Raw genomic sequence first — 56,799 nt, 5'->3', positions numbered from 1 at the left:
CATGGGCACGGAGACCCACCGCCGCATGCAGACCGCCCCTTGCTGTTTGTTCATTTCACTTCATCTAGAGGCCAGGCGCCGGGGACTGCTCGGACACCGGACGTGCCATCCCGGGTGTCATGGCGCCTCCCGCCTCCCGCTGGCGCGCGGCCCGTTCGATCCGGCGGCGCAGGCCCTTCATCATCTTCTTCTGCATGAGCAGGTGGGGGAGGACGATGAGGCCGGATGCGAAGGGCCCCGCCTGCCGTGGGCTCACGCGAAAGCGCACGAGCAGACGGCTCCTTTCCTCATCGACCGGCTGCACCACGAGGGCCCAGACGAAGTCCTTGTCGCCGAACACGAAGGCACGGCCTGGATCCACCCGCAGCACGCGCCACGATCCATCCGGGTTGATCAGATCGCCGACCTTGGGCTGCTGGTACTCCGGGAGGATGCGATCGACGCTGTGCACCGGCGCCCCCGCCAGCCGCTCGAGCCAGTCATAGCTGTAGAAGCCTCCGCGCTCTCCCGACCCTATCTGCACCAGCCACGGCCAGATGTCCTCGGGGCGTGCGCGGAGGGTGAGGGCGTGGGTGAGCTCCGTCGCCCTCCGGTCGGGAATCAGCTCGTCCCCTGGCAGGGATTGCTGTTCCTCCTGTCGGGTAGCGCCCAATCTCATCATGCTCGAGCGCAGGAAGAGCCGGTAGACCCAGGGGGTCAACGCGCCCACCGCCGCCAGCTTCCAGAGGAGCCGTCCACTCCGGCGCCCCTGCTCCCAGGCCGCCGCCGATGCGGCCAGGACACTCGCGGCCAGCAGACCGTCCACCACCACCGCGGGGCCCAGCATGACGGCCGAGCCTCGTATCATCGCCAACTTCTCCTGCGTACTCGCTCCCTGCTCGGCTGCCATGGTGGTCTCCTCGCTCGAATCGCTGGCGGCAGGCTGTCCATGTGGCGGGACCGCGACAAGCTGCCCCTTCGTGCTGGAGGACCGTGCGCGCTTCGTCAGCGCCCCATGCGTTGTCCGGCGCGCACCCATGGTACTGGCTCAGGGGGCCGGCGGGAGGGTGCCCGAGCGCAGCGACTGCATCTCGACGGAAGCCCCTCGCGCGCTCTGGGTCCGCGAGCAGACGAAGGTATTGAATCCCTTCGTGTCGAGCACTCGGCTCAAGTGGCCGCTACCGGCTGCCAGCCGGAGCCCGGTCCCACCGAGCCCAACCCTCCACCCCCCCTCCGCGCCGGCTCCTGCTGCGGCCGGGATGTCCTCCCAAACCCTGACCGCGGCTCCCGAGGACCTGGAGGTTGCCGCCGGCCTGGCGCCGCAGGACCGAGCCTTCCGCGGCGTGCTCACCACGCACTCGCTGCAGGCGCCTCAGTACTTCCATTACGACGCCTTCGTGGTGACCGCGCGCGAGAGTGGCCCGGTGACCATCATGTCCGATGTCATCGAGGTGGGGCCGAACGGCTACGTCCACGGGTACGGCTATCCGCTCACCATCGCGCCCATCGAGGAGGGCGCGGTCCTGACCCAGATCGGTGGCGAATACGTCCAGAACGCGCTCGAGACCGGGACGGCGATGATCCGGTACCCGGTGCAGAAGGGGCGTCAGTACATCCTGGCCTACAAGACGTTCAGCGGTTTCATGCCGCTCTCGTACCGGCTCTGGTTGTCCCCCTACCTGCAGATGGAAGGCAGGATCGAGACCCTCCCCGCGCCAGTCCCCGTGACGGGGAACGACACGGGGCAGATCTCGCTGGAGAACCCGCGCCCGGCTACGTTGAGCCGCATCGTCGAGTGGCTGAGCCCGCGGATGGGCGGCTCCTGAGACAGCGGGTTGGCGGCGGCTCCTGTTCCGGTAGGGTGGGCGCCCATGAGGCTCGTGAAGTCGCACTACCTGGCGGACGAGCGCCTCGAGCCGCCCATTCCGGCCTCGGGGCATCTCATCTGGGCGCACACGGAGTGGTGGGAGCGGCAGTTCGCCCAGCACGGGCTGGAGCGCCTGACGGACGTGGAGCGGAGGCTCCATGCGGTGTTCGACCTGTTCTTCCCGCACTCGGTGCGCTCGTTCTACGTCTTCTGCCGGGACCCGCGGGCCGTCCAGCCGCGCACGTGCCACCTGCTGCCCGGACCGGCGCTGATGCACCGGGCGCGGTTGTTCCAGCGCATGGCGGAGGACATCCGTGCGCGGCGCATCACCCTCTCCGGAGAAGGGTGGGAGCTGCTCCGCAAGACGGCGAGCACCCTCGCGCCCGTGCCCGTCAAGCGCGCCTGGCGCACGCTGAAAGGGCTCGTCCAGCCGGGGTGAGCGCCTCGCCTACTCGTAGTGCTTCACGCGCGGCCAGAGGGTGGCCAGCGGCACCTTCAGCCCCGAGCACAGGTAGAGCGGCAGGTTGTTCTCGTAGGGCATGACGTAGGGGTTGGGCGGCACGCGCGCGGCGAGCTCGACGTGCGCGCACACGGGCTGGAGGTCCTCCTGTTTGCCCCCGACCACGAGGACATTCCCGTCCGCGTCTCCGGGCCCCCAGAGGAAGTAGTGGTTGTGGCCCGAGCGCGCGGGAGGAAGGCCGTGGGCCGCGCCGAGCCAGTCGAGTGCCCCGGCCTCCCCGTAGTTCTGCGTGAAGAGGGTGGTGCGCGCCCGCTGCTCCGGAGGCAGGCGTTGGTAGACCTCGGCCACCGAGGCGACGAGCTCCTCCCAGCCGTGCTGGTCCGCGTAGTGCTGGGGCAGGACGCCGTACTCGTGGCGCTCCTGCGGGGAGGACTCGATGCCCAGGGTGCGCTGCCAGGAGATGAAGGTGTCCACGGGCAGCACGGGCAGGGTGAGCGGCGCGAGGGCGGCGAAGCCCGCGAGGCCCGGGACGAGCACCGCGGCGCGTGCCACGGGGCGCTGGATGAGGCGCTCGGCGTGCACGGCGCCCGCGGCGAGCAACATGGGGTAGGCGGGGGCCAGGTAGTAGTCCTTGGCGCGCAGGAAGACGAGCAGGCCGAAGAGCAGGACGTAGGCGAAGCCGAGCGCGCGGTAGGGCCGGAGGGAGGGGGAGAACAACAGGACGCCGAGCCCCGTGAGCCACAGGGGGGCGGAGAGCGGGTGCAGCAGGAGGAACTGCCCGCCCACGAAGTCGCCGAGCTGGAAGGGGGTGTTCTTGTAGAGCTGGCCGTTGCGCAGCAGCTCGAGCATGGGCCAGCCGTGCCCGTGCTGCCAGAGGAGGTTGGGCAGCACGAGCGCGGTGGCGAGCAGCACGCCGAGGCCGAACCAGCGGCTGGCCAGCAGCCTCCGCGCGGGCGTGAGGAGGATGCCGAGCACGAGGCACACGGTGAAGAAGGCCATGGAGTACTTGTTGAGCATCCCCACGCCCGCGAGCGCGCCCAGGGCGAGCCACAGCCGGGTCTGCCCGGTGCGCACCAGGTGCACCAGCAGGGCGGCACAGCCCGTCCAGAGGAGGGGCTCGAAGGCATTCATGGTGAGGGTGTGGCCCTGGAAGAGGAAGATGGGGGCGAGCGCGGCGGGGAGGGCGGCGAGCGCCACGGCGAAGCCTCCACCCCCGAAGCGCCGCGCGAGGTGTCCGGTGAGGGCCACGAGCCCCGCGGCGGCGAGCGCGGGCAGCACGCGCAGGCCCGTGAGGGAATGGCCGAAGAGCGTGGTGGCGAGCCGGGCGGCCACGGCGATGAAGGGGGGCTGGTCCACGTAGCCCCAGTCGAGCCGCTGGCCACAGGCGATGAAGTAGAGCTCGTCCCGGAAGTAGCCGTAGCGGTGGGCGAAGAGCAGGTGCAGCGCCGCCGTGGCGAGCGCGAGCCCTGGTAGGAGCCAGCGGGGCGGGGAGTGGGGGGGCGCCGGGGTCATGGGGCGAGCCTGCCATAACGGCGCGGCGGGGCCTCAGTCCGGCCTCGGACGGGCGCTCGACCGGTTATCATCCGCCCCGGAGCGCAACGGAGGGGAACGACATGGGCATCAGCGAGGACAATCCCGGGTACGGCTATGGCGACAACGAGCTGGTCGTGCCGAGCAACTGGACGGTGACCTTCGTGGAGGGCCAGCTCGCGGTCTCCTGCACGGTGGCACCGAAGAACGCGTGGACGGATGCCATCACCAACCTGTACGTGGGCCTCACCAGCCCCACGGACACGTCGAAATTCTACTGCTCGGGTTCGGTCACCGCGGTGCATGGCTCCCCGCCCTCGGGCAACGCCATGACCGGCTTCTCCCAGACGTACCTGTACGAGCCCAAGGCGCACGGGAACACCGTGCGCTCCATCGTCTTCGGGTACGTCCAGACCAGCCTGGGCTCGAGCTCCTTCATGCTGCAGCGGCTCTTCACCGTGGGCACGGCCGGGGGGAAACCCAAGCCCGGCAAGGGCGCCTAGACGTCGCTCCAGAGCGAGAACCGGCACTCGAAGTAGGGATACACCTTCACCGAAACCGGCGCGTCCGGCCGGACCACCAGCTTGGCACCGACGGTCCGGCACAGGTTGCTCGGCCATCGGTGCCCCGTGAGGGGGACGCGCTCGCGCCCGGGCCACTGGAGGATGGCCTCGCGCTTCTCGGGCGTGCACAGCCCGAGGTCCACCATGCGCTGGAGGAACTCCTTCGCCCACGGCTCGTGCGGCTTCTCGGGGAAGGGGAGTGCCAGCCCGATGGTGGGGCCCACCGTCTCGCCCACGTCCAGGTTCACCTCCGCGAAGTGCAGGTAGTTGAGCCACGTCTTCGTGAGCTCCTCCACCTGCGCCCGGGAGCCCGGCCAGCCGATGCGCTCAAGGTACCCGCCCACCTCCTCGCGCGGCATGCCGATGATCATCCGCACCGCGTCCGAGCCGCGGCAGGCGAGCGAGGCCACGTGCTCCACTTCCGCGAAGTCGGGCAGCTGCTCGAAGCAGCGCTCCACGGTGCGCGCGATGGCCGGGCGCACCGGCCCCCCTTGGAAGGACTCCAGCGCACGCCAGGTGAGCTGGAGCGACTCGTCCACGGTGGCCCCGGTCTCCCGCCGCGAGCCGGGTGGCTTCTGCCCGAACTCGGGCTGCACGCAGGCGAAGGCGAAGGGCTTGGGGGTCGTGGTCGGGCCCTCCACGTCGTACTCGATCCACAGCACGGGCACGCGCGCCAGCGGCGACTGGGGGTCCACCCACTGCCGCGAGAATTCACGCACGCCGTCCCAGAGGGGCCCGGTCAGTGGCTCGCGCGTCTTCTCGAGCGCATCCGCGAGGGCCTGGTGGCCACCATCGGTCCGCATGCAGCAGACCATGTAGTCCACCCGGGGGGCGCCCGCCTCCATGCGGCACTCGAAGCAGAAGCCTCCCGAGACCTCCGGAAGCAGCCGGGCCACCGCGTTGACGTGGCCGAACTCCTCCTCTCCCACCAGGTCCTTGGAGAGGAACGGCTTCAGACGGCTCATCAACTCATCGATGGGGACGATCATCGGGAAGTCCTGGAGCCGCGCTCACTCGATGGTGAAGGCCTGCGGGAGGACGCCGTAGTGCCCGTCCGGGTTGACCACGGCCAGATCGTACACGCCGATGGGCGCGTTGGAGGGGAGGTTGAGCGTGCAGGTGAGCACGGAGCCGCGGCCGCCGGGGTTCTCCACGCTCTGCGTCACCGCGGGCAGATCCATACCGCTCAGCTTGAGGGCGGCGAACGTGCCCGTGGTGAAGAAGTCGCCCGCCACGCGCAGTTGCACCGCGTTGCCGCACGAGCCCGTGCTCGGAGTGGCCGAGCTCACCTGCACCACGGCCTTCACCCACACCACGGCGAACATCTCCAGCGAGGCGAGCTCCGTCTTGAGATGCTTCATCACCGAGTCGAGGTGGCCCTTGTGCAAGGCCTCCCGCTGCGCTTCGGACAGGTTGGCCTTGGCCATCGCGCCATCCGGATCCTTGCTGAACTGCCGCTGCAACTCCGGGTTGCGGATCAGATCGGAAATGAAGTGTAGAAGCACGGTCCCCTCCCTCGTGGGTGGTGCTGGGATACCTCGAACTACGCGCCGAAGCCAGGGGCCAGGACCGCGGCCCAGCGGCGAGGCTCGCGGATGTCCTCGCCCTTCAGCGTCTCGGTGGCGCGGGTGACGAGCTCCTTGCCCGCGTCGCCGCCCACCAGCTCGCCCTTCCACAGGCGCGCGCAGGCGGCCAGCGTGGGCATCCCGGCCGCGTCGTAGCCGTCGATGGCCGCGGACAGGTGGGTGAGCGCCTGCTCGGGCTGCTCTCCGAGCCGGGCCGCACCCGCCTGGAGCAGGTGCACCAGGGACGGTGCGTCGCGCCGGAGCTCCTGGGCGAGCAGGGCGATGTCCTTGTTCACGCGCCGCACGAGCTCCGCGCGCCGCTGGGGCTCCCGCTCCGCCAGGGCCAGGCAGATGCGGGCCCGCAGCCCGTACAGCTCGAAGCGGCCGAGCTGTCCGCGCAGCCACTGTCCGGCCACCAGCGAGGGCCAGGCCTTCTCCAGCCGCTCCAGGGCCTGCGCCAGCTTGTCCTCGTACAGCTCGGCCAGCGTCTCGCGCAGCACCTGGAAGCCGTGCTGGATGGCGCCGAGCCGGCTCCAGCCCGCCATCATCTCGGTCATGAGCGCGCGGGCCTCGTCCGTCTGGCCCTGGGAGATGAGGCACAGGGCCGTGGAGAAGGACGCGGTGACGCGCGAGAAGAGGTCCCCCACCTCGTTGGCCACGCGGAACCACTCGGAGGCGCGCTGCCCCAGCTCGCGCAGGCCGTGCGTGGCCTGCAACACCAGACACGCCTGGGTGCGCCCGACGTTGGTCTCCCAGATGACGTCCAGGCCGTGCTCCTGCAGCAGCTTCATTCCGTGGTCCGCCTGCGCCAGGGCGGTGCGCCACTCGCCGAGCACGTACGAGTGGGTGCTCTGGTACGTCTCCGCGAAGCCGATGAGGGCGGGCTCCTTCAGCTCGAGCGCGAGCGCCTTGCCCTGCTCCTGGTAGCGCGCGCCCCGCTTCACCGAGCCGGCGGTGCCCTGCCAGAGCCACAAGGCGCCGAAGGCCGTCAGCGCGCGGGACGCCCGGGCGGGATCTCCGGACTCGAGGGCCATGCGCAGGCTTTGGATCTGGAAGCCCATGGCGCGCAGCGACTCGATGCTCGCCAGGGACTTGCCCAGGGCCCACGTCACGTCCATGCGCGCGCGCAGCTCGGCGGGGATGGGGTCCGGCCGCTGGCGCAGCTTCGCGCCGCCCGCCATCAGGCGCATCATGTTCCACGCCACGCCGCCCATCGCCACGGCGTTGGAGTCCGAGTAGGACAGGCCCACGCGCGTCAGCACCGGCCGCACCAGCGTCAGTCCCTCGTCGATGCGGCCACTGAGCATCAGGCTCTCGATGGCGCGGCGCCGCAGGTCCAACCCGTGCTCCTCGGGGCCCTCCTCGGCCACCTGGAGGAAGAGGGGTCCCGCCTCGCCACCCCGGCCCGCGTTGGCGAGCGCCTCGGCGCGGCGCAGCTTCAGCACGCCCGGCTCGGGCAGGGCGGCGTTCGCGGCGCCCCCACTCCACTCGAGCGCCGAGCCGAAGAGATCCGCGGCACGGTGGAAGGCCAGGGCCTTCCAGGCCCGCTCCGCCGCGCGGAAGGCCTGCACGGCCGCCTCGCGCAGCTCACCCGCGCCATGCAGGTGCAGGGCGAGCAGCTCGGGGTCTGGCTCGGGCCGCTGGACCCACACCTCGGCGAGCCGGCGGTGGTGGGTGGCGAGCGTGGTGGACTCGAGCTGGGCCAGCACGCTCTCGCGGATGCGATCGTGGGCCACCTCGAGGCGCGAGGAGTCCCCGGTGCGGCCCTGGAGCAGGTGTTGGGCGCGCAGGAGGACGAGCGAGGAGAGCGCGGTGTCCCCGAGCCGGGCCGCCTCGAGCACCACCGCCTCCTCCGTGGGCCGTCCGGACACGGCCGCCACTTCCAGCAGGCGGCGGGCGCCCTCGGGGAGCTGGCGGAGCCGCCGCGCCAGGACGCCGCTCAGGGTGACGTGCGCTCCGGAGTCCGTGGCGGTGGGGCCGCTGCCCGGCTCGGGGCGGGCGAGCTCCTCGATGAAGAACGGGTTGCCCTCGGCCTCGCGGATGATGCGCTCGGCCTGGAGCCGGGCCTCGTGCGAGGAGGCACCCATCCGGTACAGCGCCAGCCGCGTGGCCTCCTCCGCCGGCAGCGGCCCGAGGACGACTTCCCGTGGCGCCTCCAGCACGAGCGAGTGCGCCAGGAGCCGCTCGAGCTCGCGCAGGAAGGGGCTGTTCCCGGCCTCCCCGCTGCGGTAGCTGGCCACCAGCAGGAGCGAGGGCATGTCGGGCGGCGAGAGCAGCTCCGCCATCAACTGCGCGCTGTCCACGTCACCCCACTGCAGGTCATCCAGGCAGAGCACGAGGGGCCCCCGGCCGGAGATGCGCCGCAGCAACTCCTTGAGGACGGTGGCCACGTGCCAGCGGGCCTGCTGGGGCTCCTGGGGCCCGGCCGGGGCTGGCGTGGGCTCGAGCCGCTCCGCCACCACCCGGAGCACGGGAAACACTGGCAGCAGCTCGTGGAACCGCTCCGGGAGGAGCGCCCGCGCCTCCTCGGGGGGGAGCCGCAGCAGGAAGCGCACGAGCGAGTCGAACAGGCTGTCCAGGGCCTTGTAGGGCACGGACTCGCGCTCGTGGCAGCGGCCCATGAGGGCCACGGCCCCGCGCTGGTGGACGGACTCCACGAAGCCGCGCAGGAGCGTGCTCTTGCCCATGCCGGGCGGGCCGTGCAGGTACACGATGCCGGGCTTTCCGGCCGTGCTGCGCTGGAAGGCCTCCTCGAGCACCGCCAGCTCCGCCTCGCGGCCCACCAGCGTGCGTCCCCGCTCCGGCAGCGCCATGGCGCCGCGCGAGCTGGTGCCTTCACCCCGTGGGGCGAAGCAGGCGAGGATCTCCTCGAATCCGGGCCGGCGGCTCGGCTCGGGCTCGAGCATGCGCATGCACAGCTCCGAGAGATCCTTCGGAATGTCCTGCGACACCTGCGAGAGGGGCACGGGCCCGTGGTTCTGCTGCTCGCGCCGCTCGGAGGAGTTTCCGTAGAAGGGGCGGATGCCGCTGAGGGCCTCGTAGAGCATCACCCCGACGCTGTACCAGTCGGTGGCCTCGGAGATGCCCTCGCCGGACCACTGCTCGGGCGCCATGTACGAGGGCGAGCCGGCGACGCCCTCGGGGGCCTGATCCTGCGGGGCGGGAGTCAGCTCCTTGGCGAGCCCGAAGTCGAGCAGCACGACGCGGCCGGTGGGGGTGACCAGGACATTGGACGGCTTGAGGTCGCGGTGGACGATGCCGGCGGAGTGGAGGGCCCGGACGCCCTGGGCCAGGTGGTAGAAGGCGGCGCGCAGGCGCTCGGGGTCGACGAGGAAGGGCGACGCCGTGGGCCGGGGGTCGCGCGCAAGGGGCACCTCGCCCGAGGGCTCCGCCGAGGAGAAGGTGGCCGTCGCGTCGTGGGGGCCGCTCGCGCCCGGGTCGGTCCGCCGCTGGCTCGGAATCACCGTTTCGGTCCTGTCCTGGGGCGAGTCACTCAGGGACAGGGAGGCGCTCATGGAGCGCACGTACGTGGTGAAGTGAGCGCCCTCCACGTACTCCATGGTGAAGAACCACTGGTTGCCCTCCGAGTGCAGCTCGTAGAGGGTCACCAGGTTGGGGTGGACCAGGTCCCCCAACAGGCGGAACTCCTGCTTGAAGCGGTAGAGCGCGATGGGCCGGGGCTCGTGGAGGAGCTTGAGGGCCACCACCGTGTTGTAGAGGGTGTCGAAGACCTCGTAGACATGGCCGAACGAGCCCTGGCCCAGGGGACGGCGGACCTGGAAGCGCTCATTGCCGATGAAGTCGGCTCTCGCGGGGACCCTCACGTTCCGTTCCTTTCACGAACGACCGGCACGGCACCTGCCAGGGCCGGGCGCCAGGGGCCCTCCGGGAGGAGGAGCCGCTGACGCCGCGTGTCACGTGAGGGATTATCGGCAAGAGTCCGGCGATTGTGAAGCGACGCTCACTCCCCCGCCGCGGCCTGGCCCTGCTTCGTCCGCTTCAGGAGATCCCGCAGGTCGAGGATGGCTTTGTCCCGGCGCTCGGCTGCGGGGTTGCTCTCGGGGGGCGGGGCGGCCGGTGGAGCCGAGGCCACCTGGGGCGTGCAGGGGGTCTGCGTCTGGGGCCAGGCGCCGAGCGGGAGGAACCAGACGGAGTCGTACTGGTGGCTGTTCGCCACACTGTGGCAGCCCATGCACGAGGTGGCGGTGGAGTCCTGGACCCAGGTCTCGGTGGCCACGTTGGCGGTATTCGTCTGGGGCAGGGGCTGTGTCGTGCTGGGGAAGGTGTCGGTGTCGCCGACGGGCCACTGGGTGAGCACGAGCTGGTAGTTCTCCCAGACGGTTCCCTTCACGTCCTTGGCCTGGTGGTAGTCCTGATTGGTCCGCTGCGTCGAGGCGGCGATGGGCCGCTTGCGCACCACCTGGGTGGGCACGGGGTCCTTGCCCGGCGGGTTGCACTGGCTGATGGGCGGGCCCATCTCCGAGGGCGGAGTCTTCGGATTGTTGTCGTTCAGCGAGTAGGGAGGGGCGCCCCGGGTCTTCTCCCCGGTGAGGGCGGGCACGTTGTCGACGTGCTCGAAGGTCGACCAGACCCACTGGGGGAAGGCGGCGGTCTTGTTCACGATGTGCAGCCCGATGAGGCCGACATCGGTCAGGGTGCACGTGCCGCTCACGGGATCGAGCACCCGGGCCCGGGTGACGTAATAGCGCTTGCGCTGTTTGTCGGGCACGCCCGTCATCACACGCCAGGAGGCCTTGACCTCCACCGAGCCGGCCGGGAACTTCAGCGCGGGATTGGACGAGCCATTTCCCGGGAGGTTCTTCAGCAGGTACAGGGGCCCGGGGTAGGAGTCGCCGGGTTTGATGATGTAGTTGTATTCGGTCTGATTGAGCCGGGTCTCATAGCGGACGTACTGGCGGTTCTGGCTCACGAGAGGACCGGCGGCGTCCGTCATGCTGGCCTGGTTGAAGCCGTGGTACTTGTTGAACGAGCCGAGCACCTTCTCGTAGGGCACGAGGGTGTCAGGGCCGCCGCAGGGGGAGGGAGTCGCGAAGCTCTTCCATTCCGTGGGGGCCGCGCCCTCGGGGAGGAACAGCTCGTAATCCGCCTTCCACGTCTCCCAGACGCCCGGCACCGAGACATCGCCGTACTTCTTCGAGACGTCCGGAACACCGCGAGAATACGGCGCGCCGGTGCTGACTTTGACCGGCCAGGTGAGCGCGATGAACTCCCGCCACGAGAAGTCGTCGAAGTACGGCAGGTTGTCTTCGGGCTTCTGGAACGGAGCGCTGACGTCGATGGGGATGTTGTAGCCGACGACAGGCTGCGGGCGGGACGGTGGCTTCCTGCCCTGCGCGTTCGCGGCGAGTGGCCAGGCTCCACTCAGGAGACCCAGGGAGAGCAGCGATGTGGCGAGCCTTCGGTTGCGCATGGAGATCAGCTAACTGGAGGGCGGTGAATCGATCAAATGAGCGACAGTGAAAACCCTGGCGGTGAGGCCACGGGTCTGTCCGGTGCGCACTGCTGGTGTGACCGGGACGAGCCGTTTCCTCCGTGTGTCATGAGGAATGGAGCCCATCGGTGAAGGGGCGGCTCAGTGCGGAGGGAACTGCCGTGCGGACGGTCTCCAGGGCCTTCCACTGGTAGGGAGTGAAGGCCCGTGTTGGCACTCGCAGTTCCCCTCGGCTGCGCAGCGCCAGGTCCAACGCCAGTGCATGGCGCCGGCGCATCGGAGCCGTCTGCAGCGACTCGAGGAGCGCCTCGGTTCCGAAGGGCCTTCCGTGCAGGTAGCGCCGGTCCGGCTCGAAGTTCTTGCGTGACTCCTTCCACCACGCGAGCACCTCCGATGCGACCGGCCGGGGAAGGTCGTCCTCCGGTCTGGGCGTGAGCTCGACCTCGAGCGCCTCCTCCTCCAGGGGAGGCAAGGGCTCCTCCTCGGTACGCGGTGAGACGAGACGGCCCTCCAGACTCAGGCCGGTGATGGCGCAGAAGGACTCGGCCGCCAGGTGGGACGTGGCTTCATCTTCCATCCATGGCAGGCAGAGCTCGGCGGCGGCGGGTTGGCCGCTGAAGCCCAGGGCCCAGAGCGCATCCGGACGGTGGTGGGGCTCTTCGAGGAGGCGCTTCAGCCGCTCCACCTCGCGAGCATCCCCGCTCAATGCCAGCACCAGCGCGGGCAGTCGCGGCTCGGGAGCCTTGCTGTCGACGGCTGCCTGGCAGGCGGTCCAGGCGGCCCGATGACCCTTCTGCAACCCCGCGATGATGGCGGAATCCCGGAGGGCGGAGACGGATGACGTCAGGCCGGCCTGGAGCACCTGGCGGTCCAGGGGATATCGGAGGCGAGCGGCCACCCGGAGGGCGGCTGCCGCGACATGTGGCTCCTCGTGCCGGAGCAGGTCCGGGAGCACGGGGCCCGGATCCACCCCATGGGTGGCGAGCACTTCCAGCGCGAGGGCCAATCGTGCGGGCTCCTCCTGCTTCAGCAGCGTGGAGAGCCAGGAGGGGAGGGCGTCGAATCCTCTCAGCTCGAGCGCTCGCTGGAAGGCGGGGAGGGCCTCGGGAGATGCGCTCTCCAGGGCCGTTCGTACCGTTCCGGCGAGTGAGGGGTCTTCGGAGCCCAGCAGGGTGTAGGCCGCGGCGGTGACGCGTTCCACGTCCTCCTGGGCCTCCAGGGCTGGAATCAGCAGCTTGTCGGCCGCGGGAGCGCCACCAATGACGAGGCCATCCACATGGGCCAGCAGCCGCTCCTCGAGCCCGGCCACTTCATGCAGCACGAAGTGGGGAGCGACGAGGCTGCGCTCCCACTGCAGCCAGAGGAAGGCCGCCTCGTCCAGGTGCTCTTCCAGCACATCCATCAACAGGTGGCTCATGTGTTCCCAGCGTATCGGGTGGTGAAGGGCCTGCGCGCGTAGCGCGTGCGTTGCGCTCTATTCGGGGAGCGGATGGCCGAAGAAATAGCGTTTGCCTGGCTCGAATTTCTTCGCCTCGTCCGACTCCAGGAACGATTCAGCGATGGTGGCAGCAGCCAGTGTAGATACCCTTTCTCCACTGAAAATCACGCTGCAGTCGATTCCAGTGGCTGGCTCGAAGCGTTCACGTAGCCTGGCCAGTTCCGCGGCAGGGTATCGCGTGGTGAGGTGCCGCATGCGCTCCGCGATTGCGCGGACGGAGAATATATCACCACGATAGATAAATACTTTTTCGGACCCGTGCTTCGCGGTGACTTCATCGTACTGGTTCATGACCAGGTTGAGATAGTCCTCAAGGCTGTCTTCCGGCGGTTCATGCGCAATCATGGTTTTCCTGTCATCCATCAGTAACTCCGCCATCAGGATCGGCAGTGACGAGATCTCCGGTGTCTTTTTTAGTCGCAAGGTAAGGTATTGATCCATCAACACCGGTACGACATCGAGCCGACCCCACAGCGCAAAGGCGCGGCAATAGAGCAGGACGCTCTCACGATACGCTACATCGATACGCTCTTGCCTGCGCATCGGGTGCTGCTCGAGTTCCTCCCGCATGTGTCTGAAGCATGCGACGGTGCCCGCATGCCCCAGTACCCGCGTCGCGACGTCTTTCATTCGCCAATTCTCGGTCTTGCGACACATGCTCAAGATATCCTCGGCAGCGGAGAAATCCCCCGACTTGAGTCTTTCGAGCAGCATCTCGAACCGTACCCAGTGTAGGTCCTCATCTGCGGGTAATCGCGAAGATAGGTCCTTGGCAAGTGGCCTTGGGATCGCAGCAAATGGCCGGGTGAAGTAGGCGAAGCGTTGGAAGTCCAGACCCGCGTCTTTCAGTGTCGGGCGATCTTCTATAGGTGTTTCGTTCATGTCTACCACCAACCTGGAGTGAATCCAGTCACCCTACGCCGCTTGATGCCAGATGCCCGGAATGAATCGCGCCACCACTTGTTCCATTGCTTGTCGTTCCCTTGCCATTTGGTGAAGACGCTGTCGATGAGCTTGCAAGTGGCACACAGCAAGTCGCTCGGTTGCAGATTGCCCGGATTGTCGGGGCAGCCTCCTGCGCTTTTCGGCGTCAAGTGATCGGTCTTGCTGAATCTTGGTCCCCCACTGGGAGGAGGAGCCGCCGGGTTGGCTGAGCGGAAATCGGCGATTGCATTTGGATTGGTGGTGGTGAAGAAAGTGTAGAAGTCCGTTGAGGATTCATTCCACCTGTTTTCGATTTCGACAGTCCGTTCCGGGTCGGGAGGTCTGAAAACATCGCAAGGGGCACTTGGGAAAGGACGCCCGCTGCATGTGCAATTCCTGGCCTTCATTCCAAGCAGGATCTGGTAGACCTTCATCTTGTCGGCCGCTTCAGGGGTTGGATTTCCGTCCGGGCCTTTTTGGTTCAAGCCGTAGAAATCTTCCAGGCTTTGCGGCGTCTCTCCATCTTGGAAGGCCGCAGGGCAATCAGGCTTCCCGCAGCAAGGACACTTCTTCTCGGCGGCGCGCTGCAGTGCGAGCTGGACCATGGCCTCCGTATTTGGCATGGGAGGGGTGCTTCCAGGGTAGCTCGCGTGGTTGCTGGTGGTGATGTCGAGGTGTCTGCAGACGTTCTTCCCCTCGACCATGACGTCCATCGAGTGGGCCTGGAAGTACGTCTTGCCCGTGAGGGTATGTGTCAGCACGCTCCCGCCGAAATTACGGGTCGCGGCCTCGTCTCCCAGCGGTGAGCTCTGGTAGTAGCTCTTGCCCTTGAGCGCGAGCGGCTCGCCTCCGATGGTGACGCTGGTGCTGCCCTGCTTCAGGTCCTTCGCGGAGGACGTATTCGGATAGGGCACTGGAACCGGGCCCGTGGGCGGAGGCGGGGGGCTCAGGCATACGTCGGGGAAGGCCGAGATGACCTTGGCGTCTCCTGCCTTGTGCGCGATCTCCATCCCGTTCGCGAAGACCTTCTTGCCCATGATACCTCCTACTCCATGGCTTCGATGATCACCGCGGCACGCCTGCCCTGCGCGTTGCCAGCCAGGCCAATGGCTCGAGGTCCTGGCGCATAGCGGCGTGCCCAACCCGCGATGGCCCAGACCATGCCGCAAAGCCCTGCCGCCGCGCCGGTGTCGCCGAGCACCTCGGCGCACAGCCAGAGCGGGAAGTCTTCCTTTCGTTCTCGCAGCACCCGGGAGACGAGAAGTGTCTGTTCCTTGAAATAGAAGCTCTCACCCGCCGCATCGGAGAAGCGGAAGTCGATCTGGTGGAGGGCGAGCCCCGCCTCCTCCAGGGCCGCTCGTGCGGCAGCCGTGAGCCCGTCGGCGCGCAACGGCACATCATTCTCCAAGGAGGAGGGCTCTTGGGCGAACCCCATGCCTCGAATGACGGCCAGCCCCTGCTTGTGTGAGGAAAGAAGCACGCAGGCGGCGGCCTCGCCGGGGATGACACCATCGGAGTTGTCTTCGGTCAGCAGCCGGCGCTGCTCATACAGCCGAAGCACCGTGCGAGCGCACATCATCGACTCCGCTCCGGCGACGAGGCAGGCCGGGACCTCGCGGCGGCGGACCAGCTCGCGACCGGCGGCCAGGGCGGTATAGCCTCCCTGAGAACCCTCGGTGAAGATGCGTACCCTGCGCGGATGGAGCACGACCCCCAGTCGCGCCGAGAGTTCGCGTACGAGAAAATCCGCGGAGTAGGGCGTGTTCGCCGTCGAGGCCGGCAATGCGATGAGCAGCGGGAGTTGCTCGAACGCGGCTGCGCCGATCTGCTCGAGGACATCTTGGAGTGCGTGGGTCAGGAAGAACAGCCAGCGCTGCGTTGGGGTCGCCTCGAGGTCGAGGATGTCACGCAGGTGCGAGATGACGATCTCCCGGCCTTGATTGTCCATGTAGGGTGAGACCCGCTTGCGATTGATTCCGGCTCGCAAGGCCGCGCACGCAGGCGTCCAGCGCAGGCCCACGGGGCAGGCCATTCCTGCGGCGTGAACGTAGACGGGTGACGTACTCATCGCTTGCTGCCCCGGTGCTGACGAATCCAGCGGATCGCCGCGGCAAGGCCGCTGAACACCGGCTTGCCATGTCGATAGCCGATGGGTGTACCCGATGTGCTGCGTGGCTTCTCACCCACGGAGATCTCCCGGAGCGCGTTGAGCTTCTTCCCAATGGGGACGCGTGCGCGCCACACGAGCATGGCCAGCGAGAGATGGGGCTCGAGAACCACTGTATCGAGTACACCCATCTGCTCCACTTCTCGATCGACGAAGTGGAACCTGACTGGAACGCGCAGTGAGGGAATGACGTATTGAACGATGGGCTCCGCGGCCATGTGGATGCAACGGATCCGCTCGCCCCCCTGGAAATGCGGGAACTGCTGATCCGCCGGTGCGGATTGGAAGTAGCGCGAGTCGAAGTCCGCTGGGAGGAACGGCGTCCGTTCATCACGCCAGCGCGTGTCGTAGGTGCCTGCGTAGGCAATGCGTTGCGCCCAGGCACGCCCTACATGCCCGACTCCGATCGGCTCCGGCCGGTCACGGGGCGAGGAGATCGTCTGCCCCGGACGCTCCAGGTTCGGAAGGGGTGTACCCTCGATCTGGGCCGCGCCGCGATGCGGATGAAACCCAACGCCCACGAGATTCCGGTGTTCCACCGAGGCGTGTCCCGGCCCGCGGCTCTCATCCGTGCCTCCAAAGGCCCGCTCGAACGTCAGGGGCATCTCGAGGAAAGGGACGGGCTCTGAAGGCAACATGCTTCCCAGCGAGCGAACCCAGCGTCGTTCCCCGAGGATCTGCAGACTCTTCTTCGTGCCCTGGACTTCGAGACTGACGGGCAGTTGTGTCACGCGCTGCCCGGAGGGCGAGACCGCCTTGCCGACCACGATGACGTCCGTCAGTGGCTTCTCGAGCGCGAAGTCGCACTCGTAGCGGATGCTGGTCGTGGCGGGATCGCCATGGTGCTCATCGGCCGTCACGAGGGGTCGCTGCTCTCTGGCGAGCGTCATCTCTCCGCGTGGATTCGTCTCGAACGTTCCCTTCACCACCACCACGCAGGAGTCGCGAGCGTCCTTGTCCGCGGCAACGGAGATGCCGGCCTGCATGCCTGTCGTGTTGAGTGAGATCTGCATGCGTTCGTGTGGCCGCTGTCCGTGCTACCACATGCGCCTGGCACCAGGATTTCCTCTGGGCTGGTGCGCTGTCCGGCCGAGTATTTCAGCAGAGTGATGCGGAGCGCTGTGAAGCGCTTCACACATACACCGCTCAAGTACCTTCGAACAATTCAAGCAGACGGTATTCCACGTGGGATCGTGACTGTGGACCCGGCTCGGCGCATACTCTCGCGGAAGGGGGGTTTTATGGTCGCAACCGCTGCGCTCCTGGCAAATCAGGCTGAGTTTGATTTCCAGGTGGGCCCACATGCTCTGGGCGAGTTGGCCGTCATTGGCTTCGAGGCCGATGAGGCCATTTCCCAGCCCTATACGCTGGAAGCTCTCCTCGCCGCCCCGTCGGACGTGTCCGTGGATGAGCGCGCCCTCCTGGGGCAGAACGCGCTGCTGGCCGTACACCTCGGCGAGGACGGGGAGCGCTACTTCCATGGCGTCGTTTCACGTGTCACCCGCTGGGAGGCGGGCGCCTCCGAGGAGCGCCTGCGCTACCGCATCACCGTCGTGCCCCGCTGGTGGACGCTCAAGCACACCCGCAACAGCCGCATCTTCCAGGAGAAGACCGTCCCCGAGATCGTCCACGAGGTGCTCGGCGATGCCTTCGTGGAGCACCGGCTGGAGTTGAACGGCTCCTACGCCACGCGCACCTACTGCGTGCAGTACCGCGAGTCCGACTTCGACTTCGTCTCCCGCCTGCTCGAGGAAGAGGGCATCTTCTACTACTTCGAGCACACCGAGGACGCTCACACCCTGGTGCTCGCGGATACCTCGCTCGGCTGCCCCGCGATGCCCGGTGAGGCGCGGCTCGTCTTCCGCAACACCACCCAGATGGTGGCCGACAGCGAGTACGTGCACGAGTTCTCCTCGCAGCTCCAGGTGCAGCCCGGCGCCGTGGCCCTCCGCGACTACAACTTCGTCCGCCCCACCCAGGACCTCACCGCCACCAGCACCGACGCCGAGGCCGAGTCCTCTCTCGAGGTCTACGACTACCCGGGCTGCTACGAGGCGCCCGGCGTCGGCAAGACGCTCGCCAAGGTTCGCCTGGAGGAGCTGCGGGCCCGGGTGGAGCTCGCCTCCGGTGCCAGCAATTGCCGTCGTCTGCGCACCGGCCACACGCTCGAGCTGGACGAGCACCCGGTGGACTCCTTCAACCGGGGCTACCTTGTCCTCTCCGCCCGTCACGAGGGCCGCCAGCCCGAGGTGCTCCTCTTCGAGGGCCAGTCCGAGGGCCGCCGGGAGAGCTATCGCAATACCTTCACCTGCCTCCCCGCCAAGGTTCCCTACCGTCCGGCGCGCACCACCCCGCGTCCCCTCATCCCTGGCGCCCAGACGGCCATCGTCGTGGGGCCCTCGGGCGAGGAGATCCACACCGACGAGCACGGCCGCGTCAAGGTGCAGTTCCACTGGGACCGCGAGGGCGGCCGGGACGACAAGAGTTCCTGCTGGATTCGCGTGAGCCAGTCCTGGGCCGGTCCCGGCTGGGGCGCCCTCTATCTGCCTCGCATCGGTCACGAGGTGGTGGTCGAGTTCCTCGAGGGAGACCCGGACCGGCCCCTCGTCACCGGCAGCGTCTACAACGGCGAGAATCCCCCGCCCATCTCCCTGCCGGACGACAAGACCCGGAGCACCCTGCGCTCCAGCTCCAGTCCTGGCGGCAATGGCTCCAACGAGCTGCGTTTCGAGGACGCCGCCGGCCAGGAGCAGGTCTACTTCCACGCCCAGAAGGACCTGGACATCGTCGTCGAGAACGACAAGACCCAGCAGGTGGGCGGCAACGAGACGCTGCTCGTCAAGAAGGACCGCAGCCGCACCATCGAGGGCAACCAGTCCCTGGAGGTGAAGAAGAACGACGACAGTGTCATCGGCGGCAACCAGTCGCTCCGGGTGGACAAGGATCGCTCGACGTCCGTGGGCGGCAACCACACCGAGACGGTCGCGGGCAACCAGTCCGTCAGCGTGGGCGGCAACCAGAGCGTCACGGTGAGCATGGCCTCCCTCGAGACGGTGGGGTTGGGGAAGATGCTCAACGTTGGCGGTGCCTATTCCGTCAGCGTGGGCGGAGCCCTCAACCAGCTGGTGGGTGGCCTCAAGGCCGAGCAGGTGGGCGGGGCCAAGTCGGAGACCGTCGGCGCCAAGAAGTCCGAGACGGTCCTGGGCTCGCGCAGCCTCCAGGTGGGCGGAGACCTGTCCGAGCAGGTCCAGAAGTCACGCAACCTCAAGGTGGGCAAGGATTTGATGGTGAGCGTGGGGGGCAATCACACCCACGCCGTCAAGGATTCCTATACCCTGTCCGCCAAGGAGATCTCCCTGGTGGCCGAGGAGCAGTTCACCCTCAAGGTCGGTTCCGCCACCCTCCAGGTGAAGAAGAACGGGGATGTGATCATCAAGGGCGCCAAGGTGGAGATCACCGCCAGCGGCGACGTGGTCATCAAGGGCTCGAAGATCGCGGAGAACTGACGCCATGGCATGGACGGACAAGATGGCGTTTGGCCTCCAGGTGGGCGGCCTCGCCCCGGAGGACGGCGTGGTCACGCAGCTCTCCGGGGTGGAGGGGCTGTCTCGGCCCTTCGAGTTCAACCTGGACCTCTACACCCACGCCGAGGAGCCGCTGGCCCTGGCGGAGCTGATGGGCAAGCCGGCCACGTTGACCTTCCAGCACGCGGGCGAGCCGGTGCGCTACGTGAATGGCCAGGTGCATCGCGCCCAGGCCCTGGGCCTGCAAGGGGGTCGGCTCCGCTACCGCCTGCGGGTGGTGCCCGCGCTCGAGCGGCTCAAGCACGTGCGGCGCAGCCGCATCTTCCAGCACAAGGCCGTCCCGGACATCGTCAAGCAGGTGCTCAACGAGGGACAGGTGGAGCACCGCCTCGTCCTGTCCGGCAGCTATGCGCCTCGCGAGTACTGCGTGCAGTACCGGGAGTCGGACTTCGACTTCATCTCCCGGCTGTTGGAGGAGGAGGGCATCTTCTACTTCTTCACGCACTCGGAGGACGCGCACGAGCTGCTGCTGGGCGACAGCTCCGGGGCGTACCTGGAGATGGCGGGCGGCTCGCTGCTGCCGTTCCGCGAGGAGGATGGCCGCGTGTCGGACGCGGAGCACGCCTCGGCCCTGGCCCAGGTGCACCGGTTGCGCCCCGGCAAGGTCATGTTGCGCGACTTCGATTTCAAGAAGCCCGCGCTCGACCTGTCGGCCCGGCCTTCCAAGACGGGTGACTTCGACGCGCTCGAGCTCTACGACTTTCCCGCCAGCTATGTGGAGCCCTCGGAGGGCAAGCGGCTCGGCAAGGTGCGGCTGGAGGAGCAGCTCCAATCCGAGCGGACCCAGTCGGGTATCAGTGTCAGCCCGCGGTTGTGCCCCGGTCATTTCTTCGAGCTGGACGCGGTCGCGGGAGGCAAGCTGCTGGTGGTGGAGATCCAGCACGTGGGCCACCAGCCCGAGGTGCACTCGCGGCACGAGGCGCTGGGGCAGGGGCGCTACCGGAACGAGTTCCGCTGCATGCCCTCGGACGTGCCCTTCCGGCCGCGCCGGAGCACGCCCCGCCCGGTCATCTCCGGCATCCAGACCGCCACCGTGACGGGGATTCCCGGCGAGGAGATCCACCCCGACGAGCACGGCCGCATCAAGGTGCAGTTCCACTGGGACCGTGAGGGCGGGAAGGACGACAAGAGCTCTTGTTGGATCCGCCCGGGCCAGGTCTGGGGCGGCCCGGCCTGGGGTGGGCTCTTCCTGCCACGGGTGGGGCAGGAGGTCGTCATCCGGTTCTTCGAGGGCGACCCGGATCGGCCCCTCATCACGGGGGCCGTCTACAACGGGCAGAACCCCACCCCCTACTCGCTGCCGGACGAGAAGACGCGCTCCACCCTGCGTACCTCCTCCAGTCCCAACAGCGATGGTTTCAACGAGCTGCGCTTCGAGGATGCCGCGGGCGAGGAGCAGGTCTTCTTCCACGCCCAGAAGGACGATGACCTGCACACCCGGAACGACAAGACGCAGGAGATCCGGGCCAACGAGGCGCTGCTCGTGAAGAAGGATCGCCAGCGCACCATCGAGGGCAACCAGACGCTGAGCGTCCTTCAGGAGGACACGGGCCTCGTGGAGGCAAGCCAGACGCTGAAGGTCACGGGCAACCGGACCACCGGCATCCGCGGGAGCCATGACGAGGAGGTGGAGGGCAACCAGTCGGTGGCGGTGAGCGGCATGCAGAACGTCTTCGTGGTGCAGACCGCCGACACCTCCGTGTCCCTGGCGGCGGCGCTGAACGTGGGGGCCGCCTACTCCATCAACGTCGCCTTGATGAAGAGCGAGTCGGTGGAGGGGGACAAGTCCATCCAGGTGGGCGGCGCCAGCTTCGAGTACGTCGCGGGCGTCCGTCAGGAGAGCGTGGCCGAGGATCGCTCCACCAAGGTGGGCAGTGATTTCGAGTCCCAGGTCAAGGGCTCGGCGTCGCTGGCGGCCGGCAAGGACCAGAAGGACGACGTCGGGGCCAAGGCGCACACCGAGGTCGGGAAGGCCGCCGCCTCGATGGCCAAGGCCTTTCAATTCAAGGCGGACAAGTTCTCGCTCATCGTCGGCGGCAACCTCATCGTCAGCATGGAGAAGTCCGGCGCCGTCAAGTGGTTCGCGAAGTCGCTGACCATCGACGGCTCGAACATCAAGGTGAAGGGCGGTAAGGTGAAGATGCTGGGAGCGGGTTCGCTCAGCAGCAAGTCCGTCTCCAAGCTGGAACTTCCGGATGTGCAACCGGTCGAGCACAAGGATCCGCCCGACATCGACCTGTCCTCGGCCCAGTCCGAGCTCCAGTCCCTGTCGGCGCAGCCCCTGGCCAGCTCGCCCGGCCGCACGAAGGCCAGCGACTCCAGCAAGTGAGCTGGGAGGTAGAAGGAATGAGCATGAATTCTGGCAAGAAGGCCCCGCTGTCCGCGCACGACCCCGCCCCCCAGGAGCCCATCGTCGGCAGCCGGGTGGGGTGGGTGGTGGGGGTTGATCCGGGACGCGGGGTGCTCGTGGACTACGAGGGCAATACGGCGGGTCCGCTGCCGGCCCTGTCCACCGTGCCGCTCGATGCGAAGAGCCTGGACCAGGCGGTCGCCTCGCGGCAGCGGGCCGTGCTCCTGTTCGAGAACGGGAGCCCCACGCGCCCCCTGCTGGTGGGGCTGGTGCAGACCACGAGCAGCACGCCGTTGATCGACGAGCTCCTGGAGGCCCGTGTCCCACGCGAGCAGGTGGAGGCCCGGGTGGACGGCAAGCGCGTGGTCATCGAGGGGCAGGACGAGATCGTCCTGTCGTGTGGCAAGGCGAGCATCACCCTGCGGCGCAACGGCAAGGTGATCATCAAGGGCGTGCAGCTCGAGTCGAGCGCGGCCGGAGTCAACCGCATCAAGGGCGGCTCCGTGCAGATCAATTGACCCGGGCGGGTGCGTCTCCTGTGTCGCGGCCGAGCGGCTGGCGCTCGGCGTTTCGCAGGCCCACGAGCACGCTGGTGCCATCGCCAGTCACGCGGAGCTCGCCGTACTTCGCCCCCGCGTAGCGGTCCGCGTGTCCTTCCTGGAAGAAGAAGGACTCCGCGCCCAGGCGCACGCGGCCCTGGCGCACCTTGTAGCGCAGCAGGAACTCCCCCGGGGCCAGAGGCGTGCCGGGCGTGTCGTGACGGACGAAGCGCCCCACGCCGTTCTCGTCGAGCCGGAGCACGAGGCGCCCTTCCTTCGGGCCCGAGTCCGTGCTGGAGCTCGCGCCCCAGTCCGTGTCGTTGGACAGCCGGGCCTCGCGGTTGATGGCGTAGTCGAGCACCATGTAATCGCCCTGCATGAGCGAGCGGGGATCCACCGGGGCGAGCTCCAGCAGCACCGGCGTGCCATGGGCCAGCACCTGCTCCTTGCGGACGACCTGCACCACCAGGGCCACCACCACCAGCAGGAGACCACCGAAGATGACGCGGGCGCGCATCAGCGCACCTCCTCGGCCGCGGGGAAGCGGCGCAGGATGAAGAGCCGCAGGCCGAGCAGCACCAGTCCACTGCCCAGCAGCGCGAGCGACTTGGCCAGCAGGCTGAACTGGAGGTCGTAGTAGTAGCCCACGCCGAACACGAGGATGAAGACCACGGCCATGCCGAGCAGCACCACGTTGCGCCGGTGGAAGCCGAGCAGCAGCACGCCGAGGGCCGCGATGACTCCAGGCGTGTGGAGTGTGAGGAGGGCCGTCAGGGCCAGCGAGGCGAAGGCCGTCACACCCGCGGGGCCCCCGGGCTCGGAGTCCGTCTCCTCCAGCACGCGCCAGGCCGAGTACAGCGTCACCACGGCGAGCCCGAGCGTCAGCACCCCGGCGGGCAGCTCCACCGCGCCCTTGCGGAAGAGCTCCCGGTAGAGCTCATGGAACCAGGAGCGCATCACCAGTGAGGACAGCAGCGTGGTGACGAGCCCGAAGGCCGCGGGCGTCACCAGTGCGCTCCAGCGTCCGCTCTGGAGCCTGGCCTGCTTCAGGAAGAGCAGGTGCGCGAGCACGGTGATGCCCACCAGCGTCACATCCGCCAGCACGGCGGGCGCGGTGATTCGCAGCAGGTACAGCAGTGCGAGGCTTCCGAAGAACGTGGACAGGAAGCGCTGGATGAGATCCGGGTAGATGAAGAGGAGCACCGCCTGGATGGCCACCGTGGCGAGGGCCGCGCCCTTCTCGTCCGAGGCGGCTCCCACGCCGCCGATGAAGAGGCCCTGTCCGGCCAGCCCGGTGGACAGCGCGAGCTGGGTGAGGAACACGTTGCTTCCCGCGTGGCGCACGAAGACGGCGCCTCCGGTGAGAATCAAGCCCAGGACGATGGCGCCCACTTCCTCGCCCGCTCCGAGCACGCCCATCGCGATGAAGGCGATCAGGAACCACGAGGCCAGCCATGCGCCGAAGCCGGTGAGGATGCGCACGAACCAGGGCATGCTCGCCGTGGCCTCGGTGCTGGACGTGAGCGCGGCGCGTGCCGGCTCGTGCAATGAGGTGGGCAACACGTCCCGTAGCGAGGGTTTGAACGCCATGGCTATGCCTCCTCCGGACCGCGAGCCTCGGCGCGCAGCCACCAGACCGTGAGCCCCACCTCACCGATGATGAGCAGGGCCAGGAAGAGGAAGACGCCCGCGTCGAAGCTGCTCGCCTTGAACAGGAAGCGGCCGACCAGGGTGGTGACCAATGTCATCGCACTCACCGCGTCCAGCGTGAGGAGGAAGAGCTCGGAGCGCACCTGCCGGTGGAAGACGTACGCCGCCACCATCACCACCAGGAGCAGGCCGAGCCCTACGATGCTCGCGCTGTCACCCTCCCGGGGGACCGCCACCTGGAGCTCCCCCAGGCCGAGCAGCGGCGCCATGGTCATCATCGCCAGCACCCGGGGCATCCACCGGCCCGTCAACCAGGAGATGCCGCGCGCCGCGAGTGCTTCGTGCGCCCCCCAGGCCACGCCGTTCACCAGTGCGAGCACCAACATGAGCGTGGTGCCCTCGCCATCGGCGACCTGGAACCAGAAGAGGCTCAGCCCGGTGTTCACGAGGAGCAGCAGCAGCAGCCACAGGGGCGCGAAGCGGGCGAGCACCACCCAGGGAAGGATGAGGAGGCTCCACCCGAGGAACAGCTCATAGGGGTCCGCGCCTGTCTGGTACGCCTGCCCGTAGACGGCGAGCAGCGGACCCACGAGCACCGCGGCGAAGAGCAGGGCGAACTGTCCCGCGAGGGTCTCGCCCAGGCGCCAGGCGGCGATGCAGGCCCCGAGGATGGCGGCCAGCAGCAGCCCCATCTTTCCGAAGCGGTGCAGTGCCGCCCAGTTGTAGGCGAAGAAGTAGATGACGCCGGAGAGCACCAGCAGCGAGCCGAAGCCCAGCAGCACGGCGGACAGGAAGCGCCTCCAGGCGGCCCGCTGCGGAGTGGCGACGGCGAGCCGCAGGGCATGCTCGAAGCCCTGGGGAGTCAAAACACCGGCATCGGCGAGCGTGCGGAGGCGCTCGGGCGTGGCGGCGAGGTCTAGCAGGTCATGGGACACGGCGGAGGACGCTAGCCTTCCGGGCCGCGTCCCCGCCAGACTCCCGGCCGTGAATACTCCCTCCGCCAAGAGCATCCGGGACGAGCTGGCGCGGGCGGCCGACCCCGAGAAGGCCGCCTTCTACCCGAGGTTCTTCAAGACAGGCCCGGGCGAGTACGCCGAAGGAGACGTGTTCCTCGGTGTGACCGTGCCGGAGCAGCGGAGGATCGCCCGGCGTCACAAGGACCTTCCCCTGGAGCAATTGGGAGCGCTGTTGCGGAGCGAGGTCCACGAGCACCGGCTCACGGGTTTCCTCATCCTCGTGACGCAGTTCGAGCGAGCGGACGAGGCTGGACGCCACCGGCTCTTCGAGTTCTGCCGGGAGCACCTGGCGGGGCTGAACAACTGGGATCTGGTGGACACGGTGGCACCGCGGGTCCTGGGCGCGTACCTGCTCGAGCACCCGGAGCTCACGCCGTGGCTCTACGAGCTGGCGCGCTCACCGGTGCTCAGGGAGCGGCGCATCGCCATCATGTCGACCCAGGCCTTCATCCGTGCGGGAGAATTCAAGGACACGCTGAAGCTGGCGGAGTTGCTGCTCCACGACGAGCACGACCTCATCCACAAGGCGGTGGGATGGATGCTGCGCGAGGTCGGAAACAGGGACCTGGCGAGCGAGGAGGCCTTCCTCGACCGCCATGCGCGGGAGATGCCGAGGACCCTGCTGCGCTATGCCATCGAGAAGTTCCCCAAGGCGAAGCGCGAGCATTACCTGAACCTGAAACCCACTCCGTCAACATCCCCTCGCCCTCCGGGAGAGGGACGGGGTGAGGGTGCCCGTCCCCGTCCTCCCCGCCGTGCATCAGAACCGTGAGCGCCGGAGCTCGAGCAACCACGCCTCCAGCGCCTCGGTGCCCTGGGGCTCCTCCGGAAGCACGGAGCGCTCGCAGGCGGAGTCGAGCCGCTCGAAGGCCCGCTCCACCTGGCCGCGCCAGTGCTCGGACAGGGCCTCGGGCAGCTCGCTGCGCTCGCCCCGCCGCTTCCAGGCGACGAGCTCACCCGCCTCGCTGAAGCCATAGCGGTCCATCAGCGCGGTGAGGTCCGCCTCCACCTTTCCCGTGAGCAGCGCGTGGGTGCCGGTGAGCGCCGTGCGCAGCACGTAGAGGAGCTTCTTGGTGGAGCGGAAGCCCGTCTTCTCCCACTCGCGCAACTGGCCGTGGGCGAAGCCGCGGTAGTGCCGGTGCAGCCGCCGGGACAGCACGCCGCGCACCAGCGGACGCACGGCCTCCAGCTCGGGCGAGCCGCGCAGCGTATGCGCTCCGAGCAGCCGCTCCAGGTAGTTGCCGTTTCCCTGGAGGACACCGAACAGCACCGGGCCAAGCTCGTTGGACGAGTAGTCCACCTCGACACCGTCGATGACCTCCAGGCGCTCGGCGGACGCCCCGGGGCCGCGCTGCTCCAGGCGGAGCAGGTGGGCGGTGGGGGTGACGTGGATGCACTTGAGGTCCAGGTCACTGTCGGGCGACGGGAAGCCATACGCGTGCGCGCCCGAGAGGGACACGACGAGGTGCCACCGCCGGGTGGACTCCTCGTCGAGCACGGCGTTGGCCACCCGGGCCTGGTGCTCCGTCATCAGCGTGTGGGTCATGACTCCTCCTCCTTCCATTCGACGGCCGGAGGCGCGGGGGCATCACGGCCGAGCGGCCCGGGCTCCTTCATCACCCAGCGCCGTGCGAGTTCCTCGCCCACGCGGCGCAGCAGACGGTCCGCGCGCCCGTAGTCCGGGAGCTGCGGCAGCTTGCTGGTGCGGTGGGCCTCTTCCAACTCCGGGGCGAGGGCCTCGGCGTCCCGCAGCACCTCCTCCAGCGGGACACGTCCGGCCTTGATGTCCAACATGCGTGCCTTGTAGGTGCCGGTGACTTCGAAGGTGGGCACCCCCTCCCGCAGCCATCCGGTGGCGAGCACCACCAGCCGCAGCAGGTTGTAGGCGTTCTTCGGCCGCAGCTCGCGAGCGCTGGGAGGCCGCTGACCGCCTCCGCGTGCATAGCGGGTGAGGGCGGCGAAGTCGTTGGCCTCGATGAGGCCCTGGTCCCACAGCGAGCGGTAGAGCTGCTTGAGGTATGTCTTCGCCGCGAGCAGCGCGTCCTCGGGCGAGGGCGCGGAGCGTGGGGAGATGGCCGCGAGCCGCCGGGCCACTTCGTCCAGGTTGGGCGCGGGCTCCTCGCACAGCCACTCGAGCACCAGATCCCGGTGCTCGGCGAGCCGCTGGCTGCGGGTGAGCTTGTCGAGCTGGCTCATGGCGTACCGGCCGAAGCTGCCGAAGATGGCCTTGGACACGAAGGCCTCGCGCTCGGCGAGCAGCCACTGCCCCAGCTCGTCCGAGGCGCGGGCGCTGGGGACGAAGAGCATCTCCAGGGTGTTGGGGTCGGCGCGGAGGGCCTGCTCCACCGCCTTGGAGAGCTCCCAGAAGGTATGGCTGCCATCGGCGCTGACGAGATCTCTCGCCTTGTCGGCGAGGCCGAAGTGCCAGGGCAGGGGCAGGCCGAAGACGCCGCGCATGTCGACGTCGGAGGCCTCGTTGGCGAGGCCCCAGGCCTGCGAGCCCACCACGGTCTCCAGCACCACGCAGGGGCGCAGGGCGTCCCAGGTGGCGGCGCGCCGGAGCGCGAACTGGAGCTGGCCCGGCTTGCGAGGCACCAGCTCGTCCCGGGCGTACCAGAGCTCGCCTACGCCGACGATCTGCACGTCGAAGCCGCCGCCCCGGGCACGCACCACGCGGCCCACCACGCCCTGGGGGATCTGCCGGTCACCGGCCACGCGCTCCACGCGCGTCGTGACTTCGGTGCCGTGGGGGAGGGGGACGGACAGCTTGTCCACCTGCTCGTAGCCACGGGGACGGGCGGTGCCCTCGGTACGGTCCTGCTCGGGAGTCTTGGATCCGCGGGTCATGGGCGCCTCCGGGTGGGGAGTACAGGGTTCCCATGGACGTTACTGGCGCGGACTCCTGACTCCAATCCGGACTCAGAACGTCGCGAGCGACAGCACCGGGCTGGGGCGTGCCACCGCCTGCCGGGCGAACTTCACCATCTCGGAGAGGAATTCACGCAGGTCCTCTGGAGAGTGATTCTCCTCGTCGATCCGTTCCACCCAGGCGTTGACGAGGCCGGGCACGCTCTCGTCCTTCACCCGGGCGAGTGCCTGGATGAAGGACTCCACCACGCGCGCGATGATGAGCCCGTCCTCCTCCCGGAAGATGAGTGGATCTTCCAGGGTGCGCTCGTCCGTGATGTCTTCCGTCCCCCGGAGGGCGGCGGAGAGCGCCATCAGCTCCATCTCGATGAGCGGAAGCTCGAGATACGTCCAGTCCTCCGGGGCGTGCTCCTCGGTGGTGACGATCGACTCGATCGCCTCCGCCTCGTCTTCCTTCGCGATGAACCAGGTCGTGACTTGCATGAAGGCGCTCCGATGCTGTTGCCGGGTGCGGACCCTACCACGGCATGACCTGGGAAGTAGATAATCCAACCCTTCCGTCGGAAGACAGTGGCAACGTCACCTTCCCTTGACGCGCACGCCTCCCGCCAACCTCTTGCGTCTTCCACCCTTCTCCCTACCCAAGGGCTTGACGTCCGCGCTCGGGCTTCCGTGTACTCCCGGAAACAATCCGCGCCAGCCCCCAGGGTTGGCGGAAGAGGTGCGGTATGCTCCCCGGTCTGAAGAGTTCTCACCTGGCAGGCCCGCTGCCGCACCGCTGCTGGGTGCTGCCCGTCCTCTTGCTCCTCGGGGCGTGTACCACGAGCCACCCGCCGGGCGGCACGCTGACGGGCAGCGGGCGCCCCTTATCGCTCACGCCCCCGCCGGCGCCCATGCAGGAGTCCTTCGCGGATTCAGGTGCTGGCCTGGAGGGCGCGGTGGAGTACGAGGTGGTGGTGCTGCAGCCGGGAGGTGGTGGCCCCCGACGGCCGGTGGCGGTGCCCAGGGCGGACTTCCTGCGCGCGGTGCGGGAGAACGCCCGGCGGACACAGCTCAACGGCAAGAGCCCCCGCGAGGCCGCGCTCGAGTGGCTGAAGGACCAGGTGGAGCAGCACCCGGAATGGGCGCAGGGGAGTGGGACATGGGTGGCCGAGGTGTACAAGGGCCGCGTGCTGTCGCTGGTGCCGGTGGACGAGGACAGCCACCTGACGACGGAGGCGAACGAGGCCCTGCGCCGCCACTACCTGGAGTGGTGCGCCCGGGGCCAGGGCGGGGGCGACTGCTTGCGCCTGCTGGACGACGCTCCCTACCTGAAGGCGGATGACCGGCGCACGCTGGCGCTCGCCCTGTCCTTCGGCTCGGTGCTGGAGGAGACGAAGGCGGCACTGGGGCGGGAGTTGGACCCGCAGGTGCTGGTGGCTTCGTGCATGTGGACACTCGGGGCGTACCTGGCCCTCTGGCTGGTGCCCGAGCCGACCACCAAGCTGTTGGCCGCTGGGCTGTCCGTCGTGCTGGTCGCGTGGCTGGGGGTGGACACGCTCTGGGGGCTGATGGACGGCTGGGCGGCCATGGCCATGAGGGCGCACGAGGCCACCACCTTCGAGGAGTTGCGCGAGGCGGGTGAGGGCTTCGCCCGGGTGCTGGGCACGGACGCGGCGCGGGCGATGATTCTGGCGGTGGGGGCGTTGACGGGGCGCACGGTGGCGGAGGTGGCGGCGCGGGTGCGCGCGCTACCAGGCTATAGCGTGGCCAACGCGCGGTGGCAGGCGCAGGGTGGGGCGGCGGTGCTGGGACGGGTGGAAGTCATGGTGGCCGCGGAGGGGGTACTGGCCCGGGCGGTGGCGGCGGTGGAGACGGTGGCGGCCACGCCGCACGGCCCCCTGGCGGTGGTGATGCTCAAGAAGGGCAGGGGCGGCGGGGCGTCCTCCGGGGGCGGCTCCTCGGGCATCGTCGCCATCCGCCACCGGGGCGGCAACCTGCAGGTCATTCTGCCCAATGGCCAGAGGTGGCACTTGCCTCCTGGCAAGTCCATCCACGACATCCCCGCCGAGGACGAGGTGGGTGACATGCTCCAGAAGGCTGTGACCGAGGCGGCCCGGCTCTGGGGGCCACACAGGCTCACTCCGGCAGAAGAAAGGGCCATCGACCAGGCCCTCAAAGAAGGCAAGTACTGGCTGGCGCACTTGTTGGAGCGCGAGGCCCGGGGCCGCTTCGTACACGAAACGGTGAAGGCCCAGTTTCGAGGGCGCCTGCAGTTCAACCAGCAAGGAGCCGACGTGATTGACCTGAGCAACAACCGACAGTACGAGATTCTCTCCGGGACGGCGTCGAACCTGGCGCGGCATGGCCGGCGCATGGCGGGCGAGTTCTTCCGGATGCTCACCTTCTGAAAGGGGCGGCCATGGGGTGGCTCACCAGCGTTCTCATCGAGAACAAAGCCGTTGAAAACGAGCGGCTGGAACTGACGGACAAGAACTCGCTCTACTTCCTTGGACCCAACCTGACGCTACGCAACTGCACCGTTGTCCTGAATGTCTCCGCCAGGAACCTCATCATCATCGGGGCACGTTTCACCGACTGCACCTTCGAGGTGAAGCAGGAGTTGAAGAACCACCAGCAATGGATCAAGGCCTCTCTCAAGGGCTGCCGCTTCAAAGGGCGCTTGTCTGGGTGTGAGTTCGGATACTGGCCCGAGTACGGGACGGAACCGGAGTACCAACTGGGTTCCATCGAGGACTGCGACTTCACTGAAGCCCGTCTGGATGGTTGCCGCTTCCACGGTTGTGACCCTCATACCCTGCGGTTTCCCAAATGGCCGAGCTTCACCATCTTGGACCCCATTGGCCACAGCCATGAGCTGAACAGTGTCAAGTGGCCAGGCTCCAGCAATATCCTCGTGAAGAACTTCTATAAATGGCCGCCCTCCACCGTGGCATTGGCCGACCATGCTCCTACCGTTGCCAGGCAGTTCGGTACCACCCCGGAAGAGCTCAAAGCCGTCATCGAGCAATTCGATTTCATCGTTCACTGACGCGTGCGGCTGCTCGAGGTTCGCGAGCGCTTGTGCTCCGAGAGCTCCAGCCGGCCCGCCTGCGCATCGAGCCTCATCTCGAAGCGTGCCAGGAAACCGAGCCCCAGCAGTCCATCCACGTCCGGAGGCAGCGTGGACATGACGGCCACCTCGACGTTCTCGGCCTGGGCTCCCTGGAGCGCGATGCTCGGGACCCGGACCACCGGAGCCTGGATGAGGCCCTGGGCCGTGCGAAACGAGAGCTTCCGGGCGCCCTCGAGCTTCAATCCGAGCCGGTCCGCGAACGCCTGAGACACGGCCACCGTGTTCGCTCCGGTGTCCAGGATGAACCGGCCGCGCGTCTTGCCATTGACCAGCGGCTCCACCCACATGGTGCCCGTCTTGCTGACCGCCACCACCGCCTTGCCCTTCCCGGACTCGCACCCCATGGCGGCCAACTGGGCGATCCGCTTCGTCACCTCGGGCCGTCCGACGGACTCGATGCTGGATTGCTGATGCTCCAGCATCACGAGGTGGCCGTCACACGGCCGGTCCAGCCGCTCGTAGGCAGTGGCCAGCTGGTTGGCCACCTGGAACTGCTCTGGCTGGAGGCGGAAGGCCTGCTGGAAATCGCCCAGGGCCTGCTCGGACTGCTCACGGGACTGGTGGGCCAGGGCTCGCCACACCCAATACCCGGCATTGCCCGGCGCGCTGTCGATGAGCTCCGTGGCATCCTGGATGGCGAGGTCGAACTCACTGAGCTGCATGTGCGCCGAGTAGCTGATGGACCGGAGCTGGGGGAACTTCCCGCACCGCGCGCTGAAGCCGTCGGCGAACTGGATGCTTCCGCGCCAGTCCCCGGCGGAGAACACGGCCTGGATGTACTGCACCGCTTTCGTTCGGTCGCAGGGCTCCTTCTCGAGCGCACTCCGCAGTTGCGCGACCAGCCCGCGCTTGGGCCCGTAGTCGAACGTGGGCTCCGTCTTCGCCTGCTCGCAACCCCATAGACAGACACTGCTCATCAGGACAACGCGGACGCGGGTAGACAATGGCATGGGGCGGGGCTTCTATCACGAGCCCCTTGACGGAGTTCAATCCGCTCGTGACGGGCCGATGGGTCAGACGTTGTATCTGGATTCGCAGGTCAGTGTATTTGGACGCGGAAGTCAGCTGGTTGCTCCAGGTGCGGGCTGTGTCCTGCGGGCACCCGCACGAGCCGCGCATCGGGCATGACCTTCGCCGCGGCCTCGGCCAGTGACACGGGCAGCACCGTGTCGTGCTCGCCCCAGTAGAGCAGGGTGGGTTGCTTCACCTCGCCCAGCCGCTCGTAACGGTGGAACACGCCGCCCGTGAAGGGCACCAGCGTGTTGAAGGCCCGCGTGGCCTCGGGTCTCCCCCCGGGCACCGTCATCAGCTCGTACCCCAATGCCGCCAGCCTCCGGTTCAACGGCGTGTCCGGCAGCGGCGCGATGCGGCCGAAGAGCCTCGGCCCCAGCACCCGCGCCATCCGCTCCGGGCCCACCCGGAAGAACAGCCGCGCGTCCCGCGCCATCTCCGGGCCCAGCCCCATCGCGTCCACCAGCACCAGCCGCTCCACCGGCACCCGCCCCCGCAGCGCCAGCTCCAGCGCCACCAGCCCTCCCAGCGAGTGCCCCACCAGCGTCATCGGCCCCGGCGCCAGCGTGGCCAGCACCTCCTCCACCGGCTCGACGAAGAAGCGCAGTCCGTCCTCCGCCGTCTCCAGGGGCCCTTGGGACACCGACGAGCACCCGAATCCCGGCAGATCCACCGCCAGTACCCGGTGCTCCCGGGCCAGCTCACCCAGGAGCGGGAACCACATGCTCGCCGCGTTCCCCCGGCCATGGAGCAACACCACCGCCCGGCCCGCTCCCCCCTCCAACAGCCGCAGCCCTCCACCCCCTCGCAGGGGGCACTCCCGGGAGGCCACCCCGGGGGCCAGCTCCCCCAGCAGCTCCGCCTCGACCGGCCCTGGGACGCGGGGGAGGACCCCTCCAGAAGGTTGGCGTTCTTCGCCCCGATGTGGTTTGGGGTACTCCCGAGGGTCGTTCCTGGAGGGTTCCGGGGACATGGGCCCCTGAAATTACTGGAATGTCGGGCGTGATGGGGTGTTGAGCGGCGTACCTACACCTCCTAGGCTGCCCGCCTCCTCCAGGGACAGTCGAGACGGCACATATGAACACGGACATCCGGGCGCTCACCGAGCGCGTCCAGCAGGAGAGCAGCTTCGTCGAGCTCCTCAACCAGGAGGTCGGCAAGGTCATCGTCGGCCAGCGCTACATGCTGGAGCGCATCCTCATCGGCCTCTTGTGCAACGGCCACGTCCTCCTCGAGGGCGTGCCCGGCCTCGCCAAGACGCTCACGGTGCGCACCATCGCCGACAGCATCAGCGCCTCCTTCATGCGCATCCAGTTCACCCCGGATCTGCTGCCCGCGGACGTGGTGGGCACGATGATCTACAACCAGCAGGCGGCCAACTTCACCGTCCGCAAGGGCCCCGTCTTCGCCAACGTCCTGCTGGCCGACGAAATCAACCGCGCCCCCGCCAAGGTGCAGTCCGCCCTCCTCGAGGCCATGCAGGAGCGCCAGGTCACCATCGGTGACACGTCCTTCCCGCTGCCCTCGCCCTTCCTCGTGCTCGCCACCCAGAACCCCATCGAGCAGGAGGGCACCTACCCCCTGCCCGAGGCGCAGGTGGACCGCTTCATGCTCAAGGTGAAGGTGGGCTACCCCACCCGCGAGGAGGAGAAGGTCATCATGGACCGCATGGCCGGCGGCAAGCCCCCGTCCGCCCAGAAGGTCATCGACCTGCAGCACCTCGTGCGCGCCCGCGAGCTCGTCACTCAAATCTACATGGACGAGAAGGTGAAGGACTACATCCTCAACGTGGTCTTCGCCACGCGCGAGCCGGGCCGCTACGGCCTCAAGGACCAGGCCGACTACATCCAGTTCGGCGCCAGCCCGCGCGCCACCATCGCGCTCACCCAGGCCTCGCGCGCCCACGCCTTCCTGCGCCACCGCGGCTTCGTCACGCCCGAGGACGTCAAGGCCGTGGCCTTCGATGTGCTCCGCCACCGCATCGCCCTCACCTACGAGGCCGAGGCCGAGGAGCTCACCACCGAGAAGCTCATCCAGCGCGTGTTCGATCGCGTCGAGGTCCCGTAACCCCACCCGGGACAGCCCAGGGGGCGCGCCGTGCTCGCCAAGGACATCATCCGCCGCATCCGCAAGCTGGAGATCCGCACCCGCAAGGTGGTGTCGGACATGCTCGCGGGCCAGTACCACTCGGTCTTCAAGGGCCGGGGCATGGCCTTCTCCGAGGTGCGGCAGTACCAGCCCGGTGACGAAATCCGCATCATCGACTGGAACGTCACCGCCCGCATGAACGAGGCCTACGTCAAGGTCTTCACCGAGGAGCGCGAGCTCACGGTGATGCTCCTGGTGGACGTGTCCGCCTCCAAGGAGTTCGGCTCGCGCGAGCGCTCCAAGTCGGAGGTGGCCGCCGAGGTGGCCGCTCAAATCGCCTTCAGCGCCATCGCCAACAACGACCGCGTGGGCCTCATCCTCTTCTCGGACCAGGTGGAGAAGGTGGTGCCGCCGCGCAAGGGCCGCACGCACGTCATGCGCCTGGTGAGCGACATCCTCACCTTCCAGCCCAAGGGGAAGGGGACGGACCTCGCCGCCGGCCTCACCTACCTCAGCCGCCTGGCGCGCCGGAAGACGGTGACGTTCCTCATCTCGGACTTCCTCGCGGATGGGTACGAGCCGCCGCTGCGCCTGGTGGGCCGCAAGCACGACCTCGTCCCCGTGGTCATCGAGGATCCGCTGGAGCAGGAGTTCCCCCGGCTGGGTCTCGTGGAGATGGAGGACCCCGAGACGGGCGAGCGCTTCATCGTGGACACGAGCGACCCGCTCGTCCGCGGCCGCTTCGCCCGGGCCATGCAGGCGCAACGCGAGGAGCGGCGCAGGCTCTTCAAGAAGCTGGAGCTGGACCACGTGGAACTGAGCACCGGCGATGATCACGGCATGGCCCTGGTGCGCTTCTTCCGCGCCCGCTCCCGGAGGATGGCGGCATGAGGTGGCTGGCTCTCGGTGCTTTCCTCCTCGTCTCGCCGGCCCTGGCCCAGGAGCCGGCACCCGCTCCGTCCCAGCAGGCGCTCGCGAAGCTGCCGGCCGTGGAGCCCGAGGGATTCCAGGCCCGCGTGCAGCCGGAGCAGGTGCTGCTCGGCGAGCCCTTCGTCTACGAGCTGGTCATCACCCACCCGGCGGACCAGCGCTACGAGCTGGAGCTGCCGCCGGACCTGGGTGACTTCGAGCTGCTGTCCCAGGCGCGCACGCCTCCGGAGACGGGCAAGGAGCCCGCCGTCACCACCTTCCGGTTGAAGCTGTCCGCCTTCAACCTCGGCATGCTCACGCTGCCCGAGCTGCCCTTCCTCGTGACCACGCCGGAGGGCCCCAAGCGCTACATGGCGCCGGGCCGCACCCTCGAGGTGGCCGGCACGCTGCCCGAGGACGCCCAGGCGGAGGGCGCGGACCTCAAGGACATCCAGCCGCCCACCGAGGTGGCCGTCCGCTCCCTCACGCTCGTGTGGGCGCTGCTGGGGCTGCTGGCCGCCATCGCCGTGGGCATGGTGGCGTGGCGGCTCTTCCAGAAGTACCGCAACCGCCCCCTGGCCGAGGTCAAGCCGCTGCTGCCCCTGGACGTGCGCACCCGCCAGGCGCTGGAGGGGCTCAAGGCCGAGAACCTGCCCGCCCAGGGCCGGGTGAAGGACTTCTACTTCCGGCTGTCGGAGATCATCCGTGGCTACCTGGGCGAGCGCTACGGCTTCGACGCCCTGGAGTGCACCAGCTCGGAGCTGATGGTGGAGCTGCGGCGCAAGCAGCCCCTCCAGTTCCCCGAGGACGGACTGATGCGCTTCGTCTCCGAGTCCGACCTGGTCAAATACGCCCGCGCCGAGTCGTCGCCGGAGTCGTGCCGCGAGGCGCTCGCCTTCGGCTACGAGCTGCTGGACAAGACCTGGCCCCCTCTCGTGCCGCCTCTCCCCGAGGCCGCTCCCGTGTCCCATGCCTCCGGTCCCCGCGTTTCATAACCCCGAGTTGCTGTGGGGATTGCTGCTCATCCCGGTCCTCCTCGGGTGGGCCTGGCGCGAGCGGCGCTCCCGTGCCGTGCTGCGCTTCTCCGCGGCGCACGTGCTCGCCAGCCACGGCCGCGGCCTGCGCACGTACCTGCTGCCGCTGCTGCCCTTCCTGCGCGTCTTCGCCGTGGCCGCCGCCGTCGTCGCGCTCGCCCGGCCCCAGTCCCGCGACGCGCGCGTGCGGGACTCCAGCGTCGAGGGCATCGACATCGTCGTCGCGCTCGACCTGTCCACCTCCATGGAGGCCGGCGACTTCCGCCCGCAGAACCGCCTCCACGTGGCCAAGGAGGTGCTCGCCGAGTTCATCGGCAATCGCGTCAATGACCGCATCGGCCTGGTGGTGTTCGCCGGCGCGGCCTACACGCAGTCCCCGCTGACGCTCGACTACGGCGTGCTCAAGGAGGTGCTGCGCCAGCTGCGCACCCGCGTGCTCGAGGACGGCACCGCGATTGGTGACGCGCTCGCCACCGCGCTCAACCGCCTGCGCGACTCGGAGGCCAAGAGCCGCGTGGTGGTGCTCATCACCGACGGCGACAACAACTCCGGCAAGATTTCGCCGCTGGACTCGGCCAACATGGCGAAGTCGCTGAACATCCCCATCTACACCATCCTCGTGGGCAAGGGCGGCAAGGTGCCCTTCCCCCAGGGCACGGACCTGTTCGGCAACACCGTCTGGCGTGAGACGGAGATTCCCATCAACCCCGAGCTGCTCCAGGACATCGCCGACCAGACGGGCGGCGAGTACTACCGCGCCACGGATCCGGAGGGCCTCAAGCTGGGCCTCCAGAAGGTGCTGGACTCGCTGGAGCGCTCCAAGCTGATGGAGGGTGGGGCCACGGCCAACTACCGCGAGGACTACCACCCGTACCTGCTGCTGGCCTTCGGGCTGGCCGCGCTGGAACTGCTCCTGCGCGCCACCTTCCTGAGGGTGTTTCCGTGACGCCCACCTTCCTGACGGACTTCTTCGGGAAGCTGATGGAGCCCCTGCGCTTCCTCTTCCTCGGCTACCAGATGGGCCTGGCGAAGCCCGGCTACCTCGCGCTGTGCGTGGTGGGCGGGCTGGTGGGCACCCTGGCCCTGCTGTCGGCGCTGCGCCGCCGCTCCCGCGTGAGCGCGCTGCTCAACGAGCGGCTCGTGGACAAGCTGGCCCCCGGGACCTCGCGCTGGCGCCCGGCGGTGCAGGGCGGCTTCTACGGCATGGGCCTGCTGCTCTTCGGCCTGGCACTGGCCCAGCCCCAGTGTGGCACCAAGAGCGAGCTGACGAAACGCCGCGGCATCGACGTGGTGGTGGTGCTGGATGCCTCCAAGTCCATGCTCGCGCGGGACGTGCAGCCCAGCCGCCTGGAGCGCGCCCGCCTGGAGCTCACCACGCTGCTGGATGAGCTGAAGGGAGACCGGGTGGGCCTGGTCGCCTTCGCCGGGGATGCCTTCATCCAGTCGCCGCTCACCTCGGACTACTCGGCGGTGAAGCTCTTCCTGCGCGCGGTGGACCCCGAGCAGATGCCCCAGGGCGGCAGCAACATCGGCGATGCGCTGGTGCTGGCGAAGCAGGTGCTGGAGAACGCGGACCGCGGCGCCAAGGAGCGCGTGGTGGTGCTGCTGTCCGACGGCGAGGACCTGGTGGGCGAGGTGGACGAGGCCGTGGCGGCGCTCAAGGCGGCCAACGTCCAGGTGCTCACCGTGGGCGTGGGCTCCGAGCAGGGCGAGCCCATCCCCCTCTACAACCGCCGCGGCGAGTTCGTGGACTACAAGAAGGACAGCAGCGGCGAGACGGTGATCACCCGCCTGGACCGAGCGGGTCTCACCTCCATCGCCGAGGCCACCGGCGGCGCCTTCTATTACCAGCCGCGCGGCGTGGCCATGGCCCAGGTGCTGGAGCGCATCGAGCAGATGCAGAAGAGCGAATTGGAGAGCCGCGTCACCGTTCGGTACGACGAGCGCTTCCAGATGTTCGCCCTGCCGGGGCTCGTGCTGCTGGTGATGGGCATGTTGTTGCTGCCGTCCGCGCGCCGGAGGCCGTCGTGAGCAGGGGAGTCATGGTCATGCGCGTGGGAGTGGGGTTGCTGCTCGCGCTGGGACTGGCGCTGCCGTCCGGCGCGGGGGCCGCGGGGCTCCTGGAGAAGGAGCATCCGCTCATCCAGAAGGGCCGCCAGGCGTACACCGCCGGCCGCTACGACGAGGCGCTCGCGGCCTTCGAGGAGGCCAAGAAGGAGCGTCCGAACGACCCGGCCGTGGAGTTCAACCGGGGCGACGCCCTGATGAAGCTGGGCCGCTACGAGGAAGCGCAGCGGGCCTTCCAGAGCGTGGCGGACACGCAGAACCAGCCGGAGCTGCGCCAGAAGGCCACCTACAACCTGGGCAACGTCCACGCGATGACGGGCAACACCCGCGAGGCGCTCAAGGCCTACCGCCGCGCGCTCACGATGGACCCCTCGGACGCCCAGGCCCGGCACAACTACGAGGTGCTGCTGCGCAACCTGCCTCCGCCCCAGAAGGGCAGCCCGGATGGAGGCTCGGATGGTGGCCAGGACGGCGGGCAGGATGGCGGCCGCCCGGACGCGGGTCCGGATGCGGGTCAGCAGGATGGTGGTACGCCAGCGGACGCGGGCCAGGATGGGGGCAGTGACGGCGGCCAGGATGCCGGCATGGACGGCGGCATGGATGGTGGCCAGCCCGATGGTGGGCAGGGTGACGCGGGCCAGCCGGATGGCGGCCAGGGCGATGCGGGCCAGGGCGACGGTGGCCAGCAGGATGGTGGCGCCGATGGCGGCGAGGATGGCGGCCCGGGTGACGGCGGCGAGGGCGATGGCGGCCAGGGTGATGGCGGCCCGAGCGAAGAGGAAGGCACCGAATCGGACGGTGGCACCGAGGGTGAAATGGACTCGGTGGATGCCGGTGTCAGTCAGGCGGAGATCGATCGCCAGGAGGCCGAGCGCCTGCTGGATGCGATGAAGCAGAACGAGAAGAATCTCCAGCTGTGGCGTTTCCAGCAGAAGAAGAGGCCGAGGAATCCCAATGAGAAGGACTGGTAGCGGCCACGCGGCGCTGGCCGCGCTCGCCCTGTGGCTGGTGGCGATGCCCGCGTGGGCGTCCATCGAGTTCTACCAGACGGTGGATCGCAACGAGGTGGGCACGGAGGACGTGTTCCAGCTCACCGTGGTGGTGGTGGATCCTCCGGACAACGCGCAGGTGCAGTTCCCGTCCCCCGAGGACTTCGAGGTGCTGTCGTCCTCGCAGAGCACCCAGCGCTCCATCGAGATGAGCGGCGGCGGTCCGCCCGTCATCCAGACGGTGCGCAAGCACGTGCTGCTGATGCGCGCCAACCGTCCGGGCACCCTCACCATCCCGCCCGCCGTGCTCACCACGGGCGGCCGCACCCAGCGCACCGAGCCCATCAAGATCACGGCGCGCCGGGGCCATGTCGAGCCGCCTCGCTCCCAGGCCAGCCGCCAGCCGCCGGATCCGTTCCGCAACTTCCCCGCTCCCTTTGGCGGCATGCCGGACCCGTTCGCCGACGAGGAGAACGAGGATCCGAACGACCGGCGCCAGCAGGAGGACGTGCGGATTCCCCGCGGGGACTCGGACCTCTTCCTGCGCGCCACCATCGACAAGAAGCAGGTGTACGTGGGCGAGCAGGTGACGCTGTCGCTCTACATCTACTCGCGCGTGGACCTGTCCAGCGTGGACGCGGTGACCATGCCCAAGCTGGAGGGCTTCTGGAGCGAGGACGTGGAGAGCCCCACGCAGCTCACCGGCGAGCAGCGCGTCGTCAACGGCATTCCCTACCGCACCTACCTGCTGCGCCGCCGCGCGCTCTTCCCGGTGAAGAGCGGCACCCTCGCCGTCACCGCCGCCGAGGCGGACATCACCACCGGCTTCCTCTTCGCCGGCCACCGGGTGCACCGCGTCTCCAACGCGCTGGACGTGGAGGTGAAGCCGCTGCCGCCGGGCGGGCCCAAGGGCATGTCGAGCGCCCAGGTGGGCCAGTGGGACCTGTCGCTCGAGGTGTCCCAGACGCGGGTGGAGCTGGGCCAGCCGGTGACGGTGAAGGTCATCCTCGAGGGCGCGGGCAACGTGAAGAACGTCACCCCGCCCAAGCTGGAGGCGCCCCCCGCGCTCAAGGTGTACGACCCGAGCACCACCGACAAGGTGATACCGGACAAGTGGCGCATCCAGGGCCGCCGGGTGCAGGAGTACCTGGTGATGCCGCAGCGCACGGGCTCCTTCACGCTGCCCGCGCTGGAGTTCCCCTATTTCGACCCGCGGACGGGCCGCTACGAGGTGGCGCGCACGGAGCCGGTGGAGCTGACGGTGGAGCCCGGAGCGGGTGGGGTGTCCTCCGCGCCCGTGGCGCCCTCGTCCCAGCACGTGACGGACGCCGCGGCCGAGCAGAAGAACGTCCTCACCGCGAACGGCCTGCGCCCGCTGCGCTACCAGGCGCGCTTCGAGGAGCCCGCGTCCGCCGTGTGGCAGCGGCCCTTCTTCGTGCCGGCGTTGCTGTCGCCCCTGGGGCTGATGCTGGCGCTGGGCCTGGTGGGGCTGGTGCGCGGACGGATCTCCAACCCGGACGAGGGCAGCCGCAACCGGCAGCGGGCCAAGGCGGCGCGCAAGCGGCTGGCCGAGGCGGAGAAGCTGCGCGAGGGCAGCTCCAGCGCCTTCTACGGCGAGGTGGAGAAGGCCGTGCTGCACTTCCTGGAGGCCCGGCTGCGCGCGCCGGTGGGTGGACTCACGCGCGATGCGCTGGACGCGAAGCTGGCCGAGGCCGGGGTGGATGCCGAGCGCCGCCAGCGCGTGCGCTTCGTGCTGGAGGCCTGTGACGCCGGACGCTTCGCCCCCGGTGCCGAGGCCGCTGCCCGCGAGCGCATCCTGGATGACGCCGCGGCCGTCATGGAGGGTTGGGACAAGTGAGCGCCATCACCGCGATCCTCGTGGCCACGCTGCTGGGACAGGCCTATTACTCGCCCGAGGAGGCCCAGCTCCTCTTCCAGCAGGCCAACGAGTCCTACCTGAAGCAGGACTACGCCGCCGCGCGCGAGGGCTACGAGAAGCTGCTCTCGCGCGGCTTCGGGGGCCCGGACATCCACTACAACCTCGGCACCACGTACCTGTCGCAGGGAGACCTGGGACGCGCGGTGCTCGCCTTCGAGCGCTCGCGCAGGGCCGGCGGTGAGGGGCCCGACCTGGACGCCAACCTGTCGATGGCTCGCGCCCAGCAGCTCGACAAGGTGGTGGGCGCCGCGCCCGAGGAGCCCTTCGTGCAGCGCGTGGTGGCCGCCACGAGCGGCAACCTGGTGGCGTGGCTCTTCCTCGGGACGTGGCTGACGGGCTTCGCCTTCCTGCTGCTCTTCCGCGTGCTGCGCCCGGGGAACCGGGCCTGGGCGGCGGTGGTGGGTGGTCTGCTGCTGGCCGCGTCGGTGCCGTCCGGAGCTTTGCTGGCCGCGCACGTCTGGGTGCACGAGACGCTGCACGAGGCGGTGGTGCTCGCGCCCACGCTGCGCGCCCGGGAGTTCCCCAAGGAGGAGGCCAAGGTGGCCTTCGAGGTGCACCCCGGGTTGAAGGTGCGCGTCATGGAGGAGACGGGCCGCTACGTGCGCATCCGCCTGCCCAATGGCCTGGAGGGCTGGGCCGAGCGCGAGGGTGTGGCGGAGATATGATCGAAGCCGTCGACGTGGCGAAGGTGTACCGGCGCGGGCGCACGGAGGTGCGTGCGCTGGCGGGCGTGTCGCTGACGGTGCCGAAGGGGGAGTTCCTCTCGGTGATGGGGCCGTCGGGCTCGGGGAAGAGCACGCTGCTGAACCTGCTGGGCGCGCTGGACGTGGCGGGCTCGGGGTCGCTGCGCATCGACGGGCGCGAGCTGTCGCGGATGAAGGACGACGAGCTGTCCGCGTTCCGCCGCGAGCGGCTGGGCTTCGTGTTCCAGTTCTTCAACCTGATGCCCACGATGACGGCGCTGGAGAACGTGATGCTGCCGGGTCTGCTGTCGGGCCGGGAGCAGACGGAGCTGCGGCGGCGGGCCGAGGCGCTGCTGGAGACGGTGGGGCTGGGAGGCCGCACGCACCACCGGCCGGACGAGCTGAGCGGTGGAGAGATGCAGCGGGTGGCGGTGGCGAGGGCGCTGCTGATGGAGCCGGCGGTGTTGCTGGCGGACGAGCCCACGGGGAACCTGGACTCGCGCACGGGCGCCGAGGTGCTGCGGATGCTGCGCGAGGCCACGCGGGAGCGGGGGCTGACGGTGGTGATGGTGACGCACGATCTGAAGGCCGCCGAGGTGGGAGACCGCATCGTGCGCCTGGCGGACGGGCTCATCGTCGGTGACGAGCGGGTGGTCCACGAGCAGGCCGCCTGAGCACAGGTTTCCCTCTCCCTCTGGGAGAGGGTCAGGGTGAGGGTCATCGAGGGCATGGCACCGTCGAACCGGGAGTACGGTTTCTCCTTCTCCTCGGAGCTCCGAGCGCCACCCGAGGAGGTCTGGTCCCACTCGACGCACATGAGGGGCGTGAATCGGGAGTTCTTCCCGCTGGTGCGCATGACGTGGCCCGGAGCGGATGGCCGGTTGCCTTCTCCGCCCCCGTTCGGCGAGCGGCTGTTCCGGAGTTGGATCCTGCTCTTCGGGCTGCTGCCCATGGACTACGACGACCTGACCTTCGTCGAGTTCGAGTCCGGCCGCCGATTCCTCGAGCGCTCCGTGATGCTTTCCCAGCGGCAATGGGTCCACGAGCGCATCGTGACCCCTACGGAGATGGGGTGCAGGCTCACGGACTCGGTCCGGTTCATCCCCCGGCTGGGCCCCTTGGGAGCGCTGCAACTGGGGCTCTTCCGGCTGGCCTTCCGCTGGCGGCATCGGAACCTGCGGCGGCTGTTCTCTCGCGGCCAGTAGCAGGCGGCTTGGCTGGATGTCAGGACCGGCGAGGGCAGGGCGTCGGGTGGGGCGCGTGGGAGCCTTTTTCCCGCTGACGCGAGGGTTGCTTCCATGTCTCAGGACAGATTCCAGACCAGCCGCGAGGTGTACCACCGCATCCGGTGGGACCCCCGGCTCGACGCGCGCGAGTTCGTCATCGGCTACGACGCGCATGGCGAAACCATGGAGGAGATGCCCTTCGGGGCGTTCGCTCCCGATGGGGAAATTCCCTGGCACCGCGTCTGGTACTTCAAACGCGGTCACGAGAGGGTGTGGGACCGACGGGAACGCATCGACCGGCTGTCCTCCCTCACCTTCAAGGACTCGGAGCCGATTGCTCCTGTGCCTCCACCGCCGCCCGCTGCCACCAGCGAGGCGGCTCCCCGCTTCACGCCGCTGCCGGTCCATCGCTACGACGCGCGAGTCAATGCCTGGGTCGAAGCGGAACAGCCTGCCGCCATCGACGCCCGGTCCGCTCCCGCGGAGCTCACGGTCGCTACGTTCAACGTCCTGTTCGACCTGTACGACCCGGAGTTGCTCGCCACGCACCGGCGCACCGCCGCGACGATCTCCCTGCTGCGCTCGGTCGATGCCGACGTCATCGCCCTGCAGGAGGTCACCGCGCCCTTCCTCCAAGCGTTGCTCGAGAAGCAGTGGGTGCGTGAGCACTACTTCGTCTCGGACGGACCGGAGGCCTCCACCGTCGAGCCCTATGGGCAGGTTCTTCTCTCCCGGTATCCGTTCGCCTCGCTGAGCCAGTGCGTCTTCTCCCGTGACAAGCGCATCATCGCGGGGGAGCTCGCACTCCCGGGGGGCTCGCTCTGGGTGGTCACGCCGCACCTCACGAGCGACCGCGACCCCGTGAGAGCCAAGGCGCGCGCGGTCCAGGTCCAGGCGCTCCTCGAGTGGGCCCGCTCTCTCGGAGACGAGGGACACGCGCCGCCCGACATCGCGCTCGTGGGTGATTTCAACTTCGGCGACGGCGCCCCCGAGGTCCAGGACTTCGCGAGGGCGGGCTTCGTCGATGCCTGGTCGGCGCTGCGGCCCGGTGACGCGGGGTACACGTTCGATCCCTCCCGCAACACGCTCGCCGCGCTCACGACCACCTCCGGTCAGCGCAAGCGCCTCGACCGCGTGCTCGTGCGCTCGGCCTCCGGACGGCTCGTCCCGCACGAGGTGGAGCTCTTCGCCGAGGCGCCGCTCTCGGGCCCTCCGGGTCCTGGAGGCGATGCGCTCTTCGCGTCGGACCACTTCGGGCTGAGCTGCGTGCTGAAACGTAACGCCGCCTCCGCCCAGGCTCCGGCTCCCGCGCTCCCCAGGGCCACGCCTCGGCCGATGACGGTGCCGCTCGTCCGCCAGTCGTGTCTGGTGCTCGTCCCTCCCGAGGAGGTGTGGGCTCCCATCCAGGCCCTGCGTGCGGTGCATGACTCGAAGTTCGAGCGCTGGATGCCCCACGTGACGCTGCTCTTCCCCTTCGTACCCGAGGACTCCTTCGGCGAGGCGGAAGCGCTCATCACGGAGGCGCTCCGGGGCATCGAGCCCTTCGAGGTGGTGCTCTCGGGCTTCGGGTATTTCGAGCACAACAGCGATGTGACGGCCTGGCTCCGTCCGGAGGCTCGTCCGCACGGTGCACTCGAGGCCCTGCACGCCGCGCTCGTGAAGGTGTTCCCCAAAGGAGAGTCGAGGGGCCGTGAGCCCGAGTTCGACTTCACTCCGCACCTGACCGTCGGGCAGCTCCCGCGTGCTCCGGCCGCCACCATCCGGCGCACGTTGGCCTCCTGGGAGCGGGATTGGCGCCCGATTCGCTTCGAGGTGAGCGACGTGTGCCTCACCAGCAAGCGCGGCGATGGCCCGTTCGAAATCCGCCGGCGCGTGCCGCTCGGTGGAAGGCCTCGCCCCTCCAGGAATGTCCGTTCCTCCTCCGAGGAGAAGGACGTGCTCCGCGACGTGTTGTCTGCTCGCGGGGTGTGTCCCTCCGCCGAGACCCGGCAAGTGCGTCAGGCGGTGGTGGGCAGGCTCGCGGCCCTGTGTGCCCGGGTTGGCGCGGAGCTCCTCCCGTATGGCTCGTACCTGCTCGGTACGGACAACGCCGGGAGTGACGTGGATGCGGTGGCGGTCGGGCCCGCGAGCCTCTCCCGCGAGGACTTTGCCCACGCTCTCACCCGGCTCGTGGCAGAGCAGGGGGGACCCGCAGCCGCGCGCTTCGTGGCCGATGCCGCGCTCCCCCTGGTGAAGCTGTCTCTCGAGGGGGTGCACTTCGACGTGTCCTACGCGCGCCGGCCCGAGGGTGTGGAGCCCTGTCCTCCGACGGAGCTGTTGACGCGGTACGGCGAGCGGCTGGATGCCCCGGGCTTCCGCTCGCTCAACGGGTGGAGGGATACGCAGGCACTGCTCGACTGCGTGGGGCACGAAGGCGCGGGCGCCGAGCGCTTCCGCACCGTGCTTCGCGCCGTGCGCTCCTGGGCGAAGGCGCGAGGGGTGTACTCGCACGCGTTGGGCTACCTGGGCGGATTGTCGTGGTCGGTGCTGGTGGCCTGGGCGTGTACGCACGCGCCTCGCGAGGCCACCCGCTCGGACAGCGGGCTGCTCGCGTACTTCTTCGAGACGTTCTCCGCCTGGCAGTGGCCCCGGCCCGTGACGCTGACCTCCGAGACGGCGGGTTACCGCGCCAGCGACCGGAGGGACCTCATGCCGGTGGTGGCTCCCGCGCTGCCGCCGCGCAACACCGCGCGCAACGTGTCGCGCTCGACGCTCCAGGTGCTGCGTGACGAGCTCTCCCGGGCGCGCGAGGTGGTGCGGCGGGCTCGGGCCGAGGGAACGGAGGCGTCCTGGGCCGCGCTGTTCGAGCCGGTGGACCTCGAGACGGAGCTGCCCGTGCGGCTCCGGGTCTCCGTCGAGGCGCCTTCAACCGAGTCGCGCGAGATGGCCTCGGGCTGGGTGCTCGGGCATCTCACGGCGCTGGTGTACCGGCTGGAAGCGGACCGCGGGCTCTTCGCGCGACCCTTCCCGAACACGGCGCCCGAGGGTCCCTTCTTCATCGGCCTCGCCTCGCGAGACCCGGGGGGACACGAGGCCCTGTCGCCGCGTCCCGGAAGCGCGCTCGCTCGGACGATGGACGAGTTCCGTGCGTCCTTCCAGGAGTGGAGCCACCGGCCTCCTGGGGCGGCGCTCGCCCTCGAGCTCGTCCCGCGCTGAGCCGCTCAGAACGTCGCGAAGACGAGCACCTTGCCCAGGGTGTCCGCGCCGCGTCCCGGGCCCACGAGGCCCTCGGCGAGCGCCAGGAAGTCCGGCGCCTGTTCCACGTGCTTCGCCACGAGCTGGAACGTCTCCACCGCCGCCCGGTCCAACTGCTCCCGGGAGCCGGCGGTGGGAGAGGGCTCCTGGCACAGCTCCGCCACCCGGGGATGGCCCACGAGCGTCAGGCGGAGCAGCCCCACCCGCAGGGCCAGGCGGAACACGTACGCGAGCAGGCTCGGCGCGTCGATGAGCGGGCTGCGCCAGACATAGTGCGCGGCGTAGTTGTCGAAGTACTGGTGCACCCGCGCGCCGTGCAGGGCCTCCAGGTGACGCCACCGCTCGGCGTAGGTGCGCCACGCCGCGTCCAGGTCTCCCGGTGCCCCTTCCTGGAGCCCGAGCGATTCGAGGACGCTCCGGGCCAGGGTGGAGAAGCGCTCGCCCCGGCCCGCCGCCATCCGCGCCCTCAGCACCGAGCTGAACAGGCCCACGCACGGGCCTCCCGGAAGCGCCAGCCCCGAGAAGTCCCGGTGTACCGCCTCCAGCACGTCCGGTGATTCGAAGTGTTGGAGCACCTCGCCCCGGCCGTCCAGCCCTTGCGCCAGATGCCCGAGCATCGCGAGCCGCGAGGGCAGGGGATACTCGCGCCGGTGCAGCAGCCGCAGCAGCGCCTCGCGCACCGTCTCGGCGTGGCGGGCCCAGGCGTCCTCCGCGTCGAGGGCGATGTGTCTCGCCGTCTCCGGCCGCGGAACGTGCGAGGCCTCGAGCGGCGTGGGCACGGGCTCCACCGCGTCCTCCTCCAGCAGGCACAGGCGCGCCACCTCCGGGCAGGCCAGCGTCCCCGAGACCTCGATCCGCTCGCCCCACCGGGTGACGACGCGCGGAAAGGTGGCGCAGATGTCCGGCAGCACCGCGTCCCCATGGCGGCGCTGGAGCGAGCAGAGCCGCTCCGAGTCCAGCAGGGGGCAGTGCCCATCCGGGCGCATCTGGATGAACGCGTGCTCCGTGGAGGCGCCTCCGGGATTCGGAGTGATGCACTGGCGCAGGCGCTCCGACTCCACCGCGCTGCCCGCCACCGCCGCCCGCATCCGCGCCCACTGCGGCTCGCTCACTGGCACCCGCAGGCCCGTGCAGCAGGTGTCCTCGCAGCGCTCCGCGATGCAGCGGAAGCGCGTCATGTAGCGCAGCAGGGTGGGCTCGGTGGGCATGGGAGTCGGGGAGATTCGCCCGGCCATTATCGTGGAAGACGCATGGCGCATTCCAGACAGGCGTCAACGGTACCCCCTTCTGAGCGGGCCCGTTGTTCAACCCGTGGCTCACGGTGTGGGCCACGGACTCCCACGTCGACACACGCGCGCGGGCTCGCATCAGAGCCCCGTGATGCCGTCCGTTCCGCGCCTCAAGCGAATCAGCATCGTCCTGGGCATCTCGTCCGACGCGCTGATGGGCGTGAGCCCCTCTCGAATTGCAGCCACGGTGGATGAGGCTCCCCCCGAGGGGAACGTCTCCCCTGAATTGGTGCTAATCGACATCCAGGCTCCAGGTGCCCTCTTCCCAATACTTCAAAACCCGTGTTGCCAGAAACGGGACCATGCCTTTCCCCTTGGCTGCTTCCTCGAGGACGGGCCTGGCCTGCTCCGGTCTATCACTGAGCAGACAGGCTGCCGCGTTGACCCGAACGTCCATACGCGGATGCGTCAACAGGCCCGCGAGCGCATCCCGCCCCGCCTCGCCGTGGTCGCGTAGCTTCTTGTAAGCGGCGATGTAGCGCTTCGCATACTTGTTCCCGCCCTTTCGGTCGCCGCGCATGATCGCGTCAGTCTGCGCGGCTACGTTCTGGGCGAAGTCCTCGGCGATGCTCCCCAGATCCATCACCATACCCCATTCTTGATGTTTTCAATTGCTAGCAAGGCAAACTCCCGCTGCGCTTCGTAGGATTGAGTGCTGAGCCATCGTCTCACCGTCAGGCGTGAGGACTTGGTGGCCATCCACTGAATCGACGAATAGAAGGCGCTCACCTCGTCGTGCAGCGATTTGTCTAGAGCAATGATATTCTCGGTGTTGTGGATGGCCTCACCGCCAAATCGCTTGACGTTTCCCTTTGTCTGCTCAACGAGGTGGTGCCACTCCTTGCCTTTGCCCGCTGGCCCCATGGCCGACTTGAAGCCATTGAACGACCCCCACGCCCTGTGTCCGTTGGGGAGGAGCTTACCCCGAGTGGGCGCGGGACTCCCAGCGCCAACGCCTCGAGAGGCCATGGCCACGACATGAGGCGCCACCACCATTCGGAGCGTCTCCTCGGGCATGGAGACAATGAGGCGCTCGGCTTCGGTTGCTGTCTCCAGCAGGCCCAAACCGGTACCGGCTGCGACTCTCTCCGACGCTTGCGCGAATCCGGGGAGTTTGGGGGCCTTGGATGCAAGGGCGGCAGTTTCACCTATCGCCGCCGTCCCGACTATCACGAGAATCCGCACGCTGTTGGGACCGATGACACGCCCGAAACGCTCCCCAATCTCGCGCAACTCCGCAAAGGAAGAGGCCCGGGGTGCGTCTTCGTAAAGCCGCGCATAGGCCCGCAGCAGATCGAAGAATTCATAACCGAGATAACCCCAGAGTGCGGCGCTAAACACCAGGGCCGCGCCTTTTGTTATTGGCTCGGGTACTGGCGCCAACAATAGCGCCATGTAAGCCGTAATACTGATGCTGATCATCGCGAGCATTCGCGTAGGGTCGAGCATGGCCCCCACTTCCGCTTTGACTCCTTCCAGGGCAGGGCCCACCGCCAGGGCAAGCGCAAGGCTGCGCTTGTCGTCATCCTGGAAGCCGGGCCCGTCTTCAAACAGCGTCAGACAGTCTCCCGGGGTGCCGCATCGCTCGCAGTGGTGCCCATACGAGCGGGCCAGGTCTGATTGCCACGCTTCACCGCTCAGGGGGTGGAAGCCAACGCCAATCTACGGCCGACATATAACGGGGGGCGGGAGGTGGCCACCCGCAGCGGGGTTTCCAGCCAAAGCGTTGCCATGGCAGCCGAAAACTCCGCGTCACTCACCCGCACTGGCGCGAAGTCCGTGGGAAGCTTACTGAAAATAGCCTCTCTCGCGCTCCCGTCGTCGGCTTCCAATTCCAACTCCAACTCCCACGACTCGGGCGAGTCGTGCGGCACGGGCGAAGGGTAACGGGAATCCGTCAACCCTCCACCCATGGGAGCCCCCGTGGCGCATGCTGTCACCAGCATCAACACCGCCAGGGCCAGCGCGCCCACGCGCAAGGGCCGCCGCGTGTCCACGCGGCGGGTATCAACAGAATGCCTCGACATTGCCGCACCTCTCCGGGCGGGCCGCCCCCGGGTTGGAAGCCAAACCCGCCTATTACAGGGAGTGGCTGACGGTCAGGTCAAGCCGTTGGGTCTGGTGAGGTGCTGGACGCCCATCGCGCTGCCTTTGGGCTGGATGTGACGCTGGTGCGCGCCCCTGTCCGCTCTCCGTCACGGCAGCTGCTGGAGCGCGTCGAGCGCCGCCTTGGCCTGCACCAGCCCGTAGCCGTAGCGCGCGTCGTGGCCCGTGTCGCCCAGGTCCTTCGCGGTGCGCTCCAGCAGCGTGCGCACCTGGGCCGCCGTCAGCTCCGGGCGCGCGCTCCACACGAGCGCCGCCACGGCCGACACATGCGGCGCGGCCATCGAGGTGCCAGGGAACTCGGCGTAGTCCACGCCCCGCAGGTTCACGTGCACCGGCTGGCCCATGTGGTTGAGCACGGCCGCTCGCGACTCGCGGCCCACCGCCAGCGACGGCACCCACGGGAGCCCCGGTCCGTCCAGGAACTTCATCCAGGGCTCGTTCTCGGAGTAGTCGGTGCCGAAGATGATGGCCTTCGCGCCCTGCTTCATCACGTTCTGCGCGGCGCGCGAGGCCCTCGTGTCCGCGGTCAGCCGCACGTAGGCCACGAAGCCCTCGCACGAGACATTCGAGCCCTTGCAGTTGTAGGACTCGCCCTGGCCGCAGTCGACGAGCGGCCCCGTGTATTCCCCCGGTGGCGAGAACAAGAGCGAGCGGGAGGTGTACTCCGTCCCCTCCGCGTCGAGCGACGACACGGTGGCCCCCTGCATGCTGATGGAGGAGAGCACGTCCACTCCGGGCGCCACCAGGCTCAGCCCGCTTCCCCGGTTGGAGAAGGTGGCCACCTCCTCGTTCTTGTCCACCGCGCCCACGGCCAGCACGGACGGGTAGGCCGCCGGGTAGCTCAGGGGTGATTCGTGGTCCGGGGTGCTGTCGTTGCCCGATGCCGCCACGAGCAGCATCCCCTTGTCCTGCGCGGCCTGGAAGGCCTCTCGCGCCGTCTTGCCCAGGTCCGTGGAGGCCCCGAGCGACAGCGAGGCGATGCGGGCGTTGTTCTGCGCGCACCACTCGAGCGCGGAGAGCACCGCGCCGATGCTGGCCGTCTCGTGCACGTTGAGCACCCGGGCGATCAGCAGCTCCACGCCGGGCGCCACGCCCACCATGCCGCCCCGGCTCATGCCCGCCAGGGTCGTGCCTCCCGAGGAGAGCTGCGCCGCGATGATTCCCGCCACGTGCGTGCCGTGGCCGATGCCCCTCACGCCGTCCGTCTCGTCGCTCGGGTCGTCGTCGTTGTCCACGAAGTCGTAGCCGCCCGCGTAGGGGATGGTCAGCTCGGGGTGCCGCCGGTCCAGGCCGCTGTCGATGACGCACACCCGGATGCCCTCGCCCACGGGCGCTCCCGTGTCGAGCACGCCGTCCTCGTTGGCGTCCCACACCTTCGGCGCCTGCACCATGCGCACCGAGCTGGTGTACTCATCCACGGAGCCCGCCGTCGCCGTGGGCAGGCGCAGGGCCTCGAGCTGCACGTCCGGCTCGATGCGCTCCACGTCTGGATCCGCGGCGAGCCGGGCCCGCTCCTCGGGCGTCAGGCGCGCGGCCACCGCCGGGACGGAGTGGTACTGCGCCGTCACCTGGCCGCCCAGGCGCCGCACCGCGGCCGCGCTCACCCGCGAGCCCGAGCGGTAGCGCACCAGGAAGGACTCGCGGCCATCGTTCGTCTCGGGCCGGGTGGGGAGGGCGCCCGCCTGCACGTCCCCGCACGCGGTCTTCTGCAACTTCGAGACGTCCTCCTCGCCCGTACACGCCGCCAGGGCCAGAAGCCCGAGAAATGCCCACCCCCGCCTCATCATCGCCCTCCTTTGCCGCTTCGGGGTGAGGTGGGCAGGGGCGGGGCCCGCGGCCAGGGGAACCTGGATTTTCCCGTGCCACGGAGTGACCGGGTGCACAGAGTCCGGTCCACGACGTTGGTTGCAGGACGGGCGGTCCGCCCCGTCGTGCTACACAGCGCGGGTGGCCGACTTCTCCCTCCCTCCGGAGCTCCCGCGCGAGCCGGAAGTGCTCATCGAGTCCCCCCGCTTCTCCGTGGTGAAGCGGCGCGCGGACGGGGGCGTGGACTTCATCTCCCCGCTGCCGTGTCCCTACAACTACGGCTGCATTCCGGGGCTGGGCTCGGGGGATGGAGATCCGCTGGACGTGGTGGTGCTCGGCCCGCGGCTGCGCCGGGGCGAGCGGCTGCGTGTGCCGGTGGTGGGGGTGATCGCCTTCCTCGACGCGGGCTGCGCGGACCCCAAGGTCATCTGCAGTGCCCGGCCCCTGCGGCCGGTGGACCGGGTGGGCCTGGAGACCTTCTTCCGCGTCTATGCCCTCTTCAAGCGGGTGCTGCACTTCGCGCGGGGCAGGCGGGGCGCGGACACGCGCTTCCTGGGCTGGCTCCCGGACGTCACGCCTCCGTCAGCATGAAGCGCCGCAGGAGCGCGGGGGCCACCGGGCCGAACGAGAAGAGCTCGTCGTGGAAGCGGGCCTCGTCGAAGCGGCTGCCTCGCTCGCGCCGGCAGTCCTCCTCCAGCCGCTCGAAGTCGAGCGCGCCCAGCAGGTAGGTGATGGCCTGCAGGGGAATGCGCTTGTAGCGGAGCACCTCGCGGCGCGCGTTGGGCTCCGGCATGCAGGCGTGGTGCACGAGGTAGCGCACGGCGGCCTCGTCCGTCATGCGCCCGGTGTGCAGGCCGATGTCCACCACCACGCGCACGGCGCGCAGGGCCCGGGCCACGAGCGCGGTGAGGGCCTCGGCGGCGGTGTAGAAGCCCGCGCGCCGCATCCGCTCCTCGGCGTAGGTGGCGTAGCCCTCGATGTTGAGCATGGGCCCGAAGTGGCCGCGCGCCATGGCCACGTGGTCCGTCACCAGGAGGAAGCGCACGGGCGCGGGGTGCCCGGAGAAGGCGCGCTGCCAGGCGATGCTCTGGAGGAAGTGGCCGGGGATGCCCTCGTGCACCGCCAGCAGCGTGGCCCAGACGATGGGATGCTCCGCCGCCATGGGCGCCAGCACGAACCAGCCCACCTTGCGCGGATCCAACAGCGGCGCCGGCCAGTTGGTGCCCCGCACGTCCACCATGCCCGGGGGGAGCGGCTTGAGGCCCAGCCGGAGGCCCTCGGGCACGTTGAACAGCTCCCGCTCGTGGATGAACTGCTCGGCGCGCGCGATGAGCTCCCGGTACAGGGGGATGACGTCCTCGTCCCGCTCCGGGTGCTCCGTCTCCAGTCCGAGCAGCAGGGCCCGGGCTTCTCCCAGGTTGGAGAGGGTGGACGGGGCGCCGGGGAGCTCGCGGGCGAGCGGGCCGGAGAGCTGGAGGATGGATTCCCGGGCCCGCTCCAGCACGTCCTCGGCCTGGCGCACCAGCTCCTCGGGCGAGGCGGTGAGGCCGAACATGTGCCGCAGCCGCCACTGGTACTCGTCCGCGCCGAGCACCACGGGCGTATGCGTGTGCGGCAGGACGTGCTCGCGGAGGAACTGGCGGTGGGCGGCGAAGGCCCGCTGCGCCTCGCGGGACGCCTGCTGGAGCTGCCGCGCCTCCGCGGGGGAGAGCGTCACCTGGTGCGCGCCGGGCAGGGCGGGGAGGTGCTCGAAGTAGCGCTCGATGACGGGGAGGTGGTCCTCCGCGAAGTCGTGGACGATGTGCGGGTCCGGGGGCTCCCGGGTGGCGAGCCCCTCGGCGAGCAGCTGCTCCTGCTGCTGGAGGAAGGTGGGGATGCGCGCGGCCCGGCTGGCGATGGCGGACCAGTCTTCGGACGACTCGGCCTGGCCGATCTGGTACTGCAACATGGTGTGCGGATAGGTCGACAGCTCGACATTGCGCCGGTGGCCGCGCAGCTCCTCGTAGGTGTGGACGTGGAAGCGGGTGACGTCGAGCATCGCCCATCGGTCGAGCTGGGCCTCGGGAGGGAGCTCCCCGGGGTCGAGGTGCTCGAGCCGTGCGAGGACCTCGCGGTGGAAGGCGTACTCGTCGCCCAGCGCGGAAGGGGAGAGGTCCTTCAGCCGGTCATCCAGGTGGTGCAGCCCGAGCGTGGTGGCCTCCTCGGGCTGCGTCTCGAGGTAGCGCTCGAAGAACGAGGCTCGGAGCCGCAGGAAGGTCTCGAGAGCGGGCGAGGAGGCCTTGTTCATGGCCCCTGAAGTTAGTCATCGCGCCGGGGGCGGGTGGACTGTTGGCCCATGGACGGTCCGGGAGCCGTTGCATGCTCCCCGGGCGGTGCGCGCCGGTCCACGAGCGCCTGGATGCACACCATGCGAGGAGGCCACCTGGCGTGGCGCTCGGACAGGACACGGCGGACGGCCCATCTTTCCGGGGGCTCGGATCCGCTCGGGGAGGCAGGCAGGCGAGATGGTCGAACTGGAGCAGAGCGTGCTCATCCGGCGTCCTCTGGACGAGGTCTTCGCGCTGGCGAGTGATCCGAAGAACGACCCGGACTGGAGCGCGGTGGTCGAGCAGGTGGAGGCGACGGGGCCGCTGGGAGCCGGGGTCCACCTCATCCAGCGGGTGCACCTGCTCGGCCGGCGCGCGCACGTGCCCGTCGAGGTGCTCGAGTACCTGCCTCCCACGCGCGTGGTGCTCCGGGCGAGCATCCCGCACATCCAGGTGGTGGGCTGGCGCCTGTTCGAGCCGGCGCCGGACGGGACGCGCGTGACGTTCCGCACGCAGGCCCGGCTCAGTGGCCTGTTCACCCTCACCACGCCGATCTTCGTCCGCACCGCGAGGAAGCACCTGGAGGAGGACCTCGGGCAGTTGCGGCGGCTGCTGGAGTCCGCGTCCTTCTCGCAGCCGCTCCAGGTGACGTGAGGTTCAGGTCCGGCGCGGAAGCCCGAGCTTGTCCAGCCTCCGACAACCATCTCCATCGTCCCCGGGCTATTAAAGGATTCAGGTTCGTCATCCCGCCGCATCCCGTGTGGTCCCGTCCTGTTCCACCCCATTCCGCAGGCTCCTGCGACATACGTGCAACAGGCAGAGCCGAAGCCACGAGGGGCCGGGCCATGCGACGAGCGGAACGAGCACAAGTTGCACCGCTCTCAACGGGCACGGGGGCTCTGAATGGTAAGGGAATAGCCGTCACAATGCCCTGTGCTCTTCAATGAACGAGATGAGCGAAGCCAGCTTGAAAGCACTGCCCTTGATGGCTCCTCTATGGCTGGAAGCCCGCAGGCGCGAATGAGGCCCCCTGGCCGCCACGGAGGCGCTTCGCCAACGTGGGCGCGCCGCGCACCTTCTTGAGGAGAATGCTCTTCGGCCTACCGCCGGGATGAGCGGTGGTGGCGCCCGTGCTGGGCGAGTTCACCAGCTCACTGGCCAAGGACGAATGGCAGAGCCGCCTCGCTTCGCTGGTGCAACTACGCGCGGCGCAGCCGGAGGCGCAGCTCGGAGGGATGTGAGAGGCGCGGCGTCGATTCCGGTAGCGGCATTCGTGTAGCATAGGCTGCTCGAACCGGAGGACGCGCAGATGCGAGTGGTTGCTGTGGGGATGTGCTCCAGCCTCGGTCCCACGACGACCGCCTGCGCCGCCTTCCGCGCGGGCATCGTCCGGTCGAAGCCCTCCGAGTCGGTGACCACCTTCGCTCCTGGCGACGATAAGCCGCAGCCGGTCTTCGTCCGCGAGGTGCTGGGGTCGACCTTCGGCTTCTCGGGTGAAGGCAGGCTCGTGGCGATTGCGATGGAGGCGCTGGAAGACCTGCGCACGTATGTGTCGCTGGAGGACCTGGGCCGCAAGGCAGGCATCTTCCTGTCCCTGCCCGACTTCTCGGATGGCTCGGGGCCCGCGGAGCTGGCGGCGGCGGCTGGGACGGCGCGTGCTGGGACGGGCGCTAGAGGGACTCGGCGTGTCCTGGCCGGAAGATCGATGGAGGTTCTTTAGCGGCGGCTCCGCGGGCTTCGCGCTCGCGCTGGAGTCCGCCCGGCAGGCGATGGAGCGCCGTGACTTCGAGAGAACCTGTGAGCTTCTCGCTACTTTGTGACCGAAACGACGGCGCCCTGCTCGATGCCTACCCGCAGGGCGGCCCTGAAGGATGGCGCTACCTGGTGTCCCAACGCCTGGCAGCCGAGTACCCCTCCGACGGCCTCAGCATGGGCTTCTCGCCCAACTACCCGGACCGGCGGAAGCTCTATGACTTCATGGACAGCATCCTGGACATCCGTATTGTCTCCGGCCGGGTGCGACGCATCATCCTGGAGCTGACGCCACAGGACGTGGAGTTCCTCCCCGTCACTCTCGTGGACCATCAGAAGGACGTCGTGTCTCGCGACTACTTCATCATGAACGTCGTCGCAGACCGGGACGTCATCGACCTTGAGCGCTCCACTGTCCGGATGAGCCATATCCTCAAGGACAACATCAGCCGTGTGTCGGAGCTGATACTCAAGGAAGACCTTCCGCCCGAGGGCCCGAAGGTCTTCCGGCCGCAACACCTGCGCAGCTACACGATGGTGGACCCGGCCGTCCAAGCCGCCCTGACCGCCGCGAAGCTGACAGGGGTGAAGTTCCTCCCCGCCAACGGCTGGAACGGCAAGTACCGCTGAGGACACATGGACATCGACTTCCATCAACTGCGGGAGAATGCGGGAGCGGCGGCGCCGGTCCTCATCTCGCACATTGACCCGGATGGGGAACGGGACCGGCTGGTGGAGGAGGTGCGTGAGCTGTGCCGCTGCTTCGTCAACATCGCGGCGGCCACGCTCCTGCTGGAGGGCCGTCCGCAGCCGTTCTTCCTCAACCTCTGCCGGGCTGCGGAGAACTGGCGCCGCCTCCTCCTCCACCTGGAGCGGCGCAACCTGCCGCCACCGCCCGCATCGTGGGGGCTCGTCCCCCTGTCCGGCGTGGTGGCCGCGGGACAGTGGGAGCTCGCCTCCCAGGTGGTGGAGCGGATGACGAAGTCCTGGCAGAAGGACACGGGGGAGTACGCGGCGGAGTTCGCCTGGGCCTCCGCACTGGCCGGGCTGGTGCTGCACGCGACGCGCGGTGAAGACCCCACTCCGAGGCTTCAGGAGCGTAAGCGTCCGATCCAGCCCAGGTAGTGCAGGTGCTCGAGGAGCCGCAGAGTGCGCGGCGCGATGACGACGAGCACAGCGACGACGAAGGCGGAGCCAGCGTGGTTGGAAGCAGCACGGCGGCCCCGGTGGACA

General features: G+C 68.9%; 49 protein-coding genes and 1 pseudogene (1 of these 50 only partly in view). 25 read left to right on the top strand and 25 right to left on the bottom strand.

Annotated elements, in window-relative coordinates; all coding sequences use genetic code 11:
* Both AC16DP_RS50075 and AC16DP_RS50070 read right to left on the bottom strand, forming a co-directional pair.
* A protein-coding gene (locus tag AC16DP_RS50075; protein ID WP_329729455.1) for a hypothetical protein crosses the window boundary here: on the bottom strand, positions 1 to 54 show its 5' portion. 75 nt of this gene lie to the left of the window's left edge; only the first 54 of its 129 coding nucleotides appear in the window; the start codon lies at positions 52 to 54; its stop codon lies beyond the left edge, outside the window.
* A 10-nt stretch (positions 55 to 64) separates the two neighbouring features.
* The gene (locus AC16DP_RS50070; protein ID WP_329729454.1) at positions 65 to 889 is read right to left on the bottom strand and encodes a hypothetical protein; all 825 of its coding nucleotides are present in this window, start codon (positions 887 to 889) and stop codon (positions 65 to 67) included.
* Between the two features lie 349 nt (positions 890 to 1,238).
* On the opposite strand from AC16DP_RS50070, the gene AC16DP_RS50065 reads away from it, so the two are divergent.
* Both AC16DP_RS50065 and AC16DP_RS50060 read left to right on the top strand, forming a co-directional pair.
* On the top strand, positions 1,239 to 1,805 hold the full coding sequence (locus AC16DP_RS50065; protein WP_329729453.1) for a hypothetical protein: 567 nt from the start codon (positions 1,239 to 1,241) through the stop codon (positions 1,803 to 1,805).
* A 45-nt stretch (positions 1,806 to 1,850) separates the two neighbouring features.
* Positions 1,851 to 2,285 (top strand): hypothetical protein, encoded by a 435-nt coding sequence (locus tag AC16DP_RS50060; protein ID WP_329729452.1) that lies wholly within the window; start codon positions 1,851 to 1,853, stop codon positions 2,283 to 2,285.
* A gap of 9 nt (positions 2,286 to 2,294) precedes the next feature.
* On the opposite strand, the gene AC16DP_RS50055 is transcribed toward AC16DP_RS50060, so the two are convergent.
* Complete coding sequence (locus tag AC16DP_RS50055) at positions 2,295 to 3,818, bottom strand: ArnT family glycosyltransferase (RefSeq protein ID WP_329729451.1); 1,524 nt, start codon at positions 3,816 to 3,818, stop codon at positions 2,295 to 2,297.
* 101 nt (positions 3,819 to 3,919) lie between these two features.
* Between AC16DP_RS50055 and AC16DP_RS50050 the strand changes: the two genes are divergently transcribed.
* Positions 3,920 to 4,339, top strand: a complete 420-nt coding sequence (locus tag AC16DP_RS50050) for a hypothetical protein (RefSeq protein WP_329729450.1) — start codon at positions 3,920 to 3,922, stop codon at positions 4,337 to 4,339.
* Here the strand turns inward: AC16DP_RS50050 and AC16DP_RS50045 are convergent.
* From AC16DP_RS50045 to AC16DP_RS50005, 9 genes are all read right to left on the bottom strand, one after another.
* Positions 4,336 to 5,388 carry a hypothetical protein gene (locus AC16DP_RS50045; protein WP_329729449.1) on the bottom strand — a complete coding sequence of 351 codons (1,053 nt, stop codon included), beginning with the start codon at positions 5,386 to 5,388 and terminating at the stop codon, positions 4,336 to 4,338. The genes AC16DP_RS50050 and AC16DP_RS50045 overlap by 4 nt on opposite strands.
* Before the next feature lie 21 nt (positions 5,389 to 5,409).
* On the bottom strand, positions 5,410 to 5,904 hold the full coding sequence (locus tag AC16DP_RS50040; protein WP_329729448.1) for a hypothetical protein: 495 nt from the start codon (positions 5,902 to 5,904) through the stop codon (positions 5,410 to 5,412).
* A 38-nt stretch (positions 5,905 to 5,942) separates the two neighbouring features.
* Positions 5,943 to 9,788, bottom strand: a complete 3,846-nt coding sequence (locus AC16DP_RS50035) for a serine/threonine-protein kinase (RefSeq protein ID WP_329729447.1) — start codon at positions 9,786 to 9,788, stop codon at positions 5,943 to 5,945.
* Positions 9,789 to 9,925: 137 nt separating this feature from the next.
* Positions 9,926 to 11,395 (bottom strand): hypothetical protein, encoded by a 1,470-nt coding sequence (locus AC16DP_RS50030; protein WP_329729446.1) that lies wholly within the window; start codon positions 11,393 to 11,395, stop codon positions 9,926 to 9,928.
* Between the two features lie 127 nt (positions 11,396 to 11,522).
* A complete protein-coding gene (locus AC16DP_RS50025; RefSeq protein WP_329729445.1) occupies positions 11,523 to 12,833 on the bottom strand; it encodes a TIGR02270 family protein in 1,311 nt (436 codons plus the stop codon).
* 57 nt (positions 12,834 to 12,890) lie between these two features.
* Positions 12,891 to 13,796: a hypothetical protein gene (locus AC16DP_RS50020; RefSeq protein WP_329729444.1), complete on the bottom strand. Its 906-nt coding sequence runs from the start codon at positions 13,794 to 13,796 to the stop codon at positions 12,891 to 12,893.
* 2 nt (positions 13,797 to 13,798) lie between these two features.
* Positions 13,799 to 14,875, bottom strand: a complete 1,077-nt coding sequence (locus AC16DP_RS50015) for a DUF4150 domain-containing protein (RefSeq protein WP_329729443.1) — start codon at positions 14,873 to 14,875, stop codon at positions 13,799 to 13,801.
* A gap of 8 nt (positions 14,876 to 14,883) precedes the next feature.
* Positions 14,884 to 15,858, bottom strand: coding sequence for a beta-ketoacyl synthase N-terminal-like domain-containing protein (locus tag AC16DP_RS50010; protein WP_329729442.1), 975 nt, complete (start codon positions 15,856 to 15,858; stop codon positions 14,884 to 14,886).
* A 44-nt stretch (positions 15,859 to 15,902) separates the two neighbouring features.
* Positions 15,903 to 17,018, bottom strand: a complete 1,116-nt coding sequence (locus AC16DP_RS50005) for a DUF2169 family type VI secretion system accessory protein (protein WP_329729441.1) — start codon at positions 17,016 to 17,018, stop codon at positions 15,903 to 15,905.
* A 279-nt stretch (positions 17,019 to 17,297) separates the two neighbouring features.
* Here AC16DP_RS50005 and AC16DP_RS50000 point away from each other — a divergent pair, with 279 nt between their 5' ends.
* From AC16DP_RS50000 to AC16DP_RS49990, 3 genes are read left to right on the top strand one after another with little or no spacing between them, the layout of a single operon-like run.
* Positions 17,298 to 19,511, top strand: a complete 2,214-nt coding sequence (locus AC16DP_RS50000) for a type VI secretion system Vgr family protein (RefSeq protein WP_329729440.1) — start codon at positions 17,298 to 17,300, stop codon at positions 19,509 to 19,511.
* Positions 19,512 to 19,515: 4 nt separating this feature from the next.
* A complete protein-coding gene (locus AC16DP_RS49995) occupies positions 19,516 to 21,918 on the top strand; it encodes a type VI secretion system Vgr family protein (RefSeq protein WP_329729439.1) in 2,403 nt (800 codons plus the stop codon).
* A gap of 17 nt (positions 21,919 to 21,935) precedes the next feature.
* On the top strand, positions 21,936 to 22,457 hold the full coding sequence (locus AC16DP_RS49990) for a DUF6484 domain-containing protein (protein WP_329729438.1): 522 nt from the start codon (positions 21,936 to 21,938) through the stop codon (positions 22,455 to 22,457).
* On the opposite strand, the gene AC16DP_RS49985 is transcribed toward AC16DP_RS49990, so the two are convergent.
* Genes AC16DP_RS49985 through AC16DP_RS49975 form a run of 3 tightly spaced genes read right to left on the bottom strand, consistent with a single transcriptional unit; the run spans position 22,450 to position 25,063 of the window.
* Positions 22,450 to 22,998, bottom strand: coding sequence for a GDYXXLXY domain-containing protein (locus AC16DP_RS49985; RefSeq protein ID WP_414640725.1), 549 nt, complete (start codon positions 22,996 to 22,998; stop codon positions 22,450 to 22,452). The two genes, AC16DP_RS49990 and AC16DP_RS49985, sit on opposite strands and share 8 nt — an antisense overlap.
* Entirely contained in the window at positions 22,995 to 24,068 is a 1,074-nt protein-coding gene (locus AC16DP_RS49980) for a DUF4401 domain-containing protein (protein WP_329729436.1), read from the bottom strand. Before AC16DP_RS49980 ends, AC16DP_RS49985 begins: the two co-directional genes overlap by 4 nt.
* Positions 24,069 to 24,070: 2 nt before the next feature.
* Positions 24,071 to 25,063: a DUF2157 domain-containing protein gene (locus AC16DP_RS49975; RefSeq protein ID WP_329729435.1), complete on the bottom strand. Its 993-nt coding sequence runs from the start codon at positions 25,061 to 25,063 to the stop codon at positions 24,071 to 24,073.
* Positions 25,064 to 25,112: 49 nt separating this feature from the next.
* On the opposite strand from AC16DP_RS49975, the gene AC16DP_RS49970 reads away from it, so the two are divergent.
* A complete protein-coding gene (locus AC16DP_RS49970) occupies positions 25,113 to 25,916 on the top strand; it encodes a DNA alkylation repair protein (RefSeq protein ID WP_329729434.1) in 804 nt (267 codons plus the stop codon).
* Here the strand turns inward: AC16DP_RS49970 and AC16DP_RS49965 are convergent.
* From AC16DP_RS49965 to AC16DP_RS49955, 3 genes are all read right to left on the bottom strand, one after another.
* The gene (locus AC16DP_RS49965) at positions 25,905 to 26,690 is read right to left on the bottom strand and encodes a nucleotidyltransferase domain-containing protein (protein WP_329729433.1); all 786 of its coding nucleotides are present in this window, start codon (positions 26,688 to 26,690) and stop codon (positions 25,905 to 25,907) included. The two genes, AC16DP_RS49970 and AC16DP_RS49965, sit on opposite strands and share 12 nt — an antisense overlap.
* Complete coding sequence (locus AC16DP_RS49960) at positions 26,687 to 27,991, bottom strand: DNA polymerase beta superfamily protein (protein WP_329729432.1); 1,305 nt, start codon at positions 27,989 to 27,991, stop codon at positions 26,687 to 26,689. Before AC16DP_RS49960 ends, AC16DP_RS49965 begins: the two co-directional genes overlap by 4 nt.
* 72 nt (positions 27,992 to 28,063) lie before the next feature.
* A complete protein-coding gene (locus AC16DP_RS49955) occupies positions 28,064 to 28,495 on the bottom strand; it encodes a hypothetical protein (protein ID WP_329729431.1) in 432 nt (143 codons plus the stop codon).
* 245 nt (positions 28,496 to 28,740) lie between these two features.
* Here AC16DP_RS49955 and sitA5 (AC16DP_RS49950) point away from each other — a divergent pair, with 245 nt between their 5' ends.
* Together sitA5 (AC16DP_RS49950) and AC16DP_RS49945 are read left to right on the top strand one after the other, a co-directional pair.
* Positions 28,741 to 30,402 (top strand): SitA5 family polymorphic toxin, encoded by a 1,662-nt coding sequence (sitA5, locus tag AC16DP_RS49950; protein ID WP_329729430.1) that lies wholly within the window; start codon positions 28,741 to 28,743, stop codon positions 30,400 to 30,402.
* 11 nt (positions 30,403 to 30,413) lie between these two features.
* Positions 30,414 to 31,043 carry a hypothetical protein gene (locus tag AC16DP_RS49945; RefSeq protein ID WP_329729429.1) on the top strand — a complete coding sequence of 210 codons (630 nt, stop codon included), beginning with the start codon at positions 30,414 to 30,416 and terminating at the stop codon, positions 31,041 to 31,043.
* On the opposite strand, the gene AC16DP_RS49940 is transcribed toward AC16DP_RS49945, so the two are convergent.
* Positions 31,037 to 32,077: a retroviral-like aspartic protease family protein gene (locus AC16DP_RS49940; RefSeq protein ID WP_329729428.1), complete on the bottom strand. Its 1,041-nt coding sequence runs from the start codon at positions 32,075 to 32,077 to the stop codon at positions 31,037 to 31,039. The genes AC16DP_RS49945 and AC16DP_RS49940 overlap by 7 nt on opposite strands.
* Before the next feature lie 89 nt (positions 32,078 to 32,166).
* Positions 32,167 to 32,970, bottom strand: a complete 804-nt coding sequence (locus tag AC16DP_RS49935; RefSeq protein WP_329729427.1) for an alpha/beta fold hydrolase — start codon at positions 32,968 to 32,970, stop codon at positions 32,167 to 32,169.
* 245 nt (positions 32,971 to 33,215) lie between these two features.
* On the opposite strand from AC16DP_RS49935, the gene AC16DP_RS49930 reads away from it, so the two are divergent.
* The 11 genes from AC16DP_RS49930 (at position 33,216) to AC16DP_RS49880 (ending at position 46,268) form a co-directional block, all read left to right on the top strand.
* A complete protein-coding gene (locus tag AC16DP_RS49930; RefSeq protein WP_329729426.1) occupies positions 33,216 to 34,205 on the top strand; it encodes an AAA family ATPase in 990 nt (329 codons plus the stop codon).
* A gap of 30 nt (positions 34,206 to 34,235) precedes the next feature.
* Entirely contained in the window at positions 34,236 to 35,117 is an 882-nt protein-coding gene (locus AC16DP_RS49925) for a DUF58 domain-containing protein (protein WP_329729425.1), read from the top strand.
* Positions 35,114 to 36,130 carry a hypothetical protein gene (locus AC16DP_RS49920; protein WP_329729424.1) on the top strand — a complete coding sequence of 339 codons (1,017 nt, stop codon included), beginning with the start codon at positions 35,114 to 35,116 and terminating at the stop codon, positions 36,128 to 36,130. Before AC16DP_RS49925 ends, AC16DP_RS49920 begins: the two co-directional genes overlap by 4 nt.
* Positions 36,105 to 37,115: a vWA domain-containing protein gene (locus tag AC16DP_RS49915; RefSeq protein WP_329729423.1), complete on the top strand. Its 1,011-nt coding sequence runs from the start codon at positions 36,105 to 36,107 to the stop codon at positions 37,113 to 37,115. Before AC16DP_RS49920 ends, AC16DP_RS49915 begins: the two co-directional genes overlap by 26 nt.
* Positions 37,116 to 37,150: 35 nt before the next feature.
* Positions 37,151 to 38,200, top strand: coding sequence for a VWA domain-containing protein (locus AC16DP_RS49910; RefSeq protein ID WP_329729483.1), 1,050 nt, complete (start codon positions 37,151 to 37,153; stop codon positions 38,198 to 38,200).
* 11 nt (positions 38,201 to 38,211) lie between these two features.
* On the top strand, positions 38,212 to 39,207 hold the full coding sequence (locus tag AC16DP_RS49905) for a tetratricopeptide repeat protein (protein WP_329729482.1): 996 nt from the start codon (positions 38,212 to 38,214) through the stop codon (positions 39,205 to 39,207).
* Positions 39,191 to 41,083: a BatD family protein gene (locus tag AC16DP_RS49900; protein WP_329729422.1), complete on the top strand. Its 1,893-nt coding sequence runs from the start codon at positions 39,191 to 39,193 to the stop codon at positions 41,081 to 41,083. The genes AC16DP_RS49905 and AC16DP_RS49900 overlap by 17 nt, the downstream gene beginning before the upstream one ends.
* A complete protein-coding gene (locus AC16DP_RS49895) occupies positions 41,080 to 41,829 on the top strand; it encodes an SH3 domain-containing protein (RefSeq protein ID WP_329729421.1) in 750 nt (249 codons plus the stop codon). The genes AC16DP_RS49900 and AC16DP_RS49895 overlap by 4 nt, the downstream gene beginning before the upstream one ends.
* Positions 41,826 to 42,521, top strand: a complete 696-nt coding sequence (locus AC16DP_RS49890) for an ABC transporter ATP-binding protein (protein ID WP_329729420.1) — start codon at positions 41,826 to 41,828, stop codon at positions 42,519 to 42,521. Before AC16DP_RS49895 ends, AC16DP_RS49890 begins: the two co-directional genes overlap by 4 nt.
* Positions 42,522 to 42,557: 36 nt before the next feature.
* Complete coding sequence (locus AC16DP_RS49885) at positions 42,558 to 43,052, top strand: hypothetical protein (RefSeq protein ID WP_329729419.1); 495 nt, start codon at positions 42,558 to 42,560, stop codon at positions 43,050 to 43,052.
* Positions 43,053 to 43,145: 93 nt separating this feature from the next.
* Complete coding sequence (locus AC16DP_RS49880; protein ID WP_329729418.1) at positions 43,146 to 46,268, top strand: poly(A) polymerase; 3,123 nt, start codon at positions 43,146 to 43,148, stop codon at positions 46,266 to 46,268.
* A gap of 5 nt (positions 46,269 to 46,273) precedes the next feature.
* Here the strand turns inward: AC16DP_RS49880 and fliB are convergent, their stop codons facing one another.
* The 4 genes and pseudogenes from fliB to AC16DP_RS49860 form a co-directional block, all read right to left on the bottom strand.
* On the bottom strand, positions 46,274 to 47,515 hold the full coding sequence (fliB, locus tag AC16DP_RS49875; RefSeq protein WP_329729417.1) for a flagellin lysine-N-methylase: 1,242 nt from the start codon (positions 47,513 to 47,515) through the stop codon (positions 46,274 to 46,276).
* Positions 47,516 to 47,828: 313 nt separating this feature from the next.
* Positions 47,829 to 48,185: a DUF2019 domain-containing protein gene (locus tag AC16DP_RS49870; RefSeq protein ID WP_414640724.1), complete on the bottom strand. Its 357-nt coding sequence runs from the start codon at positions 48,183 to 48,185 to the stop codon at positions 47,829 to 47,831.
* Positions 48,179 to 49,623: pseudogene (sitA5, locus tag AC16DP_RS49865) on the bottom strand (SitA5 family polymorphic toxin). Before sitA5 (AC16DP_RS49865) ends, AC16DP_RS49870 begins: the two are co-directional and overlap by 7 nt.
* A gap of 168 nt (positions 49,624 to 49,791) precedes the next feature.
* On the bottom strand, positions 49,792 to 51,489 hold the full coding sequence (locus AC16DP_RS49860) for a S8 family serine peptidase (RefSeq protein ID WP_329729415.1): 1,698 nt from the start codon (positions 51,487 to 51,489) through the stop codon (positions 49,792 to 49,794).
* Positions 51,490 to 51,649: 160 nt separating this feature from the next.
* Here AC16DP_RS49860 and AC16DP_RS49855 point away from each other — a divergent pair, with 160 nt between their 5' ends.
* Positions 51,650 to 52,099 (top strand): inorganic diphosphatase, encoded by a 450-nt coding sequence (locus AC16DP_RS49855; RefSeq protein WP_329729414.1) that lies wholly within the window; start codon positions 51,650 to 51,652, stop codon positions 52,097 to 52,099.
* On the opposite strand, the gene AC16DP_RS49850 is transcribed toward AC16DP_RS49855, so the two are convergent.
* On the bottom strand, positions 52,080 to 53,795 hold the full coding sequence (locus AC16DP_RS49850) for a DUF885 domain-containing protein (RefSeq protein WP_329729413.1): 1,716 nt from the start codon (positions 53,793 to 53,795) through the stop codon (positions 52,080 to 52,082). The two genes, AC16DP_RS49855 and AC16DP_RS49850, sit on opposite strands and share 20 nt — an antisense overlap.
* 217 nt (positions 53,796 to 54,012) lie before the next feature.
* Between AC16DP_RS49850 and AC16DP_RS49845 the strand changes: the two genes are divergently transcribed.
* From AC16DP_RS49845 to AC16DP_RS49830, 4 genes are all read left to right on the top strand, one after another.
* A complete protein-coding gene (locus AC16DP_RS49845) occupies positions 54,013 to 54,468 on the top strand; it encodes an SRPBCC family protein (RefSeq protein WP_329729412.1) in 456 nt (151 codons plus the stop codon).
* Between the two features lie 655 nt (positions 54,469 to 55,123).
* Entirely contained in the window at positions 55,124 to 55,534 is a 411-nt protein-coding gene (locus tag AC16DP_RS49840) for a hypothetical protein (protein WP_329729411.1), read from the top strand.
* Positions 55,535 to 55,611: 77 nt separating this feature from the next.
* Positions 55,612 to 56,196, top strand: a complete 585-nt coding sequence (locus AC16DP_RS49835) for an imm11 family protein (RefSeq protein WP_329729410.1) — start codon at positions 55,612 to 55,614, stop codon at positions 56,194 to 56,196.
* Positions 56,197 to 56,202: 6 nt separating this feature from the next.
* Positions 56,203 to 56,691, top strand: coding sequence for a hypothetical protein (locus AC16DP_RS49830; RefSeq protein ID WP_329729409.1), 489 nt, complete (start codon positions 56,203 to 56,205; stop codon positions 56,689 to 56,691).
* Positions 56,692 to 56,799: the final 108 nt, after the last annotated feature.

It is taken from the genome of Archangium sp. (assembly GCF_057119385.1).
This window is presented reverse-complemented; position numbering and strand designations above follow the sequence as displayed.

Coding starts and splice junctions, on each gene's coding strand:
- AC16DP_RS49840 (WP_329729411.1), top strand. CDS start 55,124: ATGCGAGTGGTTGCTGTGGGGATGTGCTCCAGCCTCGGTCCCACGACG.
- AC16DP_RS49945 (WP_329729429.1), top strand. CDS start 30,414: ATGGGGTGGCTCACCAGCGTTCTCATCGAGAACAAAGCCGTTGAAAAC.
- AC16DP_RS50030 (WP_329729446.1), bottom strand. CDS start 11,395: ATGCGCAACCGAAGGCTCGCCACATCGCTGCTCTCCCTGGGTCTCCTG.
- AC16DP_RS49890 (WP_329729420.1), top strand. CDS start 41,826: ATGATCGAAGCCGTCGACGTGGCGAAGGTGTACCGGCGCGGGCGCACG.
- sitA5 (WP_329729430.1), top strand. CDS start 28,741: ATGCTCCCCGGTCTGAAGAGTTCTCACCTGGCAGGCCCGCTGCCGCAC.
- AC16DP_RS50050 (WP_329729450.1), top strand. CDS start 3,920: ATGGGCATCAGCGAGGACAATCCCGGGTACGGCTATGGCGACAACGAG.
- AC16DP_RS49960 (WP_329729432.1), bottom strand. CDS start 27,991: ATGACCCGCGGATCCAAGACTCCCGAGCAGGACCGTACCGAGGGCACC.
- AC16DP_RS49940 (WP_329729428.1), bottom strand. CDS start 32,077: ATGCCATTGTCTACCCGCGTCCGCGTTGTCCTGATGAGCAGTGTCTGT.
- AC16DP_RS49905 (WP_329729482.1), top strand. CDS start 38,212: ATGGTCATGCGCGTGGGAGTGGGGTTGCTGCTCGCGCTGGGACTGGCG.
- AC16DP_RS49930 (WP_329729426.1), top strand. CDS start 33,216: ATGAACACGGACATCCGGGCGCTCACCGAGCGCGTCCAGCAGGAGAGC.
- AC16DP_RS49860 (WP_329729415.1), bottom strand. CDS start 51,489: ATGATGAGGCGGGGGTGGGCATTTCTCGGGCTTCTGGCCCTGGCGGCG.
- AC16DP_RS49910 (WP_329729483.1), top strand. CDS start 37,151: ATGGAGCCCCTGCGCTTCCTCTTCCTCGGCTACCAGATGGGCCTGGCG.
- AC16DP_RS50015 (WP_329729443.1), bottom strand. CDS start 14,875: ATGGGCAAGAAGGTCTTCGCGAACGGGATGGAGATCGCGCACAAGGCA.
- fliB (WP_329729417.1), bottom strand. CDS start 47,515: ATGCCCACCGAGCCCACCCTGCTGCGCTACATGACGCGCTTCCGCTGC.
- AC16DP_RS50070 (WP_329729454.1), bottom strand. CDS start 889: ATGGCAGCCGAGCAGGGAGCGAGTACGCAGGAGAAGTTGGCGATGATA.
- AC16DP_RS49845 (WP_329729412.1), top strand. CDS start 54,013: ATGGTCGAACTGGAGCAGAGCGTGCTCATCCGGCGTCCTCTGGACGAG.
- AC16DP_RS49980 (WP_329729436.1), bottom strand. CDS start 24,068: ATGGCGTTCAAACCCTCGCTACGGGACGTGTTGCCCACCTCATTGCAC.
- AC16DP_RS49880 (WP_329729418.1), top strand. CDS start 43,146: ATGTCTCAGGACAGATTCCAGACCAGCCGCGAGGTGTACCACCGCATC.
- AC16DP_RS49850 (WP_329729413.1), bottom strand. CDS start 53,795: ATGAACAAGGCCTCCTCGCCCGCTCTCGAGACCTTCCTGCGGCTCCGA.
- AC16DP_RS50060 (WP_329729452.1), top strand. CDS start 1,851: ATGAGGCTCGTGAAGTCGCACTACCTGGCGGACGAGCGCCTCGAGCCG.
- AC16DP_RS49995 (WP_329729439.1), top strand. CDS start 19,516: ATGGCATGGACGGACAAGATGGCGTTTGGCCTCCAGGTGGGCGGCCTC.
- AC16DP_RS49900 (WP_329729422.1), top strand. CDS start 39,191: ATGAGAAGGACTGGTAGCGGCCACGCGGCGCTGGCCGCGCTCGCCCTG.
- AC16DP_RS49955 (WP_329729431.1), bottom strand. CDS start 28,495: ATGCAAGTCACGACCTGGTTCATCGCGAAGGAAGACGAGGCGGAGGCG.
- AC16DP_RS49965 (WP_329729433.1), bottom strand. CDS start 26,690: ATGACCCACACGCTGATGACGGAGCACCAGGCCCGGGTGGCCAACGCC.
- AC16DP_RS49830 (WP_329729409.1), top strand. CDS start 56,203: ATGGACATCGACTTCCATCAACTGCGGGAGAATGCGGGAGCGGCGGCG.
- AC16DP_RS49915 (WP_329729423.1), top strand. CDS start 36,105: ATGCCTCCGGTCCCCGCGTTTCATAACCCCGAGTTGCTGTGGGGATTG.
- AC16DP_RS50055 (WP_329729451.1), bottom strand. CDS start 3,818: ATGACCCCGGCGCCCCCCCACTCCCCGCCCCGCTGGCTCCTACCAGGG.
- AC16DP_RS50020 (WP_329729444.1), bottom strand. CDS start 13,796: ATGAACGAAACACCTATAGAAGATCGCCCGACACTGAAAGACGCGGGT.
- AC16DP_RS50025 (WP_329729445.1), bottom strand. CDS start 12,833: ATGAGCCACCTGTTGATGGATGTGCTGGAAGAGCACCTGGACGAGGCG.
- AC16DP_RS49920 (WP_329729424.1), top strand. CDS start 35,114: ATGAGGTGGCTGGCTCTCGGTGCTTTCCTCCTCGTCTCGCCGGCCCTG.
- AC16DP_RS50045 (WP_329729449.1), bottom strand. CDS start 5,388: ATGATCGTCCCCATCGATGAGTTGATGAGCCGTCTGAAGCCGTTCCTC.
- AC16DP_RS49870 (WP_414640724.1), bottom strand. CDS start 48,185: ATGGTGATGGATCTGGGGAGCATCGCCGAGGACTTCGCCCAGAACGTA.
- AC16DP_RS50005 (WP_329729441.1), bottom strand. CDS start 17,018: ATGCAGATCTCACTCAACACGACAGGCATGCAGGCCGGCATCTCCGTT.
- AC16DP_RS50065 (WP_329729453.1), top strand. CDS start 1,239: ATGTCCTCCCAAACCCTGACCGCGGCTCCCGAGGACCTGGAGGTTGCC.
- AC16DP_RS49990 (WP_329729438.1), top strand. CDS start 21,936: ATGAGCATGAATTCTGGCAAGAAGGCCCCGCTGTCCGCGCACGACCCC.